This window comes from Kitasatospora kazusensis (genome assembly GCF_039529945.1).
In the GTDB taxonomy this organism is placed as follows: domain Bacteria; phylum Actinomycetota; class Actinomycetes; order Streptomycetales; family Streptomycetaceae; genus Kitasatospora; species Kitasatospora kazusensis.
The window spans coordinates 227439-285109 of sequence record NZ_BAAANT010000002.1 but is presented as its reverse complement, the minus strand read 5'-3'; the positions used below and the strand labels follow the sequence as shown (position 1 = coordinate 285109).

Below are 57671 nucleotides of genomic sequence, written 5' to 3'. Positions count from 1 at the left end.
CTCGTACGCGTCGGTCAGGCCGTCGTAGGCCATCGCGTCGATCATCTCGATCGCGCCGTACTTGAAGCCCTCGCGGGACTTCGGCAGCAGGTGCGGGGCGTTGGTCATCGACTCCTGGCCGCCGGCCACCACGATGTCGAACTCGCCGGCCCGGATCAGCTGGTCGGCGAGGGCGATGGCGTCCAGGCCGGAGAGACAGACCTTGTTCACGGTCAGCGCCGGGACGGTCATCGGGATGCCGGCCTTGACGGCGGCCTGGCGGGCCGGGATCTGGCCGGCGCCGGCCTGGAGGACCTGGCCCATGATCACGTACTGGATCTGGTCGCCGGTGACACCGGCCCGCTCCATGGCGGCCTTGATCGCGAATCCGCCGAGGTCGGCCCCGGAGAATCCCTTGAGCGAGCCGAGCAGCCGGCCCATCGGGGTTCGGGCGCCAGCGACGATCACTGAAGTAGTCATGAGACGAGCCCCTTCGCGCGTCAAAGGCCAGGAGAAGTGTGGGGATGCGGCTCAATGTACTGACCGGTCACCGCTGCGTCACCGGAGCCACGGTGTGATCAGCAGCACTGGCACTGTCCAGTCAACACCGTGTCAGCCCGTGCTGGGTGAATTGTGAGCAGGCTCGCACTCCGCGTGGTGGCGCGCGCCGAGCCCGATGCGCTCCACTGTTGCCACCATCGACTCAACCGGAGGTCCCGCCGTGCTGACCCGTATCGACCACATCGGCATCGCCTGTTTCGACCTCGACAAGACCGTCGAGTTCTACCGTGCCACCTACGGCTTCGAGGTCTTCCACAGTGAGGTCAACGAGGAGCAGGGGGTGCGCGAGGCGATGCTGAAGATCAACGACACCGGTGACGGCGGCGCCTCGTACCTCCAGCTGCTGGAGCCCACCCGGGAGGACTCGACCGTCGCCAAGTGGCTGGCGAAGAACGGCGAGGGCGTGCACCACATCGCGTTCGGCACGGCCGACGTGGACGGCGACGCCGCCGACATCAAGGCCAAGGGCGTCCGGGTCCTCTACGACGAGCCCCGGATCGGCTCGATGGGGTCGCGGATCACCTTCCTGCACCCCAAGGACTGCGGCGGCGTGCTGACCGAGCTGGTCACCTCCGCGACCACCGGCCACTGACCCCGCCGGGGCCGGGGCAGGACCCCGGCCCCGCCACAACTCGTCGGTAACCTGTGCTCGTTCCCCCCGGACCATCGCGATCCATGCCCACTGCCGTAGGATCTGACGGGTTCACGGGCAACGACCACGCCCGCGGACGCCAAGCAGGACGGCCGCCGGGCAGGCGGTCGCAGGGCGTGGAGCCTTCGCCGGTGGGCGGGCTGTGAAGCGTCAACCACTCCGAGGCCGAAAAGCTGAAGGGATTCCCTGTTCTTCTCGGGCGGGGAGGATGCCAAAATGCCCAGGTGCACTGCGGTCCCGGAGAACGGGGCCGGCGGTCACCGCCGGGTGGTGAGCTCGGCCGGTCCTCGGACGGGTCGGACTCGTCACAGGGGAGTCCATTACGCGGGCACGGCTGAACAGTCTCAGTTCGGATCTGTCACCATTCTCCACGAGGCAAGAGTTCGCTCAGGAGTCCACCCGGACGGCGGAGCGCGGTAGCACCGCGCGCCACCGTCCCAGGCTCCGACCGTGGCACCCGCTGCGGATGCAAGGACCAGCCGGTCCGGCCCAGAGCAGTAGGGGGTACCGGGGCGGCCCGGTCGAGGACGCGACCAGGAGATGGATGGGACCGCGGAGTGCGGGGCAACGACGGCTACGAGGGTGACGACCACCTCTCCAAGTTCGAGGCCGAGATGGATCGGACTCGCAAGGAGCGGGACAAGTCCATCCAGCATGCCGAGGACCTCGCCTACCAGGTGGAGGTGCTCCGGGCCAAGCTGCACGAGTCCCGTCGGCAGCTCGCCCAGCCGCGCGCCTTCGACTCCGTCTCCGGCCAGGCCGAGCAGCTGCTCCGCAACGCCGAGATGCAGGCCCAGCAGCTGCGCGCCGACGCCGAGCGCCAGCTCCGGGAGTCACAGGCCGCCACCCAGCGCCTGATGGCGGAGGCCGCCGACCGCACTGCACGCCTGGAGGCCGAGCTCACCGCCCGCCGCCGCCAGCTCGACGACGAGCTGGCCGAGCTGCGCCGCAGCGCCGAGCGGCACGTCAACGAGAACGTCTCCTGGGCCGAGCAGACCCGGGCCGGCACCGAGCAGGAGGCCCAGCGCCTGCTCCAGGAGTCCCGCGCCGAGGCGGACCGGCTGATCGCCGCCGCCCGCGCCGAGGCCGCCGCCCTCTCCGACCAGGCCCGCGCCCAGACCGCCGCCGACGTGGACGCCGCGCGCGGCGAGGCCCAGGCCGCCGCCGAAGCCGCCCTCCAGCGCGCCCAGAACGACGCCGAGCGCCTGCTCCGGGCCGCCTCCGAGCAGGCCCAGCAGGCCGTCGGCCAGGCGGAGGAGCTGCGCGGCACGGCCGCCAACCAGGCCCAGCAGCAGCTGGCCGGCGCCCAGGCCGCCGTCGACCAGCAGCTCGCCGCCGCCCGCGCCGAGATCGACCGGCTCAAGCAGCAGGCCGTCCAGGACCAGGAGCGCGCCGCCGAGGCGCTCGACCGGGCCCAGGCCGAGATAGACCGTCTGCGGGCCGAGGCGCTCGCCGAGGCCGAGCGGGCCCGCCAGGAGGCCGCCGAGCTGCGCGCCCAGGCCGAGGCCGCCGCCGAGCAGCTCCAGGCCGACGCCGAGGCCGCCGTCGAGCGGCTGGTCGCGGACGGCGAGGCGGCCAGCGACCAGCGTTCGCAGACCGCCCGCGCCGAGATCGCCCGGATGGTCGCCACCGCGACCAAGGAGGCCGACCGGATCAAGGCCGAGGCCGCCCGCGCCAAGGCGGACGCCGCCAACGCCCAGGCCGAGGCGGACGCCGCCCGGGCCGCCGCCGCCGAGGAGAGCGAGCGCCTGCGCGGCGCCGCCGAGAGCGTCACCGCCCAGCTCCGCGCGGAGGCCGAGCACGCCGTCGCCGAGCTGCGGGCCGAGGCCGACCGGGAGATCGCCGAGCTGCGGGCCCAGGCCGAGAACGCCGCCCTGGCGCTGCGCGCCGAGGCCCAGGAGCAGGGCCGCACGGACGGCGCCAAGGAAGCCACCGTGCACCTGGCCAAGGCCGCCAAGCAGGCCGAGGAGGTGCTCACCCGCGCCGACCGGGACGCCGCGACGGCCGTCGCCGCCGCGGCCGCGGAGGCCGAACGGATCCGCGCCGAGGCCACCACCGAGGTCGAGCGGCTGCGCGAGCAGGCCCAGGCCGCCGTCGAGCAGGCCCAGAACGCGGCGCTGGACGACGCGGCGGGCATCCGCGAGCAGATGGAGCGGATGCACGACGAGGCCGCCCAGCTGCGCGCCGAGGCCGAGGAGCTGCGGGCCCAGGCCGCCGCCGAGGCGGAGAAGGTCCGCAGCGAGGCCCGCCGCCAGGCCGTCCTCCAGATCGAGGAGTCCGCGAAGGACGCCGAGGAGCGGCTCACCAAGGCCAAGGCCGATGCGGACGAGCTGCGCGCGGGTGCCTCCGCCGAGGCCGACCGGCTGCGGCAGTACGCCAAGGACCAGGCCGTCGAGGTCCAGGGCCGCGCCGAGCAGACCCTCACCCGGGCCCGGACCGAGGCCGAGAAGCTCACCGCCGTCGCCACCCAGCAGGGCCAGGAGGCCCTGGCCGCGGCCAAGGCGGCCGCCGCCGAGAACCGCGCCGCCGCCGAGCGGGAGACCGCCGAACTCCGGCGCGAGGCGACCGAGTTCGACCAGCGGACGCGGGCCACCGCGCAGACCGCCGCCGAGCAGGTCCAGGCCGAGGCCGAGGCCGCCGCCGAAGCTCTCCGCACGGAGGCCGGGACCGCCGCCGAGGCGCTGCGGGCCGAAGCCGCGCAGGCCCTGGAGGCCGCCCGGGCCGACGCCGCCGAGCGGCTCGCCGAGGCGCAGACCGCCGCCCAGGCCGTCCGCACCGAGGCCGAGACCGCCGCCGAAGCCCTCCGCGTCGAGGCCGAGAACGCCGCCACCACGCTCCGTACCGAGACCGACGGCTGGGCCCGGCAGCAGCGCGGCGAGGCCGAGGCCGACGCCACCGCGCTCCGCGAGGAGAGCCGTCGCGAGCACGAGGAGGCCGCCGCCGGCCTACTGCGCGAGCGCACCGAGACCGCCGAACAGCTCGCCGCCGCCCGGACCGCCCGGGAGGGCGCCGAAGCCCAGGCCGCCGAACTGACCGAACGCACGGCCGCCGAGACCGCCGCGCTGACCGAACGGACCGCCGCCGAGACGGCCGCCCTGCGCGAGAGCGCCGAGGCGGAGGCCGAGCGCCTGCGGGCCGAGGCCGGGCAGACCCTGGAGGCCGCCCGGACGGACGCCGCCGAGCGGCTCGCCGAGGCCGAGACCGCCGCCCAGGCCGTCCGCACCAAGGCCGAGAGCGCCGCCGAGACGCTGCGCGCCGAAGCCGCGAGCGCCGCCGAAGCCGTCCGCACCGAGGCCCAGAGCGCCGCCGAGACGCTGCGCGCCGAGGGCGCGCAGGAGCTGGCACAGGCCGAGGCGCAGGCCGCCGAGACCCGCCAGGAGGCCGAGGAGCAGCGCGCCCTGGCCGCCGCCGAGGCCGCCGAGCTGACCGCCGCCGCCGGTCTGAAGGCCGCCGGTCTGGTCGCCGCCGCCGAGGAGGAGGCCGCCGAGACCCGGCAGTCGGTGGCCGGGATGTACGAGGCCGCCTCGCAGCAGATCGCCGAACTGCGCGCCACCGCCGAGCGCGAGACCACCGAGCTGCGCGAGCTGGCCGACCGCGAGACCACCGAGCAGCGCGAGCTGGCCGAGCAGGAGACCGCCGAGCAGCGGGCCGAGACCGACCGTGAGACCGCCGAGCTGCGCGAGCTGGCCGAGCAGGAGACGGCCGAGCTGCGGGCCGCAGCGCAGACGTACGACGGTGAGCTGCGCGCCACCGCCGACCGTGAGACCGCCGAGCTGCGCGAGCTGGCCGACCGTGAGACCGCCGAGCTGCGGGCGCGGGCCGGGGACGAGGTCGCGGCGCTGCGGGAGCGGACGGCCGCCGAGCTGACCGCCGAGCGGGAGGCCGCCGCCGCCGAGATCAGCCGGCAGCACGCCGAGGCGCAGGCGTACGACGAGCGGGTGCGCGCCGAGGCCGAGGCGGAGCTGCGCGGGGCCCAGGAGGCCGCCGAGCAGCACCGGGCCGAGGCGCAGGCGCAGGCGCGGCAGACCCTCGCCGAGGCGGACGAGCGCGCGGCGGCGGCCGTCGCGGAGGCCGAGGAGTTCGCGGCGGCGCTGCGGGCCGAGGCCGAGGAGTACGCGCTCGCCACCCGGCAGCTGGCCGACGGCTACGAGGCCGACAGCCGGACCCGGGCGGACGCCTACGACAGCGAGACCCGCAAGGCGGCCGAGCAGTTCGACAAGGCCACCCGCGAGCAGGCCAAGTCGGTGCTGGAGAAGGCCTTCGCGGACGCCGAGTCGCTGGGCGAGGACGCCCAGACCACGGCGCTCGCCACCACCGCCGCCGCCGAGGAGCAGGCCGACGCGATGGTCGCCGCCGCCCGCAAGGAGGCCGAGCGGCTGGTCGCGGCCGGCGAGGCGGCCGGCCAGGCCGGGGTCGAGCGGGCCCGCGCCGACGCGGACGCGCTGCTCGCCGAGGCCCGCCGCGACGCCACCGCCGTCCGCGAGCGCGCCGAGGAGCTGCGGGAGCGGACGGACGCCGAGATCGAGGCGCTGCACGAGCGGGCCCGCAAGGAGAACGCGCAGGCCATGAAGTCGGCCGGCGAGCGGGTGGACACGCTGGTGACCGCGGCGCAGGAGCAGCTCACCGAGGCCGAGGAGCAGGCCGTCGCGGCCGTCGCCGAGGCCGAGGAGCGGGCGGCGGCCCTGGTGGCCGCGGCGGAGGAGCGGGCCAACGAGCTGACCTCGGAGGCTTCGGCGGAGGCCAGCAAGGTCCGGATCTCGGCCGTTCGCAAGGCCGAGAGCCTGATCAAGGGCGCCGAGCAGAAGCACACCGACTCCACCGCCAAGGCGGAGCAGCTGCTCGCCGACTCGACCGCCGAGGCCGAGCGGCTGCGCGCCGAGGCCGAGAGCACGCTCAAGGCCGCGCAGGACGAGGCCGAGGAGCAGATCGAGGCCGCCTCCGAGGAGGCCTCGAAGCGTCTGATCCGGGCCGGCGAAGGTGCGGAGGAGCAGCTGCGGCTGGCCAAGGAGGAGGCCGAGCGGCTGCTCGCCGAGTCCAAGGCCGAGGCGCAGCGCGTGACCGACGAGGGTCGTCGGGAGTTGGACGAACTGGTCCGTCGGCGCAAGGACATCAACACGGAGATCTCCCGGGTGCAGGACGTGCTGTCCGCCCTGGAGGCCTTCGAGGCACCGTCACCAGCCGCACCGGCCAACGGGGGAAACAGCAGGAACAGCGGCTCCGGAGGCCGCGAAGGGGCGCCGAAGGCAGGTGCCGGAGTGGGCGCTCCCCGTTCGGGTGGCAATCGCTCCGGTGGCGCACCACCCGATTGAGCGGACATTGTCCGCGAAGCATCGGCATTTCGTCGATGACACTCCGGTAACGTGTCAGGATTCCCTCAACCACCTCAGCGGTTTGACGACAGGAAGCCCAGAACCCCATGAGCGACAGTCACTCCCCTCACGGCTTCGACCTGGTGCGCCGTGGGTACGAGCGTGCCCAGGTCGACGAGCGGATCACCAAACTGGTGGCCGACCGCGACAGCGCGTTGTCCCGGATCGGTGCGCTGGAGAAGCGCATCGAGGAGCTTCACCTGGAGACCCAGAGCGCTCAGGCGCAGGTCACCGACGCCGAGCCCTCGTACGCCGGCCTCGGTGCCCGGGTCGAGAAGATCCTCCGGCTCGCCGAGGAGGAGGCCAAGGACCTGCGCGAGGAGGCCCACCGCGCCGCCGAGCAGCACCGCGAGCTGGCCGAGGCGGCCGCCCAGCAGGTCCGCAGCGAGGCGGAGAACTACGCCAAGGACCGCAAGGCCAAGGCTGAGGACGAGGGCCTGCGGATCGTCGACAAGGCGAAGAGCGACAGCGCCCAGCTGCGCGCCGAGGCCAACAAGGACGCCCAGAACAAGCGCGAGGAGGCGGACGCCCTCTTCGAGGACACCCGCACCAAGGCCGCCCAGGCCGCGCTGGAGTTCGAGACCAACCTCGCCAAGCGCCGCGAGCAGTCCGAGCGCGACCTGGCCGCCCGTCAGGCCAAGGCCGAGAAGCGCCTCGCCGAGATCGAGCACCGCGCCGAGCAGCTCCGCCTGGAGGCCGAGAAGCTCCGCACGGACGCCGAGCGCCGCGCCCGCCAGACGGTGGAGACGGCCCAGCGTCAGTCCGAGGACATCGTCGCCGACGCGAACGCCAAGGCCGACCGGATCCGCAGCGAGTCCGAGCGCGAGCTCGCGGCGCTCACCAACCGCCGCGACTCCATCAACGCCCAGCTGACCAACGTGCGCGAGATGCTCGCCACGCTGACCGGCGCGGCCGTGGCCGCCGCCACCCTGCCCACGGACGACGCCCTCGGCGTCCCCGCCCAGCAGTCCCGCTAGTCCCTCCGGGGCAGCTCAGAGCAACCACAGCAGGGGCGCGTGGGGGTACCTCCCGGCCGAAGGCTGGGGGAGAACTGCGCGATCAACCGAGCACGCACGTCGTGCCCTGGTCGCGCAGTTCCCCGCGCCCCTTTGGGTACCCGGTTGCGCACGCTAGCGCCGCGCGACGCGCCGCAGCAACGCCCGGACCGCGCCGTTGAAGGTCTCCGGGGCCTCCAGGGAGCTCAGGTGGCCCACGCTGGGGATGACGGTGAGTTCGGCGTCGGGGAGGGCGTCGGCCATCAGCTGGGCCTCCGCGAGCGGCGTCACGGTGTCCATCTCGCCGACGATCACCGCGGCCGGGACGTCCAGCCCGGCCAGCACGTCCAGCGAGTCCGGGCGGGCGGCCATCGCACGCTGGGCCCAGGCGACCGCCTGCGGCGACGCCTCGGCGATCATCTCGCTGACGTGCGCGATCAGTTCGGGCATGGGGGCCGGGCCGAGCAGGTTGTCGGCCAGCTTCTCCTCCGCCAGGATCCGGACGCTGTCGCGGGCCAGCACGGCCGTCGCGATCCGCTCACGGTTGGCGCGGGCCTGCGGGGTGTCGGCGGTGGCCTTGGTGCCGGCGAGCAGCAGGCCGGCCACGCGTTCCGGGTAGTGGCGGGCGAAGGCCATCGCCACGTACCCGCCCATCGACAGTCCGCCGATCACCGCCCGCTCGATGCCCCGCTCGTCCAGCAGCCGGGCCAGGTCGGCGGCGGCCAGGTCGAGTGCGGGCTCGTCGGTGCCCAGCTGCGCCGATCCGAATCCGCGCTGGTCGGGGGTGATCACCGTGGCGTCCTGCCCGGCCGGGCCGGGGATCAGCTCCCGCTGGCTGTCCCACATCCGGGCGGACAGCGGGAAGGCGTGGAGCAGGACGAGCGGGAAGCCGACGCCGCTCTCACGGACGGACGGCGCGGTGGGGAGGGTCATACCCCCACCGTAAAGCCGCGCACCGACCGACCGGCGCCAGCGCCGCCGGTCCTCGGCGATCCACCCCGCACCCCCACCACCCCTTCACGCACGCACTCGCCGTTATGTCCGGTTTACCCTAATCTGACGGAGAGTGAGGGAGCACATACCTATGATCGAGCTGCACCAGCTGACCAAGCGTTACGGCGAGACGCTGGCCGTCGACAGTCTGAGCTTCCAGGTGCCGCAGGGCGTGGTCACCGGGTTCCTCGGCCCGAACGGCGCCGGCAAGTCGACCACCATGCGCATGATCCTCGACCTCGACCGGCCCACCGGCGGCCGGGTCACCATCGACGGCAAGCGCTACGGGCAGCTGAGCGAGCCGCTCAAGTACATCGGCGCCCTGCTGGAGGCCAAGGCCGTCCACCCGGGCCGCACCGCCTACGACCACCTGCTCTGGCTGGCCCAGAGCAACCGCATCCCCCGGACCAGGGTGGACGAGGTGCTCGCCCTGGTCGGCCTGAGCTCGGTCGCGAAGAAGCGCTCGCGCGGCTTCTCGCTCGGGATGAGCCAGCGGCTCGGCATCGCCTCCGCGCTGCTCGGCGACCCGGAGATCCTGATGTTCGACGAGCCGGTCAACGGGCTCGACCCCGAGGGCATCCTGTGGATCCGCAACCTGATGAAGGGCCTGGCCGCCGAGGGCCGGACGGTCTTCGTCTCCTCGCACCTGATGAGCGAGATGGCGCTGACCGCCGACCACCTGGTGGTGATCGGCAAGGGCCGGCTGCTCTCCGACCTCTCGATGGCCGAGTTCATCAAACAGAACTCCCGCTCCGCCGTCCGGATCCGCACCCCGCACGTCGAACAGCTGCTGACCGCGCTGAACGGCACCGGCCTGCGGGCCGAGCCGGGCCCGGACGGCAGCTACGAGATCGAGGACGGCGACCTCACCCACATCGGCGACCTGGCGGCGGCCCACGGCATCACCCTGCACGAGCTGAGCCCCCAGCAGGCGTCACTGGAGGAGGCGTTCATGCAGATGACCGCGGACTCGGTGGAGTACCACGCGGGCAGCGGCGAGGGCCGGGACGCGGCCGGCGCCTGGGGCGCCGCCTGGCACCCCAAGGAGACGAACTGAGATGGCATCCTTCCCCGCTGTCCTGCAGTCCGAGTGGACGAAGGTCCGCAGCGTCCGGTCCACCGTCTGGACCCTGGCGCTGACCTTCCTCGTCACGCTCGGCCTCGGCGCGCTGCTCTCGCTGCTCACCAACAACAACTTCGCCAGCTTCCGCAACGGCGTCGACACCCCGTTCGACGCCACCGGCACCTCGTTCGCCGGCATCAGGCTGGGCGAACTGGCGATCATCGTCTTCGGGGTCCTGGCGATCGGCAACGAGTACAGCACCGGCATGATCCGGGTCTCGCTCGCCGCCGTACCCCAGCGCGCCACCCTGCTCGCCGCCAAGGCGGCCGTGCTCGGGGCGCTGGCGCTGGCGGTCTCGCTGGTCACCGCCTTCGTCACGTTCTTCGTCGGCCAGTCACTGCTGGGCGACCACCGCACCACCATCGACGCCCCGAACGTCCTGCGCGCGGTGCTCGGCGCGGCGGTCTACCTGACGCTGCTCTGCCTGTTCGCGGCCGGGGTGACGGCCATGCTGCACAACCAGACGCTCGCCCTCGGCGTCCTGGTGCCGTTCTTCTTCCTGCTCTCGCCGATCCTCTCCGCCGTGCCCAAGGTCAGGACCCTGGCGCACTACTTCCCCGACTACGCGGGCTCCCGGATGCTGCTGGTGTACGAGGAGGCCCACCAGCCGTACGGCCCCTGGGCCGGCTTCGCCATCTGCCTCGCCTGGACGGTCGCCGCGTTGGCGGGCGGAGCCCTGGTCCTGAAGCGCCGCGATGCGTGACGCCCCCGGGGCGGTTACCCCCAGGGGCGCGGGGAACTGCGCGACCAGGGCACAACGTCCGTGCACGGTTGATCGCGCAGTTCCCCGCGCCCCTGCTGTGGTTCCCGCAGGAGGCCCAGTGCCTCAGTAACGCGGCGCGCCGCGCCCGCGCTGGATGTTGGAGGCGCGGCGCTCGCGCGCGCCCCAGCAGGCGCGGTGCCAGTGGCGGCGGTCGTCGACGCCGCCGCCGTGGCTCGGCCAGGCGACCACGTGGCCGACGCCGGGCGGGATCTCCTGGTCGCAGCCCGGGCAGCGGTAGTGGCGGCCCGCGGTGCCGGCCACCGTCTGGACCACCCAGTCCTCACCCTGGTAGCTCTCGGTGCGCCGCAGCGATCCGCCCAGCGGCGTCGCCGGAGTCTCGTTCTCGGTGGCGTGCTTGCTCCAGCTCCGGGTCTGGTTACGGCGGGGCGACACGTCGACTACCTCTCGGCCGGGCTGGATCTGGCTATCCAGAGTACGGGGCGGCCCGTACTCGTAGCAGTCCCTACCACGTCGGGGGCCGGCATCCGGTCCTTTCCCCGCAGATCCACCCGATCTCCGACGAGTTTCGGCAATCCGCGTGCCATTGGCACATGACATCGGTTACTCACGAGGTGACAAGGCGGGGCTCGCAGACCCTGCGGCACCCGAGGAGGCCATCCGATGACCAAGACCAGCCCGCGACCCGACACACTCCCCCAGCCTCCGGCCGGGGGTGCCCCCAGGCCGGTCGCCGCTGCCCGTATCGACACTGCCCGCAGTACTTCGGTGAAGCGCACCGACGGACCGGCCGCGGCCACCGACTCGATCCTGGTCGGCGCGTTCCTGCTGTCCGCGCAGTTCCCCGGCCAGAGCCATGCCGAGGCCCTGGAACGCACCGTCAGCTCGGCCGACGCGGCCGAACGGGCCGGCCTGGACAGCGTGTGGCTGGCGGAGCACCACTTCGTCCCGTACGGCGTCTGCCCCGACGCGGCGACCCTCGCGGCGCTGCTGCTGGGCCGCACCCGGCGGATCGGGGTCGGTACGGCGGTCAGTGTGCTCTCCACCGCGCACCCGGTCTCGCTCGGCGAGCAGGCGGCGCTGCTGCACCTGACCTCGGGCGGGCGGTTCACCCTGGGGGTCGGCCGGGGCGGGCCGTGGATCGACCTGGACGTCTTCGGCACCGGGCTGGCCGCGTACGAGAGCGGCTTCGCGGAGCGGCTCGACCTGCTGCTGCGCTGGCTGCGCGGCTCCCGGGCCGGGGCCGACGGGCCGCAGTTCAACTTCCCCGAGGTCGCCGTGGTGCCACGGGCGACCGAGCCCGCCCGGCGCGGCGACCTGGCGGGCTGGCTCGGGCTGGAGCGCGAGCCGGGCGCCGGGCGCCGCTTCCCCCGGCAGCGGCGGGACGGCGTGCCGGCACCGGGCCGGACCGGGCCGCCGGTGATCGCCGCCTGCACCTCGCCGGGCGGCGTCCGGCTGGCGGCCGAGCGCGGGCTGCCGATGCTGCTGGGCATGCACTCGGGGGACGAGGACAAGCAGCAGATGCTCGCCGCCTACCGGGCCGCCTGGCGGGCCTGCGGCCGCGGTGAGGAGCAGCTCGCCCGGGTCGAGCGGGAGCACGTGGCCGCCGGGGTGGCACAGGTCGACGACCGCACCGCGGACGCCCGGGCCAGCCTGCTGCGGGCGATGCCGGGCTGGTTCGAGTACGGGCTCGGCGCGCACCGCACGGTGGACGGCCGGGAGCGCCGGATGCGCGACCCGCACGAGTACACCGAGCTGCTCTGCGACCTGCACGCCGTCGGCACGCCCCGGCAGTGCGCGGACCGGCTGCTGGCCACCGCCGAGCGCACCGGCATCCGCCGCTTCGCGCTGCTCAGCGAGGGGTCGGGCGACCGCGCGGCGACGCTGGAGAACATCGCCCGCCTCGGCGCCGAGGTGCTGCCGCAGCTCGGCTGAGCGCGGACAGCCGGAAGGGCCGTCCCGGAACGCCCGGGACGGCCCCACAGGTCACGCCTGCGTCAGCAGTCCCGCAGTTCGTCGGACTGGTTCAGCAGCTGGGCCCGGACGGACGTGAAGCGGTTGTAGCGCTCCACGGTGTCCTCGGACGGCGTGAACACCGCGACCCGGTGGCAGTTCTGGAACGCCAGCCGCACGCCGAAGTGCCGCTGCAGGGCCCCCCGGATCGCGTCGCTGGCCATCGCACGCAGCAGCTGGCCACGGGCCTGCTCGCTGGGCGGCGGTACCTGGTTGTCGGCGAAATCGGTGCCGTCGACCTTCAATTGGGCGACCAGGGAGCTGACCAGCTCCCAGGCGTACGGCAGGGAGGTGCGGACGCAGTCGACGAACTCCCTCTCGTCGACCTCTCCTCTCTCGGCCTTCTCCAGCAGGGCCGGTGAGACGTCGAGCGACATGGGTTCTCCTCTCGCGGTCCACCCGGGCGCGGCCCGCCGGGGTGGTCGTGCGGTTGGTTCGGATGGTGCCGTGCCGTGCTCAGAGCTTCGCGCGGGTGGTGCCGGGCCGGCGCTCGGACGGGCCGTGGAGCACCCGTGCGGCGCTGCCTCCGAAGGTGCGGAGGAAGGTACGGAGAAGGACTCGGGGCCTGCCGGAGGGCAGGCGGACACACGTTGGCACGGCATGCCGGTGCCACGGCGGCGTCACCGGGTGGAGCGACGACCGCTCACCACAGCGTGACAGCCCATCGCTCAGTGCGGTCGGCGAATGCGCCGCTTCACGGCGGAATAGCCGCTCGAACCACCAGATTGGCCGGATCCCGTCGGATCGTTCATCTCAGATCTCCATCCCCGTTGAGCGGATTCCCCGGGCCCGTCCGGCTGGTGCCGTAACGGGCTACAGCGCGGGGTGTCCGTCCTCCATGGTTCGCCGCGTCCCCCGTTTCTTCACCCGGCCGTCGCGGAATCGCATCAACTGGCCCCGGTGGGTTAGCGTGGTCGACCGTGCGTCTCGTAATTGCCCGTTGCTCAGTCGACTATGCCGGTCGACTCTCCGCCCATCTCCCGTCCGCCACTCGCCTGATCCTGGTGAAGGCCGACGGGAGCGTCAGCATTCATGCGGACGACCGCGCCTACAAGCCGCTCAACTGGATGTCCCCGCCCTGCACGCTCAAGCAGGCGGACGGCACCTGGACGGTCACCAACAAGGCCGGCGAGAAGCTGATCATCACGCTGGAGGAGGTGCTGCACGACTCCTCGCACGAGCTCGGGGTCGACCCCGGACTGATCAAGGACGGCGTCGAGGCCCATCTCCAGGAGCTGCTCGCCGACCGGATGGAGGTGCTCGGAGCCGGCTGGTCGCTGATCAGACGCGAGTACCCCACCGCGATCGGCCCCGTCGACATCCTCTGCCGCGACTCCGACGGCGCGACCGTCGCCATCGAGATCAAGCGGCGCGGCGAGATCGACGGCGTCGAGCAGCTCACCCGCTACCTGGAGCTGCTCAACCGCGACCCGCTGCTCGCCCCGGTCAAGGGCGTCTTCGCCGCCCAGGAGATCAAGCCGCAGGCCCGGGTCCTGGCGACCGACCGGGGCATCGGCTGCGTGGTGCTCGACTACGACGAGCTGCGCGGGATCGACGACGACAAGCTCAAGCTGTTCTGAACCACCGCCGCGGGCCACACCGGCCCGCCCGGCCGCTACGCGGGGGGGCTGGCGCTGCTGGGGCTCCCGCTCGGGGTCGTCGTCGGGGTGCCGGTCGGCGGGGTGCTGGTGGGGCTGCTCGACGATGACGGCGGCGCGGAACTCGACCTGCTGGTCGACGGCACCGGGGCCGGCGGGGTCGAGGGCTGCGGCGGCGCCTGCTGGGTCGGGGTGTCCGACGGGGCGTCACTCGTCGTCGCGGAGCGGCTCGGAGCGGGCTTGTGGCTCACGTGCGCGGCGCTCTCGCCCGCACTCGCCGAGGAGGCGGCCGGGGTGGTGGGCGAGCCGGCCGGGGCGGCACTCGTGCTCGGGCTCGGCCGCGCGCTCGGCGAGGTGCCGAGGTACGCACCGCCGCCCAGCGAACCGTCGTCCGAGCCGCCGCCACCGGGCTGCGACGGGCTGCCGCCCGTCGGCTTCGGCCCGGCCAGGCTCAGCCCGACCGCCGTTCCGAGCACGCCGAGCGCCAGGACCGCCGCCGTGGCGGCCATCGCGGTGCGCCGCCTGCCGCCCGGCGCGCCGGGCATCGTCCGGAACCGGAACGGCACCTGCGCGATGGCCCGCATGACGGGCCGCCGGCCCGGCACGGGCGCTTCGGAGGGCGCCGGCATCAGCTGCCTGGCGTCGGCCCGCAGTAGGTCCAGCATCCGCCGGGCGCCCGCGCTGCCGCGCGGCTCGCCGAGCGCCGCCCGCAGCGCGACGGCCGCGCCCAGTTCGGCGGTGGCCCGCTCGGAGCTGCGCTGACAGAGCGCCAGCACCCCGGTCTCGTGGTGGAACCAGGCCTCGTCGACACTGGAGCCGAGCGACCGGGCGGCCTCCAGGCCCAGCTGCAGAACCCGCTCCCAGGCCCCCCAGCGCAGCGACAGCGCCAGCGCGGGGGCCGCCGCCCGGGCCAGCCGCAGGACCGCCTGCGGGCGCCCGGCGTCCCGGTCGGCGATCAGCGCGCCGATCACCACCTCGGCCTCGGCGGCGATCTGCTCCACGCTCACCGAGCCGTGCCCGACCCACCAGGAGAAGTGCTGGGCCGCTCCGTAGGCGATCTCGCCGGGCTCCCAGTGCGGCGCCAGCAGCTCCCGCACGCCCGCCGTGAGCCGGTGGTGGCCGCCGATCGAGACGGCGAGCCCGCAGTCGGAGAGCTCCTGCAGCGCGCTCTCGCCGAGGCCCACGTCGATCAGCGCCGGCAGGTGCGGCGCGGTCGGGCACTCGCCGCCCAGCGCCAGCGCAAGCCGCAGCACGGCCTGGGCGGACTCGCTGAGCCCCTCCGCGAGCCGTACGGCGGGTGCCGCGCTCTCCGCCACCGACGGCAGCGGTACCGAGGCGCGCAGCTCGCCCTCCAGCACGGCCGGGTCGTCCGGCAGTTCGATCTCCTTGACCAGCCCGAAGACGCTGGTGCGGTCCTCCTGCGCGGCGACCAGGGCGTCCACCGCGACATCGCGCTGCCGCAGCAGCGCCGCCGCCTGGACGAAGCGCAGCGGCAGGCCCTCGGACTCGAACCAGAGGTCGACCGCCCAGGCCCGCTCGGCGGGGTCGAGCTGACGGCCCGCCAGGCGCGCGGTCAGGGAGAGGCAGGCGGGGCGGGAGAGCCCGGCCACCGGATGGTCCGTCAGCCGCGAGCCGGCCGCAGGCTGCGGGGCGTCCGTCGCGACGGACAGCAGGAAGACGCAGTCGGGGGCGGTGGCGAGCAGCTCCTCCAGCTCCGCGCCGGCCGGCTCGACGTCGTCGATCGCCACCACCGACCGCAGGCCCGCGAGCAGGCCGGGGAGCGCGCGGGTGTCCGGGCGGAAGCCGGGCGCCTGGTGGGTGGCCGCGAAGAGGTCCTGCAACAGGTCCTGGGCCGTCCGGCGGTGGCCGCTCAGCCGGACGACACCGTCCGGGGCGAGCTCGGCGGCGGCCTCGGCGGCGGCGGCGAGCAGCGTGCTGCGCCCCGATCCGGCCTGCCCGACCAGGCGGACGGACCGCCCTTCGGCGAGCAGCCCGAGCAGCTGGGCGACGTCGGCCTCACGGTCGAGCAGCGGCAGGTCGGCGGGCGCACTGCCCAGCGCCAGCGGGCCGACGGCGGGGCCGCCGGGGCCGAGCCCGGGGGCCGTCCGGGCGGTCCGGCGGCTGCCGGTCCGGCGCGGGTCGGGCCGCCACTCGTCCGGACAGGGCCGGGCCTCGGAGCCGTCCGGTCCGCCGACGGTGAGCAGCAGTTCGCCCGCGACCATCTCACCGTTGCGGGGGCGGAGCCCGTCCTGCCGGAAGTCACCGGATGGCTGTGCCACGTTCCGCTCCGCCCGTGCGAGGCCGCGTCCTGCGGCCGGTTCCTGAGCGCAGACTCTCGCACACCCGTGGCAGCACCCACTACCCCGGGGGCCCGGGCCGGTGGGTGTGCGGGGTGTGCGGTGCCCCGCTGTCCCGGCGGGTGTCTCAGAGGAAGGGGGCGACCATCGGCAGGGTGGTGCCGTACGGGTCGGGGACGGTGCCCTCGACCGCGAGGATGCGGTGCAGCCGGGTGGCGACCAGCAGGCGCTGCAACTGGGCCGGAACGCCGCGCAGCACCAGGCGCCGGCCGAGCCGGCCGGCCCGGCGGTGGGTGCCCATGATCACGCCCAGGCCGGTGGCGTCCCAGGACTCCAGGGCGGACAGGTCGAGCACCAGGTCCCCCTGGCCGCCGTCGACCGCCAGGTGCAGCCTGGTCCGGGCGTCGGCGGCGGTGCGGACGTCGAGGCGGCCTTGGATGGCCAGGCCGCCGTGGTCGCCGGTGATGCGCACACTCTCCTCCTCCGCTTGCGGGACCGAGCTACCGGGGCTCCGTCCCGGGCGGGCGCCTGGCGCCGCGCTCCGGGGGCCACGCCGGGCGACTCCCCCTACGTCTTGACGGTGAACCGGCCGCGCAGGTTGCTGTTCCCCTGACAGATCCGACCGAACTTCACTCGTCCGAGGGAATATACGCAGTCAGGCCCCATACCCACGCTCGATTACCGCCCAAATCACCCGTCTGCGGGCGGCTTGGTGAGCAAACTCACCAGACCGCCCGCCGACGGGCCCGCCGCTACTTCTCGTACGGGTAGAATCCACGGCCGCTCTTGCGGCCCAGGTCGCCGGCCGTGACCATGCGGGCCATGATCTCGGGGGCGGCGAACTTCTCGTCCTTGGTCTCCGCGTAGATGTTGTGCGCGGCGTGCAGCAGGATGTCGACGCCGGTCAGGTCGGCGGTCTGCAGCGGGCCCATCGCGTGGCCGAAGCCGAGACGGCAGGCGGTGTCGATGTCCTCGGCGGTCGCGACACCCGACTCGTACAGCTTCGCGGCCTCGACCACCAGCGCGGTGATCAGGCGGGTGGTGACGAAACCGGCCACGTCACGGTTGACCACGACCACCTCCTTGCCCACCCCCTCGGCGAACCGGCGGGCCACCGCGAGCGCGTGGTCGCTGGTCTTGTAGCCCCGGACCAGCTCGACCAGCTTCATCATCGGCACCGGCGAGAAGAAGTGGACGCCGACCACGGACTCGGGCCGCTCCGTCACGGCGGCGATCCGGGTGATCGGGATGGCGGAGGTGTTGGAGGCCAGCACGGCGCCGTCCTTGGCGATCTTGTCCAGCTCGCGGAAGACCGCCTCCTTGACCTCCAGCTGCTCGAACACCGCCTCGACCACGATGTCGGCCTCGGCCACCGCGCCCAGGTCGGTGGTGGTGGTGATCCGGCCCAGCGCCGCCTCCGCCTCCTCGGCGGTCAGCTTGCCCTTGGACACGAACTTCGCGTAGCTGGCGCGGATACCGTCCAGGCCGCGCTGCAGCGCGGCCTCGGTGACGTCCCGCAGCACCACCGGGTGGCCGGCCTGGGCCGAGACCTGGGCGATGCCTGCTCCCATCAGTCCGGCACCGATCACGGCGATCTGCTGGGGTGTTGCGTCGGTCATGGCTGGGTCTCCCGGGTGGTGTCCTGAAGGCGGCTCAGGGCAGGGATCACCCCCCGAAAGCCGCGCCGCTCACGCGCCGGACTCTAATACCCGGGGACGCTCCGTGGTGTGATTGTGCGGTGTGATCTGCGCCCGACCGGAGAACGACCGGAAGGTGAACCGTGCGCGCCCTGGTCCTGCTGCTGGCCCCCTTCGCGGTGGTGGGCCTGCTGATCCTGCTGCTGCGCTGGACGTACGGCACCGGCAAGTCCCTGATCGCCCGTGAGCCGCGCCCGGGCGAGCCGGACGAGTACGGACTGCTCGTCCCGGTCGCCTCCCCCACCGACCGCGCCGAGGCCGAACGGCTCGCCGGGCTCCTCGCGGCGGCGGGCCTGCGGTACACCCTGGCCCCCACCAACGAGGGCCTCCGGCTGATGGTCTGGCCCGAGGACGAACAGACCGCGAAAGACGCTCTACGTCGCTGAGACCGTCCGCACACGGGCAACCACACCAGGGGCGCAGCCGAACCGTACGCACACGGGCAACCACAACAGGGGCGCGGGGAACTGCGCGCGCAACCGTGCACGGACGTTGTGCCCTGGTCGCGCAGTTCCCCGCGCCCCTGGGGGTACCCGCTCCTGAACGGTCGCTCCTGGGAGGTACCCGCTCCTGAACGGTCGCTCCTGGTGGGCTCCCCGTTCCGAAAGCCCCCCGGGAGGGGAACTCTCAGGGCTGCGCGATCAGGCCGAGGTCCTGGGCGAGGATCGCCGCCTGCACGCGGCTCCGCAGTCCCAGCTTCGCCAGGATCCGGCTCACGTGGGTCTTGGTGGTGGCCTCGGCCATCTCGAGGCGGCGGGAGATCTCGCCGTTGGAGAGCCCCGCGCCGAGGCAGCCGAGCACCTCGCGCTCACGGGGCGTCAGCCCGTCCACCGCGGCGCGGGCGCGGGGCTGGTCGGGCCGGTCGGGGCGGGCGAAGGTGCTGATCAGCCGCCGGGTGACGGAGGGGGCGAGCATGCCGTCGCCGCGGGCGACCGTGCGGATGGCCTCGATCAGGCTGTCCGCTTCGAGGTCCTTGAGCAGGAAGCCGGCCGCACCGGCCCGCAGCGCGCCGTAGACGTACTCGTCGTGGTCGAAGGTGGTGAGCACCAGCACCTGGGCCGTCCCGGCGGCGACCACCTGGCGGGTCGCCGAGACCCCGTCCAGCCGGGGCATCTGCACGTCCATCAGCACCACGTCCGGCCGCAGCTCGGCCGCCAGCCGGACGGCCTGCTCGCCGTCGCCCGCTTCGCCGACCACCTCGATGCCGGGTTCGCTGCGCAGGATCATCACCAGCGCGGCCCGCACGGCGGCCTGGTCCTCGGCCACCAGCACCCTGATCGTCACGACCCCTCCCTCGTCCTCGTCACGTTCGCCTCCTGCACCGTCTCCGACTCGCGCGGCAGCACCGCCCGCACCCGCCAGCGCTCGCCGTCGGGCCCGGCCTCGAAGCTGCCGCCCAGCAGTCCTGCCCGCTCCCCCATGCCCACCAGCCCGTACCGCGCCCCGGGCAGGGAGGCCCCGCCGGAGGTCCGGTACGGGCTGTCGACGGCGATCTCGACCCGCTCCGGACAGTACGTCAGCCCCAGCCGGACGGTGCCGGGGGCGGCGTACTTGAGCGCGTTGGTGAGCGACTCCTGCACGATCCGGTAGGCCGCCAGCTCCACCGGGACGGACAGCCCGCCGCGTTCGCCGTCCTCGGCCGCCTCGAAGACCAGCCCGGCCGCCGTACCGGCCGCACCGACCTGGGCCAGCAGGGTGTCCAGCGCGTCCAGGTTGGGCGCCTCGTACGAGGTCTCGTCCCGGGCCCGCAGCAGGCCGATCATGCGGCGCATCTCGGCCAGCCCCTGCACGCTGTTCTCCCGGATCACCGCCATCGCGGCCAGCAGCGGGTCGTCCGCGCCACGCTGCTGGCGCCGGGCCAGCGACTGGGCCCCGGTGGCGTGGATGGCGATCGCCGAGAGGTGGTTGGCGACCACGTCGTGCAGCTCGCGGGCCATTCTGGCGCGCTCCTCGACCACCGCCTCCCGGCGGTCCAGTTCGGCCAGCAGCGCGGTCTGCTCGGCTCGCAGGCGCTCGGTGTCGGCCCGTTCGCGGTGCTCGCGCAGCAGGTCGGCCGTGAAGACCGGTACGACGAAGACCAGCGCGGCGAACCCGGCCACCAGCAGCGCCCGGCCGACGGTGCCGTACGTCAGCGCCACCGTGCTGAGCGCCAGCGTGGACGCGCCACCGGTGACGTGCAGGATGGTCGACATCCGGCGGGAGCCGTAGAGCACCCCGGCGTAGAGCAGGTCGGTGTACATCACCACGGTCGCCAGGTTCGACCCGGCGACCAGGTTCGCCGCGAAGAACAGCCCGCCCAGGCTGACGGCCCAGATCGTCCGGGTCCGGCGCAGGAGTTCCAGGCCGGCCATCCCGGCGAGCGGCAGCAGCGTGACCCAGGCCGGGGCGGCGGTGCGGTCGTAGGCCCCGAAGGAGGTCAGCAGCAGGCCGCCGCACAGCCCGGCGAGGGCGATGGTCCGGTCCTCCTGGCGCGGGCTGAGACTGATCTTGAGCACGGGCCCATCTCATCACCCTCCGGCCGGTGCCGCGTGCACCGGCCGGAGGAGTGGCCCTACATCGAAGGTCGCAGGAGGTTCAGTGCGCGACCATGTCGTGCCTGCGGTGTTCCATCCCGCCCGCCACCCGCCCGATCACGGCAACCAGCGTGGCCGCCCACACCACGCTGAAGATGATCAGTGCGAGCAGGGGCAGCGGCTGGGCGGCGACCAGTGCGAGGCCGACCGACAGCGCCACCAAGGTCACCAGCACGGATCCCGGGACGTTGAGCAGTCCGGTCAGGAGTCCGTGCGCGGTCGGCCTGTCGTCCTTGAGTTCCACCTCGATCGCCTCCACGGCTGGGGGTGCCGGGCCGGAAGATCCCGGTCCCCCCATTCTCCGGCCGCCCGGCCGGGGACGCCCCCGCAGCACCCGGGCCCGGACGTCCGGGCGCTCAGCGGTTCTCGCCCGGCACCCAGAGCACGTCGCCGCGCTCCTTGTTCGCCGCCCGGGCCAGGATGAACAGCAGGTCGGAGAGCCGGTTCAGGTACTTGGCGGTCAGCGGGTTGACGCTGTCCCCGTGCTCGTCGATCGCCGCCCAGGTGGACCGCTCGGCGCGGCGGACGACCGTGCAGGCCAGGTGCAGGTACGCGGCGCCGGGGGTGCCGCCGGGGAGGATGAAGCTGCGCAGCTTCTCCAGCTGCTCCAGGTAGTGGTCGCAGTCGGTCTCCAGCCGGTCGATGTAGGTCTGGAGCACGCGCAGCGGCGGGTACTTCGGGTCCTCGACCACCGGGGTGGCGAGGTCCGCGCCCACGTCGAACAGGTCGTTCTGGATCCGGGTCAGCACGGCCGAGACGTCCTCGGGCAGCGCCCCGGCGGCGATCGCCACCCCGATCGCCGCGTTCGCCTCGTTGGTGTCGGCGTAGGCGGCCAGCCGGGGGTCGGTCTTGGTCGTGCGGCTCATGTCACCGAGCGCGGTGGTGCCGTCATCGCCGGTACGGGTGTAGATGCGCGTGAGATTGACCATGGGCCGCAGCCTAGTAGGTCCCGCGCGCGGCGGACCCGGGCACCGTCAGGCCGCGAACTGGACCATCCCGATCATGTTGCCCTCGCAGTCCTTGAACCACGCGGCGGCCCGCCCGCCGGACATCGCGGCGATCCCGTCGACGGTCTTCAGCCCCGGGAAGTCGTACTCCTCGAAGACCACGCCCCGGGCCCGCAGCCCGGCCACCTCCGCGGCGACGTCCGCGACCACGAGGGCCAGCTGAGTGTGCCCGCCACGGCTGGTGTTCGGCGTCGGGTACAGCCCGAACCGGGAGCCGTCGTCCAGCTGGTAGAAGTTCGCGCCCTCGGTCTCCTCGACCGGGGTCAGCCCGAGCTTCTCCTCGTACCAGCCCCTGGACCGCCCCACATCGGCGGTGGGGAGCATCGTCATCGCCCTGGCCTGTGTGAGCATCGGCCGGCCTCCTCGGGAGAGTGCCCCCTGGGACCAGCCTCGTCCCGTGGCCGGGAGCGGGCAACCCGGCCGGCGGCGCCGGACCCTGCCCGAGGGACAGCCGCTACGCGACGTTGACCTCCCCCACCCTCCGGGCGGGGGGACCCCCACCCCGAGGGTCTCGTCGCTACGCGACGTTGACCTCCCCCACCTCCGGGCGGGGGGACCCCCACCCCGAGGGTCTCGTCGCTACGCGACGTTGACCCTCTGCCCGGGGGGTGCGGCCTCCAGCCAGGCGAGGAAGCCGGTGAGGGCGTCGTCGCTCATGGCGAGCTCCAGAGGGGCGCCGTTGTGGAGGCAGCGCAGGACGACCGAGCCGGAGAGCAGGGCGAGCTCCTCCTGCCCCTCCGGGTAGCGGCGGCCGAGCACCTCGATCTCCCGGCGCGGGAGGACCTTCCGGGGGCGCGGGGCGTAGGAGAAGACCCGGAACCACTCGATCGAGTCGCCGCTGTAGCGGCCGATACCAAAAACCCACCCCTTGCCGTCGGTCACGGGGACCGGGGCTGAGGTGGGTTTGCCGTTCTCGTCGAGGTCTGGCTCGGTGGAGGCGTCGGCCGGCATTTTGAGCCGGTAGCTGCAGTCGAACGTACCGCCGACGCGCTGGATCACGCGCCGGCGTACCGCGAAGGCCACCAGGCCCGCCACTCCGAGCGCCACGACCGCCGCGCACACCACAAGGGCGAGGACCATGCTCACCGACCTCCTCGCTGACCTGCGTTCCCCGATCGGTCGTATCAACGACCGCGCTGTCCTACCAACTGATACGACAGTCCCGGGGTCACGCTCTCGCGTCCCCGGGACCGTCGGTCGACCCGGTTTGAACCGAGTCTGTCGTTCAGGCGGCCTTGCGGCGCCCGACGGCGACGAGGCGGACCTCGGCGCGGCGCTCGGCGTGCGCGTCCAGCTCGCTCTTCGCGAGTTCGAGCGCGCGCTCCGCGCGGGCGATGTCGATCTCGTCCGCCAGCTCGGCGATCTCCGCGAGCAGAGACAGCTTGTTGTCGGCGAAGGAGATGAAGCCACCGTGCACCGCCGCGACGACGGTGCCGCCGTCGGTGGTGCGGATGGTGACCGGGCCGGACTCCAGCACGCTCAGCACCGGGGTGTGGCCCGGCATGATGCCGGTGTCACCGGAGGCCGTACGGGCGACAACGATGGTGGCCGCACCGGACCACACCTTGCGGTCGGCTGCGACCAGCTCGACGTGCAGCTCAGCCAACGTGGGCTCCTAGGCTCTTGCGACCGCCGGATGACTCGGCGGTTGCGGTAAGAATAACGGGCCCGTGCCCCGGTGATGAAACCAGCGGCACGGAGATGACCGGAATCACAGCTCGTCCGAGCCGTGAGGGGTGGTCCCCAGGGTCGGGGACCACCCCTCACGGTCAGTCAGCCATCAGCCGGCTCGACTACTTCTTCGCCAGCTCGGCGGCGTTCTTCTCGAGGTCCTCGATGCCACCGCACATGAAGAAGGCCTGCTCCGGAACGGAGTCGTACTTGCCGTCAGCAATGCGGTTGAAGGCCTCGATGGTCTCCGAGAGCGGCACGGTCGAGCCCTCGACACCGGTGAACTGCTTCGCCACGTAGGTGTTCTGCGAGAGGAAGCGCTCGACGCGACGGGCACGGTGGACGGTGAGCTTGTCCTCCTCGCCCAGCTCGTCGATACCGAGGATCGCGATGATGTCCTGGAGGTCCTTGTACTTCTGCAGGATCCCCTTGATACGGATGGCCGTGTCGTAGTGGTCCTGCGCGATGTAGCGCGGGTCCAGGATGCGGGACGTGGAGTCCAGCGGGTCGACGGCCGGGTAGATGCCCTTCTCGGAGATCGGACGGGACAGAACCGTCGTCGCGTCGAGGTGGGCGAAGGTGGTCGCCGGGGCCGGGTCGGTCAGGTCGTCCGCGGGGACGTAGATCGCCTGCATCGAGGTGATCGAGTGACCGCGGGTCGAGGTGATGCGCTCCTGGAGGAGGCCCATCTCGTCGGCCAGGTTCGGCTGGTAACCCACCGCGGAGGGCATCCGGCCGAGCAGGGTCGACACCTCGGAACCGGCCTGGGTGAACCGGAAGATGTTGTCGATGAAGAGCAGGACGTCCTGCTGCTCGACGTCACGGAAGTACTCCGCCATCGTCAGAGCGGACAGGGCGACGCGCAGGCGGGTGCCCGGCGGCTCGTCCATCTGGCCGAAGACCAGCGCGGTCTTGTCCAGAACGCCCGAGTCGACCATCTCGTGGATGAGGTCGTTGCCCTCACGGGTGCGCTCGCCGACACCGGCGAAGACCGACACACCACCGAAGTTCTCGGCGACGCGGTAGATCATCTCCTGGATGAGGACGGTCTTACCGACACCGGCACCACCGAACAGACCGATCTTTCCACCGGTCACGTACGGGGTGAGGAGGTCGATGACCTTGATGCCGGTCTCGAACATCTCGGTCTTCGACTCAAGGTCCTTGAACTCAGGAGCCTTGCGGTGGATCGGCCAGCGGACCTCGACCTGCTTCTCGAACTCGGCCGCGTCGGTGTTCAGCACCTCGCCGAGGGCGTTGAAGACCTTGCCCTTGGTGATCTGGCCGACCGGGACCTCGATGGCCTTGCCCGTGTCGGTGACCGGGGTGCCGCGGACGACGCCGTCGGTCTGCTGCATCGAGATGCCGCGGACCAGGCCGTCACCGAGGTGCTGGGCGACCTCGAGGGTGATGGTCTTGGTGCCCTCGCTGCCGTCGGTCTTGGCGACCTCCAGCTTGAGCGCGTTGTACATGTGCGGGATCGCGTCGACGGGGAACTCCACGTCGACGACCGGGCCGATGACCCGCGCGACGCGGCCCGTCGCCGTGGTCGGCTCAACAGTGGTGGTCATGTCTTATTCACTCCCCGCGTTAGCGTCGGCGAGGGCATTGGCTCCGCCGATGATCTCGCTGATTTCCTGGGTGATCTCGGCCTGTCGGGCCGAGTTGGCAAGCCGCGTGAGCGACTTGATGAGTTCCTGCGCGTTGTCGGTCGCGCTCTTCATCGCGCGCCGGCGGGCGGCGTGCTCGGAAGCGGCGGACTGCAGCAGCGCGTTGTAGATCCGGCTCTCGACGTACCGGGGCAGGAGCGCGTCCAGGACGCCCTCCGCCGACGGCTCGAAGTCGTACAGCGGGAAGATCTCGTGCTTGGCCGCCGACTCGTCGCTGAGCTGGACCTCGTCCAGCTTCAGCGGCAGCAGCCGGGCGTCCACGGCGGTCTGAGTCAGCATGGACTCGAACTTGGTGGAGACCAGGTGCAGCTCGTCGACCGCCTCCGTCGTGAACGCCTCGATGAGCGTGCTCGCGACGAGCTTGGCGTCACCGTACGTCGGCTTGTCCGAGAAGCCCGTCCACGACGCCGCAACGGTGAGGTTGCGGAAGCCGTAGTACTGGACACCCTTGCGGCCGACGATGTACGTCACCACGTCCTTGCCCTCGGCCCGCAGACGGGCGGAGAGCGCGGTCGCCTGCTTGATGGCGTTGGTGGAGTAGCCGCCGGCCAGGCCGCGGTCCGCCGTGATCAGCAGGACTGCGGCCGTCTTGGCCTGCGGGTTCTCGGTGGTGAGCGGGTGCTTGGCGTTGGACCGGGTGGCCACCGCCGTCACCGCCCGCGTCAGCTCGTCGGCGTACGGGGTGGAGGCGGCCACCGCGCGCTGCGCCTTGACGATGCGCGACGCGGAGATCATCTCCATCGCCTTGGTGATCTTCTTCGTCGCGGTGACAGAGCGGATCCGGCGCTTGTAGACCCGAAGCTGTGCTCCCATGGGTCGTTACGTCCTTTCCCTCGCTACCGGACTCAGGCCTGCTCGCCGAGCAGCTTGCCGTCGGCGGTGGTGAAGCCCAGCTTGAAGGCCTTGATCGCCTCGGTCAGCGCGTCGATCGTGCCGTCCTCCAGCTTGGAGGTCTCCACGATCGCGGCCAGCAGGTTCTTGTGCTCGATGCGCAGGTTGTCCAGGAACTCGCGCTCGAAGCGGCGGATGTCCGCCACCGGGACGTCGTCCAGCTTGCCGGTGGTGCCGGCCCAGATGGAGACGACCTGCTCCTCGACCGGGAACGGCTGGTACTGGCCCTGCTTCAGCAGCTCGACCATGCGCGCACCGCGCTCCAGCTGGGCCTTCGAGGCCGCGTCCAGGTCGGAACCGAAGGCGGCGAACGCCTCCAGCTCGCGGTACTGGGCGAGGTCCAGACGCAGACGGCCGGCGACCGACTTCATCGCCTTGATCTGGGCCGAGCCACCGACGCGGGAGACCGAGATACCGACGTTCACGGCCGGGCGGATGCCGGCGTTGAACAGGTCGGACTCCAGGAAGCACTGGCCGTCGGTGATGGAGATGACGTTGGTCGGGATGTACGCCGAGACGTCGTTCGCCTTGGTCTCGATGATCGGCAGACCGGTCATCGAGCCCGCGCCCAGCTCGTCGGAGAGCTTCGCGCAGCGCTCCAGCAGGCGGGAGTGCAGGTAGAAGACGTCACCCGGGTAGGCCTCGCGGCCCGGCGGACGGCGCAGCAGCAGCGACACGGAGCGGTACGCCTCGGCCTGCTTCGACAGGTCGTCGAAGATGATGAGGACGTGCTTGCCGTCGTACATCCACTCCTGGCCGATGGCCGAGCCGGTGTACGGGGCGAGGTACTTGAAGCCCGCGGGGTCCGAGGCGGGAGCGGCCACGATCGTGGTGTACTCCAGCGCGCCGGCCTCCTCCAGGGCGCCACGCACCGAGGCGATGGTGGAGCCCTTCTGGCCGATGGCGACGTAGATGCAGCGGACCTGCTTCTTCGGGTCGCCGGAGCGCCAGTTGTCACGCTGGTTGATGATCGTGTCGACGGCCACCGCGGTCTTGCCGGTCTGGCGGTCGCCGATGATCAGCTGGCGCTGGCCGCGGCCGATCGGGGTCATCGCGTCGATGGCCTTGATGCCGGTCTGCATCGGCTCGTGGACCGACTTGCGGACCATGACACCGGGGGCCTGCAGCTCCAGGGCACGACGGGCGTGCGAGGCGATGTCGCCCAGGCCGTCGATCGGGTTGCCCAGCGGGTCCACGACACGGCCGAGGTAGCCCTCGCCGACCGGTACCGAGAGGACCTCGCCGGTGCGGTGCACCGTCTGGCCCTCTTCGATCCCCGAGAACTCACCGAGGATGACGACACCGATCTCGCGGGTGTCGAGGTTCAGCGCGAGGCCGAGGGTGCCGTCCTCGAACTTCAGCAGCTCGTTGGCCATGACCGAGGGCAGGCCCTCGACCTTGGCGATACCGTCCATCGCCTCAGTGACCGTGCCGACCTCTTCACGCGAGGCGGCGTCCGGCTGGTACGACTGGACAAAGTCGGCCAGCGCGTCCCGGATCTCCTCCGGACGGATCGTAAGCTCCGCCATCAGGCTTCCCTGCTCTCCTAGTTTGCGATCCTCGGCCCGCCATTGAGGGCCGCAAGTATTCGACTCTCGGCCGGGTCGTTGCCGAACCGGCCGTACGATTTACCGGCTCCTGAGGGGAACCGGCGCCCGACCGAGGGTCGGATGTTTCCGAGATGTTCAGCCTTCGAGGGCCTGACGAGCGCCTTCCAGGCGGCTCGACACGGTGCCGTCGATGATCTCGTCACCGATCTGCACCCGAAGACCGCCGACGACCGCGGGGTCGATGTCGATGTTCAGGTGCACGTGGCGCCCGTAGAGCCGGCCCAGAGCGCCGCTGAGGCGCTCCTTCTGGCTGTCCGACAGCGGCACTGCGGTGGTGACCAGGGCCACCACGCGGTCCCGCCGGGCGGCGGCGAGCTTGGAGTAGGACTCCAGGCCCTGTTCCAGGCTACGACCACGCGGCTTGGTGACCAGCGAGGTGACCAGGCGCGCGGTGCCGGCGTTGACCCGGCCGCCGAGCAGCTTGGCGATCAGCGCGGTCTTGCCGGCCGTACCCGCCTTGGGCTCGGTCAGCGCGGCGCGCAGGTCGTGCGAGCCGCTGACGATCCGGCCGAAGCGGAACAGCTCGTCCTCGACGTCGTCCAGCACACCGGCCTTGTCGGCGGCGATGACCTCGGCGTACGCGGCGAGCTGCTCGACCGAGTCCACCAGGTCACGCGCACCCGACCAGCGGGCCCGCACCAGACCGGAGACCAGGTCGACCGTCTCGCCGGAGACCTGGCCGGCCAGCAGCGAGGCGGCCAGCTGGGCCTTGTCCTGACCGGACCGCGAGGGGTCGGTCAGTACGCGGCGCAGCGAGACCTCGCGGTCCAGCAGGTCGGTGACGGCAGCGAGCTCCTGGGCCAGCTTGGCCGAGTCCACCGAGGTGTTGTCGGTCAGGCTGTCGAGGTTCTCGCGGCCGGCGGCCAGTGCCTCACGGCTGGCGCCGATCACTTCGACGCACCCTGGGCAACGGCGGCCTTGGCCTCCAGGTCGTCCAGGAAGCGGTCGATGACACCGCTCTGCCGGGCGGAGTCCTCAAGGGACTCACCCACGATGCGGGAGGCCAGCTGCGAAGCGAGCGAACCCACGTCCTGGCGCAGGGCGGCAGTCGCCTGCTTCTTGTCCGCCTCGATCTGGGCGTGACCTGCGGCGACGATGGCCTCGCGCTGACGCTGGCCCTCCTCGCGCATCTCGCCGATCAGGGCAGCGCCCTGCTCACGGGCGTGCTCGGTGATCCGAGCGGCCTCGTGACGTGCCTCGGCAAGCTCGGCACGGTACTGCTCAAGCAGGGCCTGGGCCTCGGCCTGAGCAGTCTCCGCGCGCTCCATGCCGCCTTCGATGGCGTCCCGGCGCTCCGACAGCACCTTCTCGATGCTGGGCAGGAGCTTCTTGCCGAGGATGCCGAAGACGATGAAGAAGCAGAGCAGGCCGATGATGACCTCGGGCCATGCGGGGAGAAGCGGGTTCATCTGCTCCTCTGCCGCAATCAAGACCTCGGGGCTCATATCTGAACCTTTCGTCGAAAAGGGGCTACCGGTGTGTGCCGGACTTACTTGCCGTACACAAACGGCATGACGATGCCGATGAGCGCGAGCGCCTCGGTCAGCGCGAAGCCGATGAACATGTTGGAGCGGATCAGGCCGGCAGCCTCGGGCTGACGGGCCATGGCCTGCACACCGTTGCCGAAGATCAGACCAACACCGATGCCGGGGCCGATCGCAGCGAGGCCGTAGCCGATGGAAGCGACGGAACCGGAGACCGCAGCGAGAGAGGACATCTCAGCTAATCCTTTGCGGGATGGAGAACCGGTGGTGGTTGGCCACCGGGAGTTTCGGGGGTGCAGCCGGGGAGGCCGCAGGGCTCAGTGCGCCTCTTCGAGAGCACCGGCGATGTAGCTGCTGGCGAGCATCACGAAGATGTACGCCTGCAGGAACTGGACCAGCAGCTCGAAGGCGGTCAGCGCGACGGCGACCACGAACGAGACCGAGCCGTACAGGGCGCCGATGCTCGGGCTGAGCAGGTACCAGGAAGCGACGGAGAAGACCACGATCAGCAGGTGGCCGGCGAACATGTTCGCGAAGGCTCGGACCGCGAGCGTGAAGGGGCGCACGAAGATGTTCGAGAAGAACTCGATCGGCACCAGGATGAACATGACCCAGCCGGGGATGCCCGACGGCCAGCAGAGGTTCTTCAGTCCGCCCACGAAGCCGTGCTTCTTGAACGTCAGCGTCATGTACGTGATCCACACGATCGCCGCGAGGCCCACCGGGAAGGCGATCCTCGACATCACCGGGAACTGGGCGAACGGGATGATGGACATGATGTTCATGATCCACACGAAGAAGAACATCGAGACCAGCATCGGGACGTACTTCTCGCCCTTTTTGCCGATGGTCTCCAGCACGATGCTGCGCTTCACGAAGTCGTAGCCGATCTCGCCGACCAGCTGGAGCTTGCCCGGGAGCAGCTTCGGCTTGGCGAACGCGGCCCAGAAGAACCCGACGACCAGCAAGGCGCAGATAATCGACAGCAGCATCGGCTTGGTGAAGTCGACACCGCCGACCGTGAACATCGGCTTGAAGTCGAACTCGTTCAGGCCGGGGGCCGGGAAGCCGCAGCCGGAGTTCAGGTGGCACCCGGCCTCGGCGACGCGCGTTACGTCAGCACCCACCACAGACTCCTTCGTCATGACGCATGGTTACGGCAACCTCGGTGTGTCGGCGTGGCCTGCGGCCACGGTGCGGCACTGGAACTAGTTGGGGATCTCGCTGACCCTGCGCGGCTCCACTTGCTGCCGCGGGATCTTCGAAGACTGCACGAGTCCGGGGGGCGATCCGTCCGGGTGGTATGTGTCCACCACTCGACGAGACCTGGCCTCTTCCCGTACTTCGTTGTTGCGACGGACGATAGCAGTCCGTCAGGGCGGCATAAACACCGCCCCCCTCGCGCGGGGGACAGCCGGGAGGCGTCACGGTTGACGCCCCGGCTTCGAGTCCTTGTCGTCGGAGGAGCCGGTCTGCACGTAGTAGATCTTCGCCTTCATGGCGGCGCGCACCTGGAATCCGGTCCAGATCAGGACGCAGCCGAGCAGCGTGAAGCCGAAGACCTTGGTGTCGAAGAGCGTGGTGTGTTTGAAGAGCGCCAACACCACCGCCACCAGCAGGATCTGGGTGGTGTACACCAGCAGTCCCGCGGCCATCATCATCTGCGGGTTGTTCCTGGTCAGCCGGTCGAGCGCGACCTGGCCGAAGCCGAAGAACAGGATCACCAGCACTGCCGCGAACAGCGCGCCGATCAGCCCCTTGGTCCCCACGAGTGCAGTGGAGATCGCAACGGCGACAACTCCGGCGACCGCAGTGGGGATTGCGGCGCCGCGGAGGGGGATCCGGGCGTCGTGGGACGGCATGTCGGCAGCTCCGGCGGCATGTCGAGAGAGACGGGGGACGGCACAGGGGGTGCGGCAGGTGCGGCAGGTGCACCACACCGAGAACAACAGCCGCAGGCCGGCCGTTCGACGGCGAGCCCGTCGAGGGACCGATCAGGGACTGGAGTACTTCACCTGTCAGGTCTTTCGGCGTGTTCTCGGTACTCGTGAACGGTATCACAAACTATTTGATTAGAGCTTTACCATGCAGGTGTGGCACCTGTCACACCGATGGCCCAACCGTGCCGCCGTTCGGGCGAGCCCAGTTGACGCAGCGTCAGCTCTTGCCGTCGCGGCGGCCGCCGACCGCGCTGGCGCCGGTGCCGAGCCGTCCGAGCAGCTCCCGGTCCTCGGCGGAGAGCTCCGCGAGGTCGGCCGCCACCGGGCTCTCCGCCGGGGTCCGCACCGCCGCCGGGGAGACCGTCTTGCGGTAGCGCGGCGGGACGAAGGCCTGCACGGCGCGGGGCGCGTGCGGGCGGAAGCGCGGCATCAGCAGCACCACGATGCCCACCAGGCAGAGGCCGGAGAAGGTCAGCACCACGGTGCGGGCGGTGTTGGTGATCGAGACGGCGACGGTGCCGAAGGCGATCAGGGCGGCCCAGAAGTACATGATCAGCACGGCCCGGCTGTGCGAGTGCCCGACCTCCAGCAGCCGGTGGTGCAGGTGCTGCTTGTCGGCGGCGAACGGCGACTTGCCGGCCCAGGTGCGCCGCACCACGGCCAGCAGCAGGTCGGCCAGCGGCAGCGCGATGACCGTCAGCGGCAGCAGCAGCGGGATGTAGATCGGCACCAGGGCGTGCACGGTGGCGGTCTTCGAGCCCGTCTCCGCGGTGATCAGGTCGGGGTCGACGCGGCCGGTGATGGAGATCGCCGCGACCGCGAGCATCAGCCCGAGCATCATCGAGCCGGAGTCGCCCATGAAGATCCGGGCCGGGTGCAGGTTGTGCGGCAGGAAGCCCAGGCACATCCCGATCAGCACCGCGCTGAACAGCACGGCCGGGGCCGCGTCGTTGATGCCGTAGCCGTACCAGAGCCGGTACGAGTACAGGAAGAACGCCACCGCGGCGATGCAGACCATGCCGGCCGCCAGGCCGTCGAGGCCGTCGATGAAGTTCACCGCGTTGACCATCACCACCACCAGGGCGACCGAGATGATCATGCCCTGGGTCGGGGTGACGGCGACCGAGCCGTAGCCGGGGACGGGGATCGAGATCACCGTCACGCCCTGCCAGACCATCAGGCCGGCGGCGATCATCTGGCCGCCGAGCTTCACCAGGGCGTCCACGCCCCACTTGTCGTCCAGCACGCCGAGCACGAACATGATCCCGGCGCCGGAGAGCAGCGCCTTGACGTCCGCGCTCTGGATGAACAGACGTCCGAGGTTCGTGAGTTGCGAGGCCACCAGCAGACCGGCGCAGAGGCCGCCGAACATCGCGATCCCGCCCAGGCGGGGCGTCGGTTCACGGTGCACGTCACGGGCCCGGACCGGGGGCATCGCACCCGCCAGGATGGCGAACTTCCGGACGGGTCCGGTCAGCAGGTAGGTGACCGCCGCCGTGACGACGAGCACCAGCAGATATTCACGCACCACTGGCCTCCTGCGTCACGGTCCGACGGGTGAGTACCGAAGGTACTCCCGTGATTGTCCGGGGTTCGAGGTGCGTCGCCACGGTGCACACCTTATTGAGTTGGACGAGCACTCCGCGCACCGCGGTTCTCCCTGCGGGCGTTCCGGTCCGGTCAGCCGCCGGCGAAGGCCCCCGCCAGCTCGCGCACCCGGGCCCCGATCCGGGCCTGGTCACCCCCGCTGAGCAGCGCGGTAATCAGCTCGCCGACCTCCGCGAGCTCGCTCTCGCCCATCCCCTGGGCCACCACCGCTCCGGTGCCGAGCCGGATGCCGGAGGTCTCGGCGGCGGGGGCGGGGTCGTACGGGAGTGCGCACTTGCCGAGCATCAGTCCGGCCGCCGCGCAGCGGCGCTCCGCCTCGACGCCGGTGACCCCGAGCGGGCTGACGTCCGCCGTGACGAGGTGGGTGTCCGTCCCGCCGGTCATCGGGCGGGCTCCCCCGCGCTGCAACGCTCCGGCCAGGGAGCGCGCGCTGTCGACCACGCGCCGGATGTAGGCGCTGAACTCCGGCGTACCCGCCTGCGCGAGAGCGACGGCCTTGCCCGCCACCTCGTTCATCGCCGCGCCGCCCTGGGTGAACGGGAACACCGCCCGGTCCACCCGGTCCGCCAGCTCGGCCGTGCAGAGCAGCAGCCCGCCGCGCGGCCCGCGCAGCAGCTTGTGGGTGGCGGCGACCGTGACATCCGCGTACGGCACCGGGGACGGCGCCGCTCCCCCGGCCACCAGGCCGGTGATCTGCGCGGCCGAGGCGATCAGGTAGGCGTCCACCTCGTCGGCGATCTTGCGGAAGCCGGCCCAGTCGACCAGCCGGGGGTAGGAGATCCCGCCCGCGATGATCGCCTTCGGCCGGTGCAGCCGCGCCAGCTCGCGCACCTGGTCGAGGTCGATCAGTCCGTCCTGCTCGTGCACGCCGTACCCGATGAAGTCGAACCAGCGCCCGGAGAAGTTCGCCCGCGACCCGCAGCTCAGGTGACCGCCGTGCTCCAGCGACATCGCGAGCACCACGTCGCCCGGCTTGAGCAGCGCCGCGTAGGCCGCGAGCATCGCCGAAGTCGCCGACCTGGGTTGGACGTTGGCGTGGTCCGCGGCGAACAGCCGTTCGGCCCGGTCGACCGCGAGCAGCTCCGCCGCGTCCGCGAGCGAGCAGCCGCTGTGGTGCCGGCGGCCCGGGTAGCCCTCGGCGTACTTGTCGATCAGCGGCCCGCCGAGCGCGGCGAGCACCGCCGGACTGGTGACGTTCTCCCCCGCCAGCAGTTGCAGGCTCTCGGCCCGCCGGACGGCCTCCCCGGTCAACAGGTCGGCCAGCTCGGGATCGGCCCGCAGCAGCGCGTCCGGGGCCTTCCAGTCGACGGCCCGGGCGGCGTGCGGGGCGTTGGTGACGGTCATGACGGGGCTCCCGAGCAGCGGTGGTCAGGGACCTCTCCAGCGTATGACCGGCCCCATCCCCCGGCCCGTCAGCACAGGGCCCTCTACGCCGTCAGGGCGCAGCCCTCCGGGGGCGTGAGGTGAACCGTACGCAACCGAGTACCCCCAGGGGCGCGGGGAACTGCGCGACCAGGGCACAACGGACGTGCACGGTTGCGCGCGCAGTTCCCCGCGCCCCTGCTGTGGTTGCACGGTTGCGTACGCGATCCCCGCACCCCTGGGGACCCGATCGCGTACGGTCAGCCCCGGTGGACGCCGGTCAGCGCGGTGACCACGGGGTCGAGCGCGTCGAAGATCTCCTCGCCGCAGTTGCGGAACATCCCGATCGGCGCGCCGTACGGGTCGTCGACCTCGTCCGCCTCGGGGGTGGACGCGAGCAGCCAGCCCCGCAGTGCCGCCGCCGCGCGGACCAGCGCGCGGGCCCGCTCGGTGACGTGTCCGCCGTCCCGCGGGTCCGGCAGGGTGCTCGGGTCGATCCGGCGGACCAGCCGGGTGAACTCCTTGAGCGTGAAGGTCCGCAGGCCGGCCGCGTGCCCCATCGAGATCACCTGCGCCCGGTGGTCGAGCGTCGCGGTGAGGACGAGGTCCGCGTCGACCACGTGTTCGTCCAGCAGCTCGCGGCCCGCGAAGTCACCGCTGTCGACGCCGTACTCGCCGAGCACGGTGGCGGCGTGCGCCTCCATCGGCGCGCCCTCGTGCCCCCAGGTGCCCGCGCTCTCGACCAGGATCCGGCCCGCCGCCGCGCCGCTGAGGCGGACGTGCAGCTCGTGCCGGGTCAGCCGCTCGGCGATCGGGCCACGGCAGACGTTGCCGGTGCAGACGAAGAGGATCCGGAAGGTGTCCAGCGGCCGGGGCGAGACCGCGATGTAGCCGGGTATGCCAGACCCCGGGCCGGAGCCCGGGCCGTGCAGCGAGACCGCTCTCAACTGCCGGCCTCCAGGTCCGGTACGACCTCCCTCAGCTGCTCGACGCTGACCGCGCCGGCCCGCAGCAGGACCGGGACCTTGCCCGTGACGTCGACGATGGTCGAGGCCTGGGAGAAGTTGGCCACCCCGCCGTCGAGGTAGACCGAGACCGACTCGCCGAGCTGGGCGAACGCGTCGTCACAGGTGGCCGGCGACGGCCCGCCGGTCTTGTTGGCGCTGGAGACCGCCAGCGGCCCGGTGGTGTTGAGCAGCTCGATGGCGACGGGGTGCAGCGGCATCCGGACGGCGACCGTGCCCCGGGTCTCGCCGAGGTCCCAGCGCAGCGAGGGCTGGTGCTTGGCGACCAGGGTCAGCCCGCCCGGCCAGAACGCGTCGACCAGCTCCCAGGCCAGCTCGGAGAAGTCGGTGACCAGCCCGTGCAGCGTGGTCGGCGAGCCGACCAGCACCGGCGAGGGCATGTTCCGTCCCCGGCCCTTGGCGGCCAGCAGCCCGGCCACCCCCTCGGCGTTGAAGGCGTCGGCGCCGATCCCGTACAGGGTGTCGGTGGGCAGTACCACCAGTTCGCCCCGGCGGATCGCCGAGGCGGCCTCGCGCAGCCCGGTGGCTCGGTCCCCAGCGTCTGCACAGTCGTAGCGGCGGCTCATCGGTGCGGTCCCCTTCCGAGATGGCTCATGACGGTCCTGCTCAGCGCGTTCACAGCGATGCCTTACGCGCGGTGGTAAACCTGGGCCGGTTGTTCAGGTCCCGGTGGTCGGCGGCGTCGGTCCAGCCGCCCTCCTCGTTGAAGATCCACGGGACCTGGCCGCCCTGGGTGTCGGCGTGCTCGATCACGACCGCGCCCCCCGGGCGGAGCAGCCGGGCGGCGACCCGCTCGATGCCGCGGATGGTGTCGAGGCCGTCCTCACCCGAGAACAACGACATCTGCGGGTCGTGGTCGCGGGCCTCGGGCGCGACGTACTCCCACTCGGTGAGCGGGATGTACGGCGGGTTGCTGATCACCAGGTCGAAGCGGCCGTCCCAGGAGCGGTCGTCCTCGAACGCGCGGGTGGCGTCACCGGCGTGCAGGGTGACGCGGGACCGGTCGCCGCTGTTGGCGATGTTGCGGCGGGTGTACTGCAGCGCGCCCTCGTCCAGCTCGAACGCGTGCACCTCGCTGCGCGGCAGTTCCTGGGCCAGCGCCAGTGCGATCGCGCCGGAGCCGGTGCAGAGGTCGACCACCAGCGGTTCCGCGACGTCCATGTCGCGTACGGCGTCTATGGCCCACTCGACGACCGACTCGGTCTCCGGGCGGGGCACGAAGACACCCGGCCCGACCTCCAGCTCCAGGTACCGGAAGAACGCCCGCCCGGTGATGTGCTGGAGCGGCTCGCGCGCCTCACGGCGCGAGATCGCCTCCCAGTAGCGGGCGTCGAAGTCGGCGTCCTTCACGGTGTGCAGCTGGCTGCGCTTGACGTTGTGGACGTGTGCGGCGAGCTCCTCCGCGTCGAAGCGCGGCGACGGCACGCCGGCCGCGGCCAACCGCTGGGTGGCCTGGGCCACCTCGGCGAGCAGCAGGTTCATCCGACAGTCCCCTTGTCGCTCGGGTCAGTTCTCCTGAGCCGCGGCCAGCTTGGCCGCGGCATCGGTATCCACACAGGACTGGATGACCGCGTTGAGGTCGCCGTCCAGGACCTGGTCCAGGTTGTACGACTTGAAGCCCGTCCGGTGGTCCGAGATGCGGTTCTCCGGAAAGTTGTACGTCCGGATCCGCTCCGAGCGGTCCACCGTGCGGACCTGGCTGCGCCGCGCGTCCGAGGCTTCCTGCTCGGCTGCCTCCTGCGCGGCGGCGAGCAGCCGCGAACGCAGGATGCGCATGGCCTGCTCCTTGTTCTGGAGCTGGCTTTTCTCGTTCTGGCAGGACGCCACGATACCGGTCGGGACGTGGGTGATCCGGACCGCCGAGTCGGTGGTGTTGACGGACTGGCCGCCCGGGCCCGACGAACGGTACACGTCGATCCGCAGGTCGTTGGCGACGATCTCGACCTCGACCTCCTCGGCCTCCGGCGTCACCAGCACGCCGGCCGCCGAGGTGTGGATGCGGCCCTGCGACTCGGTGGCCGGCACCCGCTGCACCCGGTGCACGCCGCCCTCGTACTTCAGCCGGGCCCAGACGCCCTGGCCGGGCTCGGCTCCGCCCTTGGTCTTCACCGCGACCGAGACGTCCTTGTAGCCGCCGAGGTCGGACTCGTTGGCGTCGATCAGCTCGGTCTTCCAGCCGACCCGCTCGGCGAAGCGCAGGTACATCCGCAGCAGGTCGCCGGCGAACAGCGCGGACTCCTCGCCGCCCTCGCCCGCCTTGACCTCCAGGATGACGTCCTTGTCGTCGTTGGGGTCGCGCGGGACGAGCAGCAGGCGCAGCTCCTCGGTCAGCTCGTCGCGCCGGGCCTCGCCCGCCTTCACCTCGGCGATGAAGTCGGGGTCCTCGGCGGCGAACTCGCGCGCGGCCGCGATGTCGTCGACGGCCTGCTTCCAGGCGCGGTACGTGGACGTGATCGGGCTCAGCTCCGCGTAGCGCTTGGCGAGCTTGCGGGCGTTGTTCTGGTCCGAGTGGACCGACGGGTCGGCCAGCCTCTTCTCGAGGTCGGCGTGCTCGGTGAGGAGCTCTTCGACTGCCTCGAACATGGCGTGGGCCTACTTCCCGTGAGCTGCGCGGATGCGGTGAAAGGTGGGGACGGCCGCCGGCCGGCCGGCGTGCCGGGGGTGCGGCGAGGTGCGGGGACGCGAACGGCGCCGGTCCGGACGCCCCGGTCCGAAGACGGGGCGCCAGAGACCGGCGCCGTACGAGCGCTAGGCCTGATCGGCCTGCTTCGTGCTGAGGTTCTTGCCGAAACGCTGCTCGAAGCGGGCGACGCGGCCACCGGTGTCGAGGATCTTCTGCTTGCCGGTGTAGAAGGGGTGGCACTGCGAGCAGACCTCGGCGCGCATGACGCCACTGGTCTCGGTCGAGCGGGTGGTGAACTCGGCGCCGCAGGTGCAGGTCACCTGGGTGAGCACGTACTCGGGGTGAACGTTGGGCTTCAAGGGATGCTCCTAGTGATCGGGAGGGCACCGGGTCGGCGCCAGGAAGGCGCACGTGAACCGGGACCGACGTACCAGTCTGCCAGGACCGGCCGCATCTTCCCAAACCGGGTGCCGGCCGGAGATATTCCGACCGGCACCCGGGCCGGTCAGCCCGCCTTCGCGGAGGCGGCGCCGGCCGCGCTGTCGGCCGGGTTGGCGGGCTGGGCGCTGACGATCGACTGCGGCACCTGCTGGTCGGCCTTCAGGGCGGCCCAGAGCTGCGCCGCCTGCGGCTGGAGCTGGACCACCCGGTTCGGGTCGGCCGGGGCGGTGCCGACGGGCAGGGTGACCATCGTCAGATCGTTCGGGCCGATGCCCTTGAGGGTGCCGGCCAGGCCCATCAGGGAGGAGACCGAGGCCAGGTCGGAGTCGGTGGTGATGCTCCTGGTGAGCCGGTCGGCGACCGAGAACAGCTTGGCCGGGTTGGCGACCAGCCCGGCGCCGCCCACCTGCGCCATGATCGACTTCACCATCTGCTTCTGCAGCTCGATCCGGCCAAGGTCGCTGCCGTCCCCGACGCCGTGCCTGGTCCGGACGAAGGCGAGGCTCTGGCCGCCGTTCAGGTGGTGGGTGCCGGCCTGCAGGTTGAGCCCGCTGTCCTTGTCGTCGATGTTCACGGTGGTGGTGACGGTGACCCCGCCGATCGCGTCGATGAACCCGGCGAAGCCGGAGAAGTCGATCTCCACGAAGTGGTCCATCCGCAGCCCGGTGAGCGCCTCGGTGGTCTTCACCGCACAGGCCGGGCCGCCCACCTCGAACGCGGCGTTGAACATCGCGCTCCTTGCCCCCGGCACGGCCTTCCCGTCGGGGGCGACGCAGTCGGGGCGCGGGACGAGGGTGTCGCGCGGGATGCTCACCACGTCCGCGTGCGTGTGCGCCTGGTTGACGTGCACCACCATCGCGGTGTCCGAGCGGGCGGTGTCGCCGGTGTCGCCGCCGGCCAGGCTCGCGTTGCCGCCGGCCCGCGAGTCGGAGCCCAGCACCAGCACGTTGAACGACCCGTCGGTCGAGGCGGGCGGGCGGGCACTGCCGAGCTGGGCGTTGATGTCGACGCTCTTGATGTTCCCGTCGAGCTTCCAGTACACGTACCCGGCGGCCCCCGCGCCCACCACCAGCAGCCCCGCGAGGGAGAGCACGGCGGCGCGGACCAGCCGGCTCCGTCGGCTCCGGACCTTCTTGTGGTCGGCCATAACGTCTCACCCTCGCACCGTGCGACGTTTGTCGCTTTTCGCTGGTTCTGGTCGGTATGACCTTCTTGTCGAGGATAAGCGAACCACCGAGTCGTAAGTCCGGTTCTTAAGTCCCGCTCGGAACGGCCTGAGAAAACGGCCCGGAGCGGGCCCGGGGCGACTCGGACGCGTCCCCGCACAGGCCCCGCGACGGCCCCACCAAGGCCCGGCGAAGGCCCCGCAACGCTTCCCGGAACAGCGCGAAGCCCCGGACCGCAGCGCGGCCCGGGGCTTCGTCACTCGATGCTTCGTCAGTCGCCGGAGCCCGGCGTCGTCTTGGCGATCTGCATCAGGAACTCGCCGTTGCTCTTGGTCTGCTTCATCTTGTCCAGCAGCAGCTCGATCGCCTGCTGCGAGTCGAGCGCGTGCAGCACCCGGCGCAGCTTCCAGGTGATCGCCAGCTCGTCCTTGTCGAGCAGGATCTCCTCCTTGCGGGTGCTGGAGGCGTCCACGTCGACGGCCGGGAAGATGCGCTTGTCCGAGAGCTTGCGGTCGAGCTTGAGCTCCATGTTGCCGGTGCCCTTGAACTCCTCGAAGACGACCTCGTCGGCCCGGGAGCCGGTCTCCACCAGCGCGGTGGCGAGGATGGTCAGCGAGCCGCCGTTCTCGATGTTGCGCGCCGCGCCGAAGAACTTCTTCGGCGGGTAGAGCGCGGTCGAGTCGACACCACCGGACAGGATGCGGCCGGAGGCCGGCGCCGCCAGGTTGTAGGCGCGGCCCAGGCGGGTGATCGAGTCGAGCAGGATCACCACGTCGTGGCCCAGCTCCACCAGGCGCTTGGCGCGCTCGATGGCCAGCTCCGCGACCACGGTGTGGTCCTCGGCCGGGCGGTCGAAGGTCGAGGAGATGACCTCGCCCTTCACCGACCGCTGCATGTCGGTGACCTCTTCCGGACGCTCGTCGACCAGGACGACCATCAGGTGGCACTCGGGGTTGTTGTGGGTGATCGCGTTGGCGATCGCCTGCATGATCATCGTCTTGCCGGTCTTCGGCGGGGCGACGATCAGACCACGCTGGCCCTTGCCGATCGGCGACACCAGGTCGATGATGCGGGTGGTCAGGATGCCCGGGTCGGTCTCCAGCCGCAGGCGCTCCTGCGGGTAGAGCGGGGTGAGCTTGCCGAACTCGGGACGGCCGCGGCCGCTCTCCGGGTCCATGCCGTTGACGGAGTCCAGCCGCACCATGGCGTTGAACTTCTCGCGGCGCTCGCCGTCCTTGGGCTGGCGCACCGCACCGGTGATGGCGTCACCCTTGCGCAGGCCGTTCTTGCGGACCTGGGCGAGCGAGACGTAGACGTCGTTCGAACCGGGCAGGTAGCCCGAGGTCCGGACGAACGCGTAGTTGTCGAGGATGTCCAGGATGCCCGCGACGGGGATCAGCACGTCGTCGTCGTTGACCTGCACCTCGGGCACGTTGCCCTCGAAGCGCTCACCGCGGGTGCCGCGCCCACGGCGGTCGCGGTAGCGGCCACGGCGGCCACGGCGGCCGTCACCGAACTCGTCGTCCTCGTAGCCGCCGCCACCCTGCTGCTGCTGGGAGACCGGCTGGCGGTTCTGCTGACCGCTGTCCTGCGCGGCCGACTGGGCCTGCTGGCCCTGCTGGCCCTGCTGGCCGCCCTGGCGCTCGCCGCGCTCCGTACGCTCCGTCCGCTCCGGACGGTCCGTCCGGTCGCGGCGGTTACGGCGGTCACGGCGGGACTCGCGGGAGTCGCCGTCCTGGGCCGGCTGGCCCTCGCCGGCCTCCGGGCCCTCACGGCGGTCCCGGCGGTCGCGGCGGTCCCGGCGGGTCTCCGTCCGGGCCTCGCCCTCGAAGGTGCGGGTCTCGGCGCCGCGGGTGTCGGCCGTCCGGGTCTCGGTCTTGGCCTCCGCCACGGCGGGGGCGGCCGACTCGGCCACGACGTCGGTGGTCGGGGTGGTGACCGCCGAGGTGGCGCGGCGACGGGCCCGGCCGGCCTGGGCCGGCGCGGTCTCGGCGGCGGCCTGCACCGGGATCTCGATCTGCGCCTGCGGCTCGGCGGCCACGGCGGCGGCCCGCGAACGGCGGGCCGGCTTCTCCGCCACGGCGGCGGCCGGGGCGGCGGCGGGCGCGGCCTCGGCGGCCGGGGCGGCGGCCTTGGCGGCGCGCTTGGCGGGCGCGGCCGAAGTCGCGGCGCCGGCGAGCAGCGGGTCTCCGCCGCTCTTGTCCTTGATGGCATCGATCAGCTGGCTCTTGCGCAGCCGTCCGGTGCCGCTGATGCCGAGGGTCGAGGCGAGCTTCTGCAGCTCGGCCAGGACCAGGCCGTCCAGGCCCGCGGCGGCGGCGCGACGGCGCTTGGCCGGGGCCGCGGGGGCGGCGGCTGCGTCCGACGCTTCGGCGTCCGGGCGCGCGCCCATCAGATCGGTGGTGTCGCTCACTAAGGGTCCTTCCCTGGAGCGGACGTCGGCCTGTCTGGCTCGGCGACCGGTTGTGCTGTCCTGACCAACGCTCGTCTGCGTCGGTCCGAGGCTGTGGACCCCTCGAATGGCGGAGCCAGTCGGGGGGAAGCTGCGAGGTGCGGTGCACGGTGGTGCGAAGTGGCGCGGCGGGCCGGTCTCGTGCCGACCGCCCTCCTTGCCCGGCATCGGGCAGGAAACCCAGCTGCCTGCGATACCCGGGCCCCCGTCGCGTGGCGGCGGTCCGCGCTCCGCCCGGCTGTGCCTCAGGCTGGAGGCGGCGGGCGGGAGTCAGGTGCCGTCACGGCTTCGGGATGCGGCCGCAATCGCGCAGGCAGGCTGCGTACGCGCTGTGGAGGGCTCCCGGAGAATCGTCGTCCCGTACGTCCACATCTCCGTCCGGGCGGGCTTGCCGTACGAACCGGAGGTCGGGATCGAGACGCGTCGCACCGGGCCCCGGAGGGCATCTGGTGCAGCAATGAGGTTAACACTACCGACCCCCTGACACATTCCCCGGCCCTGTTCCTGTCAATCACCTTGGCCCGGCCCAAATCGCGGCCGCGTTCCCGCTGCTCAGCGCCTCACGCGTTGAGCGGGAGTACGGATGCGCCGGTGCGGTCGAGCTGGAGGCGGTGCGCGTCGAAGGCCGGCCCGGCGCCGCGCCGTCCGTCGCCCGGCTCGCTCCGCGATCCGGCGAACTGGAGCAGCTTGTCGGCCCCTTCGGCGTCCGTGAAGGCCAGCACCGTCGGCCCCGCGCCGGAGATGACCGCCGGGATGCCCTCCGCGCGCAGCGCGCCCACCAGCGCGGCGCTGTCGGGCATCGCGGAGGCGCGGTAGTCCTGGTGCAGGCGGTCCTCGGTGGCCGCGAGCAGCAGCTCGGGGCGGCGGGTGAGGGCCTCGACCAGCAGGGCGGAGCGCCCGGCGTTGACGGCGGCGTCCGCGAGCGGCACGGTCTTGGGCAGCAGGCCGCGGGCGGCCTCGGTGAGCACCTCGGTGGCCGGGACGAAGACGACCGGCACGACCTGCTCGGACGGCTCCAGGGTGACCGCCTTGGCGGAGTCCTCGTCCGTCCAGGCGATGGTGAACCCGCCACGCAGACAGGCGGCGACGTTGTCGGGGTGGCCCTCCAGCTCGGAGGCGAGGGCCAGCATCGCGTCGTCGTCCAGGGCGGCCGCACCGCCGATGGTGACGGCACGGGCCGCGACGATGCCGGCGCAGATCGCGGCGGAGGAGGAGCCCAGGCCGCGGCCGTGCGGTATCCGGTTGGCGCAGACGATCTCCAGACCGCGCGGCTGGCCGCCGAGCCGGTCGAAGGCGGCCCGCATCGAGCGGACCAGCAGGTGGCGCTCGTCCCGGGGCAGCGTCTCGGCGCCCTGGCCGGCGATGTCGACGGAGAGGCCGGACTCGGCGACCCGGACCACCACGTCGTCGTAGAGGCCCAGGGCGAGTCCGAAGGCGTCGAAGCCAGGGCCGAGGTTGGCGCTGGTCGCGGGGACCCGGACCCGGACGGCGGCGGCACGGAACGCAGGACCAGCCATGTGGTGGGACTCTCCTGGGGATTGATACTCGGGGCGGCCCGGTGGGAGGGCCTGCGGCGACACGTGGGCGGGGTCTTCACGACAAGCCCCGGCGGGCGGGCGCTCATCGGTCATGGCGCGGCCCGTCGGGGCCAGACTATCGAAGAGAGGTTCCACAGCGGTACACCCCGCCGCCTTTCGATCGGCCGTGTTGCCCTTTCTGGCCGGAAAGTGCGTGAAATCATCCCTGTTCGACGTGCGATGAATGACACAAAGGTGTCATCCGAAACCCGTGGTGGACCGACCCCCGAAAGAGTCGGTCCACCGGTGACAGGCTGTCAGCACCGCCCGCCCGTCGGCCCTGCGGGCGCGCGGGCCGGGCGGGCGACGGCGGGTGGGCGGGCGTCAGTCGAGCAGCCCGAGCCGCTGGGCGGCGGCCTCCGCGTCGATCGGGACGACGTGCGGCTGCGGTGCGCCGGCCACCGCCCAGTCCGGGTCCTTCAGGCCGTTTCCGGTCACGGTGCAGACGATCCGCTGCCCCGGGTCCACCAGGCCCTGCTCGACGGCCTGCAGCAGACCGGCCACGCTCGCGGCCGAGGCGGGCTCCACGAAGACGCCCTCCTGGGAGGCCAACAGCCGGTAGGCGGACAGGATCTGACGGTCCGTCACCTTGTCGATGAGCCCGCCCGACTCGTCCCGCGCGGCGATCGCGAAGTCCCAGGAGGCCGGGTTGCCGATCCGGATCGCGGTCGCGATGGTCTGCGGCTTGAGCACCGGGTGCCCGTCCACGATCGGCGCCGAACCGGAGGCCTGGAAGCCCCACATCCGGGGCGTGCGGGTGGCGAGGCCGTCGGCGGCGTACTCGCGGTAGCCCTTCCAGTAGGCCGTGATGTTGCCCGCGTTGCCGACCGGCAGGACGTGGATGTCGGGCGCGTCGCCGAGCATGTCCACGATCTCGAAGGCGGCGGTCTTCTGGCCCTCGATCCGGACCGGGTTCACCGAGTTGACCAGCGCCACCGGGTACTTCTCGGACAGTTCACGCGCAAGAGTGAGGCAGTCGTCGAAGTTCCCGTCCACCTGGAGGATCTTCGCGCCGTGCACCAGCGCCTGGCCCATCTTGCCGAGCGCGATCTTGCCCTGCGGGACGAGCACGGCCGAGACCATGCCGGCCCGCACCGCGTACGCGGCGGCCGAGGCCGAGGTGTTGCCGGTGGAGGCGCAGATGACGGCCTGGGCGCCGTCCTCCTTGGCCTTGGAGATCGCCATCGTCATACCGCGGTCCTTGAAGGACCCGGTCGGGTTGGCGCCCTCGACCTTGAGGTAGACCTCGCAGCCGGTGCGCTCGGAGAGCACCTGCGCGGGGACGAGGGGCGTGCCGCCCTCCAGCAGGGTGACCACGGGGGTGGAGTCGCTGACCGGCAGGCGGTCGCGGTACTCCTCGATGAGGCCGCGCCACTGGTGGGTGTGCGCTCTGTCGATGACGGCGTTCATGGTGCTACCTACTCCCCTTCAACCCGCATGATGCTGGCCACGTCACGCACGCTGTCCAGCGCGCGGAGCTTGTCCACCGTCGCCGACAGCGCGGCGTCGGTGGCGCGGTGGGTGACCACGACGAGCGAGGCGTCGCCGTCGCGGCCCTGCTGGCGCACGGTGTCGATGGAGACGCCGTGCTCGGCGAAGACGGACGCCACCTGGGCGAGCACGCCCGCGCGGTCGTCCACGTCCAGGCTGACGTGGTACCGGGTGATGACCTGGTCCATCGGCTTGGCCGGCAGCTGGGTGTACACCGAGTCGCGCGGGCCGGTGGTGCCGTTCACCTTGTTGCGGCAGACCGCGACCAGGTCGCCCAGCACCGCGGAGGCGGTCGGCGCGCCACCGGCGCCCGGACCGTAGAACATCAGCCGCCCGGCCGCCTCGGCCTCGACGAACACCGCGTTGTACGCCTCGCGGACGGAGGCCAGCGGGTGGCTCAGCGGCAGCATCGCGGGGTGCACCCGGGCGGTGACGGACTCGCCGTCCGCCGCGCGCTCGCAGATGGCGAGCAGCTTGACCACGCAGCCCATCGCCTTCGCGGAGGCGATGTCGGCGGCGGTCACCTCGGTGAGGCCCTCGCGGTAGACGTCGGCGGCGGTGACCTTGGTGTGGAAGGCGATGCCCGCCAGGATCGCGGCCTTCGCGGCGGCGTCGAAGCCCTCGACGTCGGCCGTCGGGTCCGCCTCGGCGTAGCCGAGCGCGGTGGCCTCCTCCAGTGCCTCGGAGTACCCGGCGCCGGTGGTGTCCATCTTGTCGAGGATGAAGTTGGTGGTGCCGTTGACGATGCCCAGCACCCGGTTGACCTTGTCCCCCGCGAGCGACTCGCGCAGCGGGCGGATCAGCGGGATGGCACCGGCCACGGCGGCCTCGTAGTACAGGTCGACCCCGGCCGCGGCGGCGGCCTCGTGCAGCTCGGCGCCGTCCTTGGCCAGCAGCGCCTTGTTGGCGCTGACCACCGAGGCGCCCTGCTTGAACGCCGAGAGGATGAGCTGTTTGGACGGCTCGATCCCGCCGACCACCTCGATCACGACGTCGATGTCACCCCGGTTCACCAGCGCCTGGGCGTCCGTGGTGAGCAGGTGCTCGGGCACACCGGGCCTGGCCCGCCCGGCCCGGCGGACGGCGATGCCCGCCAGCTCGACCGGCGCGCCGATCCGCGCGGCGAGGTCGGCGGCGTCCGTCGTCATGATGCGCGCCACCTCGGAGCCCACCACACCACAGCCCAGCAACGCCACCTTCAGCGGGCGCGTACGCATCATCCGACTCCGCTCTGCATTCTTCGTCCCGGCGGGCGGTTTCCCGGCTCTGCGCGAGGGCCCTCGGGGGTTCGGTTACGTCGACCGCGGTACTTCGTCAGGTATCCCGGTCGCTACCAGTCTCCGGGACATCCCGCGCGAATCTACGGGCGTTCCAGAATCTGAGACAAGGATTTCGTCATCCGATATCGAGACGCAAGAGATCCTCTTCCGTCTCCCTGCGCACGATCACCCGGGCGCCCTCGGCGTTCACCGCGACCACCGGCGGCCGCAGCGCGTGGTTGTAGTTGCTCGCCATCGAACGGCAGTAGGCGCCGGTCGCGGGCACCGCGATCAGGTCACCGGCCGTGAGGTCGGCGGGCAGGAAGGCGTCCCGGACCACGATGTCGCCGGACTCGCAGTGCTTGCCGACCACCCTGACCAGCATCGGGGCCGCGTCGCTGGTGCGCGACACCAGCGCGACGGAGTACTCGGCGTCGTAGAGCGCGGTGCGGATGTTGTCCGACATGCCGCCGTCCACGCTGACGTACGTCCGCAGGCCTTCGAGCGGCTTGATCGTGCCGACCTCGTACAGCGTGAACGCGGTCGGACCGACGATCGCGCGGCCCGGCTCGACCGAGATCCGGGGGGCGTTCAGCCGCGCGGAGGCGCACTCGCGGCGGACGATCTCGGCCAGCGAGGCGGCGATCTCGGCGGGCTGCTTCGGGTCGTCCTCGCTGGTGTACGCGATGCCGAGGCCGCCGCCGAGGTCGATCTCGGGCAGCTCGACGCCGTGCTCGTCCCGGATCTCGGCCAGCAGGCCGACCAGGCGGCGGGCGGCGACCTCGAACCCGGCGGTGTCGAAGATCTGCGAGCCGATGTGCGAGTGGATGCCGCGCAGCTCCAGGCCGTCCTTCGCGAGCACCCGGCGGACGGCCTCCGCCGCCGCGCCGCCGGTCAGCGAGAGGCCGAACTTCTGGTCCTCGTGCGCGGTGGCGATGAACTCGTGGGTGTGCGCCTCGACGCCGACCGTGACGCGGATCAGGACGGGCTGGCGCACGCCCTGGCGCTCGGCGATCGCGGCCAGCAGCTCGATCTCCTGGTACGAGTCGACCACGATGTGCCCGACACCGACCTTGACGGCGTGCTCCAGCTCGTCGGGCGTCTTGTTGTTGCCGTGCAGCGCGATCCGCTCGCCCGGCATCCCGGCGGCCAGCGCCACGGCCAGCTCGCCCGCGCTGCACACGTCGAGGTTGAGGCCCTCCTCGCGCAGCCAGCGGACCACCGCCTTGGACAGGAACGCCTTGCCCGCGTAGAACACGTCCGCGTCCGCGCCGAACGCCTCCCGCCAGGCCCGGGCCCGGGCCCGGAAGTCCTGCTCGTCCAGGATGTACGCCGGGGTGCCGAACTCCGCCGCCAGCGCCTTCACGTCCAGCCCGCCGACGGTGGCCACGCCCTCGGCGTTGCGGGCCACCGTGGCGGCCCAGATCTTCGGGTCGAGCGCGTTGAGGTCGCTCGGCGGGGCCAGGTAGTGCCCCTCCGGCAGCACGTCTCCGTGGCGCGGGCCGGCGGGGTGTGCGGAGCGGCTCATGTGCGGGTCTCTTCCTCTGTCGGACTCCGGCCGGCCCCGGTGGAACGTGCCGGACTCTGTGGAAAGGGGCGGTGACGGTCGTCTGCCGACCGTCACCGCCCCGTGCGCCTGGGGGCGGGTTACATCCGCTCGGGCGCGGAGACGCCGAGCAGGGCGAGGCCGTTGGCGATCACCGTGCGCGTCGCGTCGGCGAGCCAGAGGCGGGCGTGCGTGAGGTCGGTGACCTCCTCGTCGCCCTTCGGCAGGATCTGGCAGTGGTCGTAGAACCGGTGGTAGTCCCGGGCGACCTCCTCCAGGTAGCGCGCCACCCGGTGCGGCTCGCGCAGCTCGCCGGCCGCCGCGATCACCCGGGGGAACTCGCCGAGCTGGCCGAGCAGGTCGGACTCCCACTCGGTGGCGAGCAGCTCCGGTTTGAAGTCCTCGGACTTGGTGATACCCAGGTCGTTCGCCTTGCGCTGGACGCCGCACATCCGGGTGTGCGCGTACTGGACGTAGAAGACCGGGTTCTCGTTGGTCTGGCTGGTCAGCACGTTGATGTCGAGCGTGATGGTCGAGTCGGTGGGTGACCGCACGAGGGTGTACCGGGCCGCGTCGACACCGATCCACTCGACCACGTCGTCGATCGTGATGATGTTGCCGGCCCGCTTGGACATCCGGACCTCTTCGCCGTCGCGAAGCATCTTCACGAACTGGCCGATCTTCACCTCGATGTTGCGGTCCATGTCGTCGCCGGCACAGGCGGCGATGGCCTTGAGGCGGTTCACGTACCCGTGGTGGTCGGCGCCGAGCATGTAGACCGAGACCTCGCTGCCCCGGTCCCGCTTGCTCAGGTAGTAGGCGGCGTCGGCGGCGAAGTACGTCGTCTCGCCGTCGGCCTTGATCAGGACCCGGTCCTTGTCGTCGCCGAAGTCGGTGGTGCGCAGCCAGATCGCACCCTCCTGGTCGAAGACGTGGCCCTGCTCGCGCAGCCGCTCGATCGCCTTCTCGACGGCGCCGGAGTCGTGCAGCGTCTTCTCGGAGAACCAGGTGTCGAAGTGGGTGCCGAACTCGGTCATGGAGCGCTGGATCTCGGCGACCATGAGCGCGAGGCCCTCGGTGCGGAAGACCTCCAGCTGCTCGTCCTCGGGGAGGTCGAGGATGCCCGGGACGCCGTCGGTCAGCGCCTTGGCGATGTCGACCACGTACTCGCCGACGTAGCCGCCCTCGGGAGCGGGCCGGCCGTTGGCGACGGCCTGGAGCGAGGCGGCGAACTTGCCGATCTGCACGCCGGCGTCGTTCAGGTAGTACTCGGTGGAGACCTCGGCGCCGGTGGCCTTGAGAACGCGCGCGAGCGAGTCGCCGACGGCCGCCCAGCGGACGCCGCCGATGTGGATCGGGCCGGTCGGGTTCGCCGACACGAACTCCAGGTTGATCTTCAGGCCCTTGAGCGCCTCGTTGCGGCCGTAAGCGGCACCGGCCTCGACGATCCTCCGGGCCAGCTCGCCCTGGGTGGCGGCGTCGAGGGTGACGTTCAGGAAGCCCGGTCCGGCGATGTCGACCTTCGCGACGCCGGGCAGCTCTCGCAGGCGCGCGGCGACCAGTTCGGCCACTGCTCGCGGCGGCTTGCCGGCCGCCTTCGCGAGCTGGAGGGCCACGTTCGTCGCGTAGTCGCCGTGGTCCCTGTTCTTGGGCCGTTCGACCGTCACGTGCTCGGGCACGGCGACGGTCAGCTCGCCCGCCTCGACGGCGGTGCGAACTGCGGCCTGGACTGCCTGGGAAAGCTCTGCGGGTGTCACGCCGCCAAGCCTAGGCGAGAGAGGGGATGGGCCCGCCACCCGGTTTACCCGTTGAGACGCCCGTACGGGTCCGGGAGGGGGGCTGGAACGCCACCGGGCCCGCCGCGTTCGCTCAGGGCGGAACTGTGCCGGGATCCGGCCGAGCCGTCCCCGAATCCGTAGGCGAAGCCCCGGGCGCCGCCCGACCCGCCCTCCGCCCGCAACGCCATCAGCCGCCGGACCAGCGCCACCAGATCGGCCGGGTCGAACGGCTTGCCGAGATAACCGTCCACACCGACCGACTCGCCACGGTCCAGATCGGCGGGCGTGCACGCACTCACTATGGCGATCGGCAGCCGGGCCGTCGCCGGCGCGGCCCGCAGCCGGGCCGCCGTCCGCAGGCCGTCCAGCCGGGGCATCAGCACATCGAGCGTCACCACGTCGGGGTTCACCCGGCCCACCACTTCGAGGCACTCCGCCCCGTCGGCAGCCGTCACCACCTGGAACCCCTCCAGCTCCAGGTTGACCCTGATCAGTTGGCGGATCACCTCGCTGTCGTCCACCACGAGGACCCGCCCGGACGGTTCGGCCACATCACCGAGGGTAGCCGTGCGGCGGCCCGCCCGTCCGGGCTTTGCGCACTTCCCCGGGGACGCCCCCGGACACCCCGGATCGCCGCCTGCCGAAACCCGTGCCCGGGCACCGGCCACGGCCTGGTAATGTTCTCCACGTCGCCAGCAACACGGGGCGGCACCAAGTAGGCCCCCGTAGCTCAGGGGATAGAGCACCGCCCTCCGGAGGCGGGTGCGCAGGTTCGAATCCTGCCGGGGGCACTTCGCAAGAAGTGCTGCAAAGGCCCAGGTCAGCGGAGTCATCCGCCAGCCTGGGCCTTCGTCATGTTCCGGGGCCGCCAGGGCATCCGGGCGGCCGCCCCGCCGCTGCCGACGGCCTCCCCTCCCGGGCAGGCCGCGGCCTGCCCGGCCTGCGACCGCTCGTCACATCGGGCCGTTGCCGACCTTGATCTCGTACGCCAGCCGGAAGTTGTCGGCCGCGAGGACGATGTCGGCCGTCTCGACGGCGAGTTCGCCGGCCCAGTGGGTGCGCTCGATGGAGAGCACCGTGGCGCCGAGCGGGATCCCGAGGCGGTCGGCCTCCGCTTCGAGCGCCGGACGCGCCGCGACGTCCTCGGTCACCCGGGTGACCGTGAGGCCGATGCGCGCCAGGCGCTCCACGACCCCGCAGCCCGCGAGCGGGCCGAACTCCGGCAGCGCCACGTCGGTGCCCTCGGTGACGGCGACCGGCTCCCAACTCGTCGCCAGCTGGACGGCCTTGCCGTCCGTCCGGAAGACGTACTGCGACTGCGTCAGCGGATCGCCGCCGGCCACCCCGAGCCGGGCGGCCAGCGAGGTGGTCGCGTACGTCTTCTGCGTCCTGCCGGTCCACGAGGGCTCGACCCCGCGCGCCGTACTCTCGGCGGCGAACGGGCTGCTGGCCGAGTGGTAGTTCCCCCGCGCCATCCGCACCTGGGCCGGCCGCGCCCGGACGTAGGTGCCCGACCCGGGACGCCCCTCGACCAGGCCCTCGGCGGTCAGCACGCGCAGCGCCTGCCGGACCGGCTGCTCGGAGAGCCCGTGCTCCACGCACAGCTCCGAGATGCTCGGCACCTTCGACTCCGGCTCGCGCGCACCGGAGAGGATCTCGCCTCGGAGGACATCCGCCAGCCGCAGATAGGCCGGTCGTCCCAACTCGCCCACGGGCACTCCTCATCCGACGGGTTTCTCGGATCAGCTTGACAAGCTTGGATGCTAGCTTTCAAGCTCGGATTCGAGCTTTGCGGACAGTCGGAAACCCGGCCCGCAGGCATCCGTGAACGGCGCCCGGCCCCCGCCGGGCCACCCGGTTCCGAGGGGCGCCGGATGCGCCGACGACCGTCCGGCGGGGCACCCGCGACCCGCCCCGGCCAGGCACTTCCCGTCGTCGTGGACACTTGGCGCAGGCGCGGGGCCCGGGATCGCACCCGGTCACGCTGGGTTCGGAAACGCCGGGCTAGCATCCCCGCAGGCCGACTTCGACCGCCTCGTAACCGCCGGAGGGACCCCCGTGCGCAACCCGTTCAGAGCCGACGGTCCGGTCCAGCGGACGATGCCCTTCCTCGGCCTGGCCCTCGCCGTCGACCTCTACCTCCAGTCCCGCTCCCTGCTCTGGGCGCTGAGTGCGGGCGTCATGGCGGTACCGAGCTGCCACGAGATCTACCGGCAGATCCGGTCGTACCGCCGGAAGTGACGACGGCGCACCACCGGGCCGCACGCCCCTCGGCCGGACCGGAACCGGCCCGGCGGCCCCCGGTGGCCGGACACCCGGGAGAAGGCTGTCACAACGTCAACTGTGCCTTCCATCGGAGGAATTGCCGCACTCCGCGAATATTCGTTCGAGGCGGGTCGATAGCATCGGGGCATGGGACCTTTGAAGCCGGACACCGGCGAACTCGTACTGGGGCTGATCCTTTTCTTCCTGATCTTCGGCGTGCTGGGGAAGTTCCTGCTCCCCCGGGTGGAGCGGAACCTCGCGGCGCGGGCGGACGCGATCGACGGCGGCCTCGAACGGGCCGAAGCGGTACGGGCGGAGGCCGAGCAGGTCTACGCGGAGTACCAGGCGGAGCTGAGCGCGGCGCGGCACGACGCGGCGGCGATACGGCAGCAGGCCGCCGAGCAGGGGGCCGCGCTGCTGGCGGAGGTGCGGGCCGAGGGGCAGCGGCAGCGGGACTCGCTGGTGACCGCCGCGCAGGTGCAGCTGGCGGCCGACCGGGTGATCGCCGAGGCCGAGCTGCGGGCCGATGTGGTGGCGCTGGCCACCGAGTTGGCCGGGCGGGTGGTCGGTGAGCCGCTCGGCGGCCTGCCGGGGTACGCGGCGGTCGTCGACCGGTTCTTCGCCGAGGTGGAGGGCTTCGAAGCCGGGACGGCGGACACCAGGGCCTGACCGTGCCGACGGGCCGGCCGGGCGGGCGCCCCGAGGTGGTCCGGCGCCCCCGGCCGGTCAGGCCGAGCCGGCCACAGCCTGCTGGTAGAGGTCCTCGATGGTGTGGTCGAAGTAGGCGCTGTACGAGGTGTCGTCGGTGTCGCCGCCCTGCTGGTAACCGCCGATGACGCCGACCACCTTCGCGGTGTCGGTGTCGATCCAGGGGCCGCCGCTGGTGCCGGCCGCGTAGGAGGGGCAGTCGATGCGGCGCTGGTAGGTGTCCTGGCGGCTGGTGGCGTTGGTGCAGAGCAACGGCACCTCGCTGGTGTCCGGGTAGCCGTAGAGGCGGACGACGGTGGAGAAGTCCACCTGGAGGCCCAGGATGTTGCCGCCGACCACGTCCTCGATGTTCCGGCCGCCGTTCTGGCCGACCTGGAGGATCGCGAAGTCCTCGTCCGGGTCGCCGCCCTGGCTCCAGCCGGTGGTGGTGTACGCCTTGGTGACCGGCCAACTGCCGTACGGCGCCTGGCCGTCGTGGTACCCCGGGGCGAACGAGAGGCCGTCCGGGGTGACGATGCAGTGCGCGGCGGTCAGGATCAGGTTCTTGGTGCTGCTGTGCAGCACGCTCGCCGTGCAGGAGTGGTTTCCGGCGGCCACCGCGCCCACGAAGAGCGCGCCGACCCGGGACGACTCGGTGTTGGCGGGGGCGGGCGTGGTGGTGCCGAGCGCGGCCGGCGCGACGGCCTGCGGGGCGGCGGTGGAGGGGGCGCCGGCCGGGCGGCCCGCCTCGTCGCCTCCCCCGGCGGCGGGGGCCGAGGAGGAGGCGGAGGCGGAGGGCACGGGCGAGGGGGATGCGGAGGACTCGGAGGACGAGGAGACCGCAGGTGACGGCGAGGGGGACGACGGGGCCGGAGAAGTCGGCGGGGCCGCCGTGGCGGTCGGGATCAGGGAGGCGGTCCTGGCGGCCGGGGAGCGCGCGGTGAAGGCGGTGGCCTGGCTGGTCAGCGTGTCGATACCGGCTATCGCGGCGATGACGGCGAGCACGAGTGCCGAGGTCAACGCCACAGGTCGGTGCATCACCCGGCGTGCCTTTCGATGACGGGTCATCAGGTACGTCACTCCTGCCCAGCCTGCGGTCCCCGTACGCACGGGATCCTGCGCGTACGGTCAGACACTATGGGCTGATCAACTGGAAATCCCGTGATCCTATGCTGGGAGCCCGGTGAGAATCTCCAGGTCGGCGCTGTGCGGTTGCTCTCACCGGATTCGTTGCCCCGTTTCGGGGCCGATCGTCCGGCGGCGGCTTCCGGACCGCCGGACAACGGCGAGCCCCCGGCGGACGCTTCCGCAGGGGGCTGTCGGGAGAGGACGGGAGCAGTGGCGCGAGCCGCTCAGGCCAGCACCTCGGCGGTGGACTCCTCCTTCGCGCCCACGGCTTCCCCGGGCGCCGGACGGTGGTTGATCAACAGGAAGGCGATGACCGACGCGCAGAGCAGGATGCCCATCGCGACTCCGGTGGCCACCGCGTAGCCGCGCACCGAGCCGGCCGCCTTCACCAGGGGGTCGGCCGCGTTCCGGCCCACCAGGTAGGTGGTCGTGACACTGGCGGCGATGGTGTTGAGGAGCGCGGTGCCGATCGAGCCGCCCACCTGCTGGGCGCTGTTGATGGTCGCCGCCGCCGCACCCGCCTCGTCGGGCGCGACGCCGAGGGTGGCCAGGCTCATCGACGGCATGAAGACCAGGCCCATGCCCAGGCCGAGCAGGATTTCGGCGGGCAGCACCATGGCCGCATACGGGCTGTCCACCTTCATCTGGGTCAGCCAGGCCATGCCGGAGGCGGCCAGCAGCAGCCCGGGGACGATCAGGTTCCGGGACGGCACCCGGGTCATCAGCCGGGCCGCGATGCCGGTCGAGCTCAGGATGATCGCGCCGACCATCGGGAGGTAGGCGACGCCCGCCATGACCGGGGAGTAGTGCTTCACGCCCTGGAGGTAGAAGGTCAGGAACAGGAAGAGGCCGAACATCCCGATCACGGCCAGGCCCACCGCGAGCGCGGCGCCGCCGCGGTTGCGGTCGCCGATGATGTGGGTCGGCAGCAGCGCGTGCGGCGTACGGCGCTCGACCAGGACGAAGACGGCCAGCATCGCGGCGCCCAGGAGCAGGCAGCCCACCACGAGCCCGTCGCCCCACCCGCGCGACTCGGCCTCCGAGGTGCCGTACACGATCGCGAGCAGACCGCCGCAGCCGAGGAACGCTCCGGGCAGGTCGAGTTTGACCCGGTGGCCCTTGTCGATGTGGTCCCGCTTGAGCAGGTAGAACGCGCCGATGGCGGCGCCGATCGCGATCGGGACGTTCACGAAGAGGCACCAGCGCCAGCTGAGGTACTCCGTCAGCAGGCCGCCGGCGATGAAGCCGATGCCCGCGCCGCCGCCCGCGATGGCTCCGAAGATGCCGAACGCCGTGGCCCGTTCCTTCGGGTCAGAGAAGGTGTTGGAGAGCAGCGAGAGCGCCGACGGTGCGAGGACGGCGCCGAAGGCACCCTGGAGGGCGCGGGCGGCGAAGAGCATCGCCGGGTCGGTGGCGAACCCGCCGATCGCGGAGGCCAGCGCGAAGCCGATCAGGCCGATGGTGAAGGTCCGTTTGCGGCCGAAGAGGTCGCCGATCCGGCCGCCGAGCAGCAGCAGTCCGCCGAAGGCCAGCGTGTAGGCGGTGATCACCCACTGGCGGTTCCCGTCGGATATCCCCAGTGAGTGCTGGGCGGAGGGTAGTGCGATGTTCACGATGGTCGCGTCGAGCACGATCATCAGCTGGGCGATGGCGATGATGGCCAGGGCCCACCAGCGGCGTGGATCAACCGCCTGGTCGTCGGGAGCGTGCTGGGGAGACACCGTGGGCCGCCTTCCGGAGGGAGCTGGGCTTGGCGTACGCAGCGCTCTCTCAAGGGAAGCTCGCGGGGCGGCGATGGGCAAGACAATTTGCTGGAAAATGTCACGAAATGGGACAAAAGACCGATCGGCTCACGGACCTGCGACCGAGACCGGGGACGCCTGCGGGCCCGCGAACCGCAGCCCGGAAGGCGCCGGTCGGGGCCGTGGGCAGTCGGGGCCGTGGGCAGTCGGGGCCGTGGGCGGAGGGAACAGCAGGCGGACGGGCCCCGGCCGGCCCGGGAGCGCTGGGGGCGCGCCGGGCCGGCCGGAGAGTCGGGTCGGATCGGGTCAGGTCGGGTCAGAGCGCGCTGAGCTCCGCGACCAGGTCGTCCAGGCCCAGCGACCCCTGGGAGAGCGCCGCCATGTGCCACGCCTTCAGGTCGAACTCCTCGCCCCGCGCCTCGGCGGCGGCCTTCGCCCCCTCGCGGCCCAGCAGCCAGGCGCGCTCGCCGAGCTTGTAGCCGATCGCCTGCCCGGGCATGCCGAGGTAGCGGATCAGCTCGCTGTCCAGGAACTCGGCCGAGAGCCCACAGTACCGGCCGAAGAACACGCGGGCGTCGTCCGGCCGCATCAGCTCGCCGGGCAGGTACGGGGAGTCGGCCGGGAACTCCAGGCCGGCGTGCATGCCGATGTCGACGATCACCCGCAGCGCCCGCATCATCTGCGCGTTCAGGTAGCCGAGGCGGTGGCCCGGGTCGGTGAGGTAGCCGAGCTCGTCCATCAGGCGCTCGGCGTAGAGCGCCCAGCCCTCCAGGTTGGCGCTGACGCCGCCCAGGGTGACCTGGTAGGTGGAGAGCCGGTCGGCGACGTACGTCCACTGCGCGAGCTGGAGGTGGTGGCCGGGAACGCCCTCGTGGTACCAGGTCGAGACCAGGTCCCAGACCGGGAAGCTCTCGCGGCCCAGCGTCGGCAGCCAGGTCCGGCCGGGGCGGGAGAAGTCGAGCGAGGGCGCGGTGTAGTACGGCGCGGCGGCGCTGCCGGAGGGCGCGAGCCTCGACTCGACCTTGAGCAGCGGGTCGGCGAGGTCGAAGTGGACGCCCTGGAGGTCGCTGATGGCCTGGCTCATCAGGCCCTGCAGGTACTCGCGGGCGTTCTCCTCGCCCTTGATCGCCGGGCCGTCCGTCTCCAGCCACTTCATCGCCTGCATCGGCGTGCTGCCCGGAAGCACCCGCTCGGCCTCGGCGCGCATCTGCGCGTCCAGGTCGCGGAACTGCGCCCAGGCCCAGGTGTACGCCTCGTCGATGTCGAGGTCGGCGCCGGTCCAGTAGCGGACCCAACGGGAGTAGCGCTCACGGCCGATGGTGTCCGGGACGTCCGCCGCGGCCGGGCCGTAGACGTCGCGCAGCCAGTCGCGCAGGTCCGCCAGCGCGGCGGAGGCCGCCACGGCGGTGTCGGTCAGACCGTCCCGCAGCGCCTCGGGCGCGTCCTGGACGAAGGACCCGAACCAGCCGCCGGGGGTCTCGCCCGCCAGCCACTCGGCGATCTGCCCGACCACGGTCTCGACCTGCCGGGGGCCGGAGAGCCGCCCCTGCGCGATGCCCTCGGCGAGCAGCGCCCGGTACTGCTCCAGCGCCAGCGGGACGCGGGCCAGCCGGCGGCCGACCACGCCCCACTCCTGGTCCGTCCCGGTGCTCATCAGGGTGAACACCTCGCGGACGCTGTGCACCGGCGAGCCGAGGTTGCGGACGGCGCGGAAGTGCTCGCCCGCGTCGTGGACGGCGAGTTCGGCGGTCAGCCGCTCGCGCAGCAGGCGGGCGCAGCGGCGCTCGGCCTCGTCGGCCGCGGCGCCGGCGGCCTCGGCGGCGTCGAGCTTGGCGAGGGTGTCGCGGGAGAGCTCGGCAAGGGCGTCGTGGCCCTGCGGGGAGAGATCCGGGAGGCGGTCGTCCTCCGGGTTGAGCCCAAGGTAAACCGCCGTCAGCGGGTCGAGCTCGGCAAGGGCGTGGACATAGGCGTCGGCGATACGGCGAGGGGTGGTGCCGTCGGCGGGTGAGTTGATCAGTTCTTCAACCATTCGGCCATCTTTTCGCAGCCGAGCCGCTTTGCAAGCCCCTGGGGCGGGTTTGACCCCACCGGTCCTCCGGCCGGCACCTCCCCGGTACCCTCCCCCGCACCCGCCGCCGAGCCCTGCTACCGGCCCCTGTGCGGGAACCGCCGGGAGCGCCAGGCCGTGACGGGGTCCCAGGTCGGCCGGCCCCGGGTGAGGGGGTAGCAGGCGAAGCCGATCAGCACCGCGCTGAAGTGCCCGAGGTCGGTGAAGGTGTGCGAGGTGAGGAGCGGGACCAGGTAGAACAGCAGCACGCCGCCGCCGTACAGCCACCGCCAACGGCCGGCGAAGCGGTAGCAGAGCACCGCCTCGACCCCCGCCAGCGCGTAGGAGACGCCGACGTCCACGGTGTCGGCCAGGCTGCTCGGCAGGCGTCCGCCGTGCACGCCCAGGGCGACGACGCCCTCACTGACGAAGGTGGCCAGCACGTGGGCGGCCAGGGCGACGGTGAGCCAGCGGCGGGTGCCGAGCCAGCGTTCGGCGGGGACGTGGAAGATGTTGAAGATCACGAAGTAGAAGGCGAAGTTCGCCTGTTCCGTCCAGATCGCGCTGGCCAGCAGCGCGTGCACCGGACGGGAGGTCAGCTGGTCGATGTTGGTGCTGCGTTTGGCGAGG

The 57671-nt window shown here is 72.0% G+C and carries 52 protein-coding genes and 1 tRNA gene (2 of these 53 cut by a window edge); 11 read left to right on the top strand and 42 right to left on the bottom strand.

Annotated features, from left to right (window positions below; translation table 11 throughout):
- Positions 1 to 459 carry the 5' portion of an acetyl-CoA C-acetyltransferase gene (locus tag ABD330_RS03370; RefSeq protein WP_344460438.1) on the bottom strand. The gene continues 729 nt to the left of window position 1, outside the view, so 459 of the gene's 1188 nt are visible here — the first part of the coding sequence; it begins with the start codon at positions 457 to 459; the stop codon falls past the left edge of the window.
- A 241-nt stretch (positions 460 to 700) separates the two neighbouring features.
- Here ABD330_RS03370 and mce point away from each other — a divergent pair, with 241 nt between their 5' ends.
- The 3 genes from mce (at position 701) to ABD330_RS03355 (ending at position 7538) form a co-directional block, all read left to right on the top strand.
- Positions 701 to 1132, top strand: coding sequence for a methylmalonyl-CoA epimerase (gene mce, locus ABD330_RS03365; protein ID WP_344460437.1), 432 nt, complete (start codon positions 701 to 703; stop codon positions 1130 to 1132).
- Positions 1133 to 1749: 617 nt separating this feature from the next.
- Positions 1750 to 6501: a hypothetical protein gene (locus tag ABD330_RS03360; protein ID WP_344460435.1), complete on the top strand. Its 4752-nt coding sequence runs from the start codon at positions 1750 to 1752 to the stop codon at positions 6499 to 6501.
- 107 nt (positions 6502 to 6608) lie between these two features.
- The gene (locus ABD330_RS03355) at positions 6609 to 7538 is read left to right on the top strand and encodes a coiled-coil domain-containing protein (RefSeq protein ID WP_344460433.1); all 930 of its coding nucleotides are present in this window, start codon (positions 6609 to 6611) and stop codon (positions 7536 to 7538) included.
- Positions 7539 to 7691: 153 nt separating this feature from the next.
- Here ABD330_RS03355 and ABD330_RS03350 read toward each other — a convergent pair whose 3' ends face one another.
- A complete protein-coding gene (locus tag ABD330_RS03350) occupies positions 7692 to 8489 on the bottom strand; it encodes an alpha/beta fold hydrolase (protein WP_344460431.1) in 798 nt (265 codons plus the stop codon).
- 151 nt (positions 8490 to 8640) lie between these two features.
- Here ABD330_RS03350 and ABD330_RS03345 point away from each other — a divergent pair, with 151 nt between their 5' ends.
- Entirely contained in the window at positions 8641 to 9606 is a 966-nt protein-coding gene (locus tag ABD330_RS03345; RefSeq protein WP_344460429.1) for an ATP-binding cassette domain-containing protein, read from the top strand.
- Between the two features lies 1 nt (position 9607).
- Positions 9608 to 10375 carry an ABC transporter permease gene (locus ABD330_RS03340; RefSeq protein WP_344460427.1) on the top strand — a complete coding sequence of 256 codons (768 nt, stop codon included), beginning with the start codon at positions 9608 to 9610 and terminating at the stop codon, positions 10373 to 10375.
- A gap of 123 nt (positions 10376 to 10498) precedes the next feature.
- Here ABD330_RS03340 and ABD330_RS03335 read toward each other — a convergent pair whose 3' ends face one another.
- Positions 10499 to 10828 (bottom strand): ATP/GTP-binding protein, encoded by a 330-nt coding sequence (locus ABD330_RS03335; protein WP_425555422.1) that lies wholly within the window; start codon positions 10826 to 10828, stop codon positions 10499 to 10501.
- 372 nt (positions 10829 to 11200) lie between these two features.
- Between ABD330_RS03335 and ABD330_RS03330 the strand changes: the two genes are divergently transcribed.
- Entirely contained in the window at positions 11201 to 12328 is a 1128-nt protein-coding gene (locus ABD330_RS03330) for an LLM class flavin-dependent oxidoreductase (RefSeq protein ID WP_344460633.1), read from the top strand.
- 62 nt (positions 12329 to 12390) lie between these two features.
- On the opposite strand, the gene ABD330_RS03325 is transcribed toward ABD330_RS03330, so the two are convergent.
- Positions 12391 to 12783: an SCO5389 family protein gene (locus tag ABD330_RS03325; protein ID WP_344460426.1), complete on the bottom strand. Its 393-nt coding sequence runs from the start codon at positions 12781 to 12783 to the stop codon at positions 12391 to 12393.
- 543 nt (positions 12784 to 13326) lie between these two features.
- On the opposite strand from ABD330_RS03325, the gene nucS reads away from it, so the two are divergent.
- Positions 13327 to 13986 carry an endonuclease NucS gene (gene nucS / locus ABD330_RS03320; protein WP_344460424.1) on the top strand — a complete coding sequence of 220 codons (660 nt, stop codon included), beginning with the start codon at positions 13327 to 13329 and terminating at the stop codon, positions 13984 to 13986.
- A 35-nt stretch (positions 13987 to 14021) separates the two neighbouring features.
- On the opposite strand, the gene ABD330_RS03315 is transcribed toward nucS, so the two are convergent.
- The 3 genes from ABD330_RS03315 to ABD330_RS03305 all read right to left on the bottom strand — a co-directional run bounded on the left by ABD330_RS03315 (position 14022) and on the right by ABD330_RS03305 (position 17920).
- On the bottom strand, positions 14022 to 16283 hold the full coding sequence (locus ABD330_RS03315) for an ATP-binding protein (RefSeq protein WP_344460422.1): 2262 nt from the start codon (positions 16281 to 16283) through the stop codon (positions 14022 to 14024).
- Positions 16284 to 16428: 145 nt separating this feature from the next.
- Positions 16429 to 16773, bottom strand: coding sequence for an STAS domain-containing protein (locus ABD330_RS03310; RefSeq protein ID WP_344460420.1), 345 nt, complete (start codon positions 16771 to 16773; stop codon positions 16429 to 16431).
- A 280-nt stretch (positions 16774 to 17053) separates the two neighbouring features.
- On the bottom strand, positions 17054 to 17920 hold the full coding sequence (locus ABD330_RS03305) for a 3-hydroxyacyl-CoA dehydrogenase family protein (RefSeq protein WP_344460418.1): 867 nt from the start codon (positions 17918 to 17920) through the stop codon (positions 17054 to 17056).
- Positions 17921 to 18081: 161 nt separating this feature from the next.
- Between ABD330_RS03305 and ABD330_RS03300 the strand changes: the two genes are divergently transcribed.
- A complete protein-coding gene (locus ABD330_RS03300) occupies positions 18082 to 18384 on the top strand; it encodes a hypothetical protein (protein ID WP_344460416.1) in 303 nt (100 codons plus the stop codon).
- Positions 18385 to 18625: 241 nt separating this feature from the next.
- Here the strand turns inward: ABD330_RS03300 and ABD330_RS03295 are convergent, their stop codons facing one another.
- The 30 genes from ABD330_RS03295 to ABD330_RS03150 form a co-directional block, all read right to left on the bottom strand.
- Complete coding sequence (locus ABD330_RS03295) at positions 18626 to 19282, bottom strand: response regulator (RefSeq protein ID WP_344460414.1); 657 nt, start codon at positions 19280 to 19282, stop codon at positions 18626 to 18628.
- Positions 19279 to 20493: a sensor histidine kinase gene (locus ABD330_RS03290; protein ID WP_344460412.1), complete on the bottom strand. Its 1215-nt coding sequence runs from the start codon at positions 20491 to 20493 to the stop codon at positions 19279 to 19281. The genes ABD330_RS03295 and ABD330_RS03290 overlap by 4 nt, the downstream gene beginning before the upstream one ends.
- A gap of 79 nt (positions 20494 to 20572) precedes the next feature.
- Entirely contained in the window at positions 20573 to 20815 is a 243-nt protein-coding gene (locus ABD330_RS03285) for a hypothetical protein (RefSeq protein ID WP_344460410.1), read from the bottom strand.
- 112 nt (positions 20816 to 20927) lie between these two features.
- A complete protein-coding gene (locus ABD330_RS03280; protein ID WP_344460408.1) occupies positions 20928 to 21500 on the bottom strand; it encodes a cob(I)yrinic acid a,c-diamide adenosyltransferase in 573 nt (190 codons plus the stop codon).
- A gap of 45 nt (positions 21501 to 21545) precedes the next feature.
- Positions 21546 to 21929 (bottom strand): VOC family protein, encoded by a 384-nt coding sequence (locus ABD330_RS03275; protein WP_344460406.1) that lies wholly within the window; start codon positions 21927 to 21929, stop codon positions 21546 to 21548.
- 228 nt (positions 21930 to 22157) lie between these two features.
- Positions 22158 to 22658 carry a DUF2550 domain-containing protein gene (locus ABD330_RS03270; protein ID WP_344460404.1) on the bottom strand — a complete coding sequence of 167 codons (501 nt, stop codon included), beginning with the start codon at positions 22656 to 22658 and terminating at the stop codon, positions 22158 to 22160.
- A gap of 145 nt (positions 22659 to 22803) precedes the next feature.
- Positions 22804 to 23184: a F0F1 ATP synthase subunit epsilon gene (locus ABD330_RS03265; protein WP_344460402.1), complete on the bottom strand. Its 381-nt coding sequence runs from the start codon at positions 23182 to 23184 to the stop codon at positions 22804 to 22806.
- 187 nt (positions 23185 to 23371) lie between these two features.
- Positions 23372 to 24820 (bottom strand): F0F1 ATP synthase subunit beta, encoded by a 1449-nt coding sequence (atpD, locus tag ABD330_RS03260; RefSeq protein ID WP_344460400.1) that lies wholly within the window; start codon positions 24818 to 24820, stop codon positions 23372 to 23374.
- Between the two features lie 3 nt (positions 24821 to 24823).
- The gene (locus tag ABD330_RS03255) at positions 24824 to 25732 is read right to left on the bottom strand and encodes a F0F1 ATP synthase subunit gamma (RefSeq protein WP_344460398.1); all 909 of its coding nucleotides are present in this window, start codon (positions 25730 to 25732) and stop codon (positions 24824 to 24826) included.
- 32 nt (positions 25733 to 25764) lie between these two features.
- Positions 25765 to 27339, bottom strand: a complete 1575-nt coding sequence (atpA, locus tag ABD330_RS03250) for a F0F1 ATP synthase subunit alpha (RefSeq protein WP_344460396.1) — start codon at positions 27337 to 27339, stop codon at positions 25765 to 25767.
- A gap of 156 nt (positions 27340 to 27495) precedes the next feature.
- On the bottom strand, positions 27496 to 28311 hold the full coding sequence (locus tag ABD330_RS03245; RefSeq protein ID WP_344460394.1) for a F0F1 ATP synthase subunit delta: 816 nt from the start codon (positions 28309 to 28311) through the stop codon (positions 27496 to 27498).
- Positions 28308 to 28865 (bottom strand): F0F1 ATP synthase subunit B, encoded by a 558-nt coding sequence (locus ABD330_RS03240; RefSeq protein ID WP_344460392.1) that lies wholly within the window; start codon positions 28863 to 28865, stop codon positions 28308 to 28310. Before ABD330_RS03240 ends, ABD330_RS03245 begins: the two co-directional genes overlap by 4 nt.
- A 44-nt stretch (positions 28866 to 28909) precedes the next feature.
- Positions 28910 to 29137: an ATP synthase F0 subunit C gene (gene atpE / locus ABD330_RS03235; RefSeq protein ID WP_344460390.1), complete on the bottom strand. Its 228-nt coding sequence runs from the start codon at positions 29135 to 29137 to the stop codon at positions 28910 to 28912.
- Between the two features lie 84 nt (positions 29138 to 29221).
- Positions 29222 to 30049, bottom strand: a complete 828-nt coding sequence (atpB, locus tag ABD330_RS03230) for a F0F1 ATP synthase subunit A (protein ID WP_344460388.1) — start codon at positions 30047 to 30049, stop codon at positions 29222 to 29224.
- Positions 30050 to 30328: 279 nt separating this feature from the next.
- On the bottom strand, positions 30329 to 30766 hold the full coding sequence (locus ABD330_RS03225) for a Cg1360 family ATP-synthase-associated protein (RefSeq protein WP_486327074.1): 438 nt from the start codon (positions 30764 to 30766) through the stop codon (positions 30329 to 30331).
- A gap of 295 nt (positions 30767 to 31061) precedes the next feature.
- On the bottom strand, positions 31062 to 32372 hold the full coding sequence (locus ABD330_RS03220) for an MraY family glycosyltransferase (protein ID WP_344460384.1): 1311 nt from the start codon (positions 32370 to 32372) through the stop codon (positions 31062 to 31064).
- A gap of 152 nt (positions 32373 to 32524) precedes the next feature.
- Complete coding sequence (locus tag ABD330_RS03215) at positions 32525 to 33796, bottom strand: serine hydroxymethyltransferase (RefSeq protein WP_344460382.1); 1272 nt, start codon at positions 33794 to 33796, stop codon at positions 32525 to 32527.
- Between the two features lie 278 nt (positions 33797 to 34074).
- Positions 34075 to 34713 (bottom strand): arsenate reductase/protein-tyrosine-phosphatase family protein, encoded by a 639-nt coding sequence (locus ABD330_RS03210; RefSeq protein ID WP_344460631.1) that lies wholly within the window; start codon positions 34711 to 34713, stop codon positions 34075 to 34077.
- Positions 34714 to 34757: 44 nt separating this feature from the next.
- A complete protein-coding gene (locus ABD330_RS03205) occupies positions 34758 to 35405 on the bottom strand; it encodes an L-threonylcarbamoyladenylate synthase (protein ID WP_280715281.1) in 648 nt (215 codons plus the stop codon).
- 49 nt (positions 35406 to 35454) lie between these two features.
- On the bottom strand, positions 35455 to 36321 hold the full coding sequence (gene prmC / locus ABD330_RS03200) for a peptide chain release factor N(5)-glutamine methyltransferase (protein ID WP_344460378.1): 867 nt from the start codon (positions 36319 to 36321) through the stop codon (positions 35455 to 35457).
- 24 nt (positions 36322 to 36345) lie between these two features.
- Positions 36346 to 37422, bottom strand: coding sequence for a peptide chain release factor 1 (gene prfA / locus ABD330_RS03195; RefSeq protein WP_344460376.1), 1077 nt, complete (start codon positions 37420 to 37422; stop codon positions 36346 to 36348).
- Between the two features lie 165 nt (positions 37423 to 37587).
- Positions 37588 to 37821, bottom strand: coding sequence for a 50S ribosomal protein L31 (rpmE, locus tag ABD330_RS03190; protein WP_344460374.1), 234 nt, complete (start codon positions 37819 to 37821; stop codon positions 37588 to 37590).
- 146 nt (positions 37822 to 37967) lie between these two features.
- The gene (locus tag ABD330_RS03185) at positions 37968 to 39050 is read right to left on the bottom strand and encodes an LCP family protein (protein WP_344460372.1); all 1083 of its coding nucleotides are present in this window, start codon (positions 39048 to 39050) and stop codon (positions 37968 to 37970) included.
- A 290-nt stretch (positions 39051 to 39340) separates the two neighbouring features.
- The gene (rho, locus tag ABD330_RS03180; protein WP_344460370.1) at positions 39341 to 41482 is read right to left on the bottom strand and encodes a transcription termination factor Rho; all 2142 of its coding nucleotides are present in this window, start codon (positions 41480 to 41482) and stop codon (positions 39341 to 39343) included.
- A gap of 599 nt (positions 41483 to 42081) precedes the next feature.
- On the bottom strand, positions 42082 to 43038 hold the full coding sequence (gene thrB / locus ABD330_RS03175; RefSeq protein ID WP_344460368.1) for a homoserine kinase: 957 nt from the start codon (positions 43036 to 43038) through the stop codon (positions 42082 to 42084).
- 384 nt (positions 43039 to 43422) lie between these two features.
- Complete coding sequence (gene thrC / locus ABD330_RS03170; RefSeq protein WP_344460366.1) at positions 43423 to 44508, bottom strand: threonine synthase; 1086 nt, start codon at positions 44506 to 44508, stop codon at positions 43423 to 43425.
- Between the two features lie 8 nt (positions 44509 to 44516).
- The gene (locus tag ABD330_RS03165; protein ID WP_344460364.1) at positions 44517 to 45809 is read right to left on the bottom strand and encodes a homoserine dehydrogenase; all 1293 of its coding nucleotides are present in this window, start codon (positions 45807 to 45809) and stop codon (positions 44517 to 44519) included.
- A gap of 175 nt (positions 45810 to 45984) precedes the next feature.
- Entirely contained in the window at positions 45985 to 47376 is a 1392-nt protein-coding gene (lysA, locus tag ABD330_RS03160) for a diaminopimelate decarboxylase (RefSeq protein ID WP_344460362.1), read from the bottom strand.
- 119 nt (positions 47377 to 47495) lie between these two features.
- Complete coding sequence (gene argS, locus ABD330_RS03155) at positions 47496 to 49151, bottom strand: arginine--tRNA ligase (protein ID WP_344460360.1); 1656 nt, start codon at positions 49149 to 49151, stop codon at positions 47496 to 47498.
- Between the two features lie 44 nt (positions 49152 to 49195).
- Positions 49196 to 49723 (bottom strand): response regulator, encoded by a 528-nt coding sequence (locus ABD330_RS03150; protein WP_344460358.1) that lies wholly within the window; start codon positions 49721 to 49723, stop codon positions 49196 to 49198.
- Positions 49724 to 49891: 168 nt separating this feature from the next.
- On the opposite strand from ABD330_RS03150, the gene ABD330_RS03145 reads away from it, so the two are divergent.
- Positions 49892 to 49963 (top strand) — tRNA-Arg (locus ABD330_RS03145).
- Positions 49964 to 50125: 162 nt separating this feature from the next.
- Here the strand turns inward: ABD330_RS03145 and ABD330_RS03140 are convergent.
- Positions 50126 to 50884 carry a GntR family transcriptional regulator gene (locus ABD330_RS03140; RefSeq protein ID WP_344460356.1) on the bottom strand — a complete coding sequence of 253 codons (759 nt, stop codon included), beginning with the start codon at positions 50882 to 50884 and terminating at the stop codon, positions 50126 to 50128.
- 346 nt (positions 50885 to 51230) lie between these two features.
- Here ABD330_RS03140 and ABD330_RS03135 point away from each other — a divergent pair, with 346 nt between their 5' ends.
- Together ABD330_RS03135 and atpF are read left to right on the top strand one after the other, a co-directional pair.
- On the top strand, positions 51231 to 51413 hold the full coding sequence (locus tag ABD330_RS03135; RefSeq protein ID WP_344460354.1) for a hypothetical protein: 183 nt from the start codon (positions 51231 to 51233) through the stop codon (positions 51411 to 51413).
- A gap of 171 nt (positions 51414 to 51584) precedes the next feature.
- Complete coding sequence (gene atpF / locus ABD330_RS03130; RefSeq protein WP_344460352.1) at positions 51585 to 52106, top strand: F0F1 ATP synthase subunit B; 522 nt, start codon at positions 51585 to 51587, stop codon at positions 52104 to 52106.
- Between the two features lie 57 nt (positions 52107 to 52163).
- Here atpF and ABD330_RS03125 read toward each other — a convergent pair whose 3' ends face one another.
- The 4 genes from ABD330_RS03125 to ABD330_RS03110 all read right to left on the bottom strand — a co-directional run.
- Positions 52164 to 53192: a trypsin-like serine peptidase gene (locus tag ABD330_RS03125; protein ID WP_344460350.1), complete on the bottom strand. Its 1029-nt coding sequence runs from the start codon at positions 53190 to 53192 to the stop codon at positions 52164 to 52166.
- Positions 53193 to 53476: 284 nt separating this feature from the next.
- Positions 53477 to 54973 (bottom strand): MFS transporter, encoded by a 1497-nt coding sequence (locus ABD330_RS03120; RefSeq protein WP_344460348.1) that lies wholly within the window; start codon positions 54971 to 54973, stop codon positions 53477 to 53479.
- Between the two features lie 337 nt (positions 54974 to 55310).
- Complete coding sequence (locus tag ABD330_RS03115) at positions 55311 to 57023, bottom strand: DUF885 domain-containing protein (RefSeq protein ID WP_344460346.1); 1713 nt, start codon at positions 57021 to 57023, stop codon at positions 55311 to 55313.
- A gap of 116 nt (positions 57024 to 57139) precedes the next feature.
- A protein-coding gene (locus ABD330_RS03110) for a rhomboid-like protein (protein WP_344460344.1) crosses the window boundary here: on the bottom strand, positions 57140 to 57671 show its 3' portion. The gene runs 272 nt beyond the window's last position; the window shows 532 of its 804 coding nt (coding positions 273-804); its start codon lies off the right edge, out of view; the stop codon is at positions 57140 to 57142.

Bases quoted from the DNA above. Each gene is read 5' to 3' on its own strand.
- ABD330_RS03355 (WP_344460433.1), top strand. From the start codon at position 6,609: ATGAGCGACAGTCACTCCCCTCACGGCTTCGACCTGGTGCGCCGTGGG.
- ABD330_RS03350 (WP_344460431.1), bottom strand. From the start codon at position 8,489: ATGACCCTCCCCACCGCGCCGTCCGTCCGTGAGAGCGGCGTCGGCTTC.
- ABD330_RS03345 (WP_344460429.1), top strand. From the start codon at position 8,641: ATGATCGAGCTGCACCAGCTGACCAAGCGTTACGGCGAGACGCTGGCC.
- ABD330_RS03340 (WP_344460427.1), top strand. From the start codon at position 9,608: ATGGCATCCTTCCCCGCTGTCCTGCAGTCCGAGTGGACGAAGGTCCGC.
- ABD330_RS03325 (WP_344460426.1), bottom strand. From the start codon at position 12,783: ATGTCGCTCGACGTCTCACCGGCCCTGCTGGAGAAGGCCGAGAGAGGA.
- ABD330_RS03305 (WP_344460418.1), bottom strand. From the start codon at position 17,920: ATGACCGACGCAACACCCCAGCAGATCGCCGTGATCGGTGCCGGACTG.
- ABD330_RS03280 (WP_344460408.1), bottom strand. From the start codon at position 21,500: ATGGTCAATCTCACGCGCATCTACACCCGTACCGGCGATGACGGCACC.
- ABD330_RS03275 (WP_344460406.1), bottom strand. From the start codon at position 21,929: ATGCTCACACAGGCCAGGGCGATGACGATGCTCCCCACCGCCGATGTG.
- ABD330_RS03270 (WP_344460404.1), bottom strand. From the start codon at position 22,658: ATGGTCCTCGCCCTTGTGGTGTGCGCGGCGGTCGTGGCGCTCGGAGTG.
- atpD (WP_344460400.1), bottom strand. From the start codon at position 24,820: ATGACCACCACTGTTGAGCCGACCACGGCGACGGGCCGCGTCGCGCGG.
- ABD330_RS03255 (WP_344460398.1), bottom strand. From the start codon at position 25,732: ATGGGAGCACAGCTTCGGGTCTACAAGCGCCGGATCCGCTCTGTCACC.
- atpA (WP_344460396.1), bottom strand. From the start codon at position 27,339: ATGGCGGAGCTTACGATCCGTCCGGAGGAGATCCGGGACGCGCTGGCC.
- ABD330_RS03240 (WP_344460392.1), bottom strand. From the start codon at position 28,865: ATGAGCCCCGAGGTCTTGATTGCGGCAGAGGAGCAGATGAACCCGCTT.
- atpE (WP_344460390.1), bottom strand. From the start codon at position 29,137: ATGTCCTCTCTCGCTGCGGTCTCCGGTTCCGTCGCTTCCATCGGCTAC.
- atpB (WP_344460388.1), bottom strand. From the start codon at position 30,049: ATGACGAAGGAGTCTGTGGTGGGTGCTGACGTAACGCGCGTCGCCGAG.
- ABD330_RS03225 (WP_486327074.1), bottom strand. From the start codon at position 30,766: ATGCCGTCCCACGACGCCCGGATCCCCCTCCGCGGCGCCGCAATCCCC.
- ABD330_RS03215 (WP_344460382.1), bottom strand. From the start codon at position 33,796: ATGACCGTCACCAACGCCCCGCACGCCGCCCGGGCCGTCGACTGGAAG.
- ABD330_RS03205 (WP_280715281.1), bottom strand. From the start codon at position 35,405: ATGAGCCGCCGCTACGACTGTGCAGACGCTGGGGACCGAGCCACCGGG.
- prmC (WP_344460378.1), bottom strand. From the start codon at position 36,321: ATGAACCTGCTGCTCGCCGAGGTGGCCCAGGCCACCCAGCGGTTGGCC.
- prfA (WP_344460376.1), bottom strand. From the start codon at position 37,422: ATGTTCGAGGCAGTCGAAGAGCTCCTCACCGAGCACGCCGACCTCGAG.
- ABD330_RS03185 (WP_344460372.1), bottom strand. From the start codon at position 39,050: ATGGCCGACCACAAGAAGGTCCGGAGCCGACGGAGCCGGCTGGTCCGC.
- thrB (WP_344460368.1), bottom strand. From the start codon at position 43,038: ATGGCTGGTCCTGCGTTCCGTGCCGCCGCCGTCCGGGTCCGGGTCCCC.
- thrC (WP_344460366.1), bottom strand. From the start codon at position 44,508: ATGAACGCCGTCATCGACAGAGCGCACACCCACCAGTGGCGCGGCCTC.
- ABD330_RS03165 (WP_344460364.1), bottom strand. From the start codon at position 45,809: ATGATGCGTACGCGCCCGCTGAAGGTGGCGTTGCTGGGCTGTGGTGTG.
- lysA (WP_344460362.1), bottom strand. From the start codon at position 47,376: ATGAGCCGCTCCGCACACCCCGCCGGCCCGCGCCACGGAGACGTGCTG.
- atpF (WP_344460352.1), top strand. From the start codon at position 51,585: ATGGGACCTTTGAAGCCGGACACCGGCGAACTCGTACTGGGGCTGATC.
- ABD330_RS03125 (WP_344460350.1), bottom strand. From the start codon at position 53,192: ATGACCCGTCATCGAAAGGCACGCCGGGTGATGCACCGACCTGTGGCG.
- ABD330_RS03115 (WP_344460346.1), bottom strand. From the start codon at position 57,023: ATGGTTGAAGAACTGATCAACTCACCCGCCGACGGCACCACCCCTCGC.